At 64.7% G+C, this 40,851-nt stretch carries 44 protein-coding genes (1 of these 44 only partly in view); 19 read left to right on the plus strand and 25 right to left on the minus strand.

Features of this window, described 5'->3' with window-relative positions:
* Positions 1-270, minus strand: the 5' portion of a protein-coding gene (locus IVB46_RS27590; RefSeq protein WP_247343864.1) for a dienelactone hydrolase family protein. It extends 555 nt beyond the left edge of the window; the window shows 270 of its 825 coding nt (coding positions 1-270); the start codon lies at positions 268-270; its stop codon lies off the left edge, out of view.
* Positions 271-464: 194 nt separating this feature from the next.
* On the opposite strand from IVB46_RS27590, the gene IVB46_RS27595 reads away from it, so the two are divergent.
* The gene (locus tag IVB46_RS27595) at positions 465-692 is read left to right on the plus strand and encodes a DUF2093 domain-containing protein (RefSeq protein ID WP_014491939.1); all 228 of its coding nucleotides are present in this window, start codon (positions 465-467) and stop codon (positions 690-692) included.
* Between the two features lie 16 nt (positions 693-708).
* Here IVB46_RS27595 and IVB46_RS27600 read toward each other — a convergent pair whose 3' ends face one another.
* On the minus strand, positions 709-1,023 hold the full coding sequence (locus IVB46_RS27600) for a hypothetical protein (RefSeq protein ID WP_247315519.1): 315 nt from the start codon (positions 1,021-1,023) through the stop codon (positions 709-711).
* A gap of 509 nt (positions 1,024-1,532) precedes the next feature.
* On the opposite strand from IVB46_RS27600, the gene IVB46_RS27605 reads away from it, so the two are divergent.
* The gene (locus IVB46_RS27605) at positions 1,533-1,730 is read left to right on the plus strand and encodes a hypothetical protein (RefSeq protein WP_223153847.1); all 198 of its coding nucleotides are present in this window, start codon (positions 1,533-1,535) and stop codon (positions 1,728-1,730) included.
* Between the two features lie 383 nt (positions 1,731-2,113).
* Here the strand turns inward: IVB46_RS27605 and IVB46_RS27610 are convergent, their stop codons facing one another.
* The 7 genes from IVB46_RS27610 to IVB46_RS27640 form a co-directional block, all read right to left on the minus strand.
* On the minus strand, positions 2,114-2,449 hold the full coding sequence (locus tag IVB46_RS27610) for a GYD domain-containing protein (protein WP_063985608.1): 336 nt from the start codon (positions 2,447-2,449) through the stop codon (positions 2,114-2,116).
* Between the two features lie 286 nt (positions 2,450-2,735).
* On the minus strand, positions 2,736-3,752 hold the full coding sequence (lpxK, locus tag IVB46_RS27615) for a tetraacyldisaccharide 4'-kinase (RefSeq protein WP_247315522.1): 1,017 nt from the start codon (positions 3,750-3,752) through the stop codon (positions 2,736-2,738).
* Positions 3,745-5,079, minus strand: coding sequence for a 3-deoxy-D-manno-octulosonic acid transferase (locus tag IVB46_RS27620; protein WP_247315524.1), 1,335 nt, complete (start codon positions 5,077-5,079; stop codon positions 3,745-3,747). The genes lpxK and IVB46_RS27620 overlap by 8 nt, the downstream gene beginning before the upstream one ends.
* On the minus strand, positions 5,042-5,755 hold the full coding sequence (locus IVB46_RS27625; protein ID WP_247315526.1) for a lysophospholipid acyltransferase family protein: 714 nt from the start codon (positions 5,753-5,755) through the stop codon (positions 5,042-5,044). Before IVB46_RS27625 ends, IVB46_RS27620 begins: the two co-directional genes overlap by 38 nt.
* Positions 5,752-5,994 carry a DUF4170 domain-containing protein gene (locus tag IVB46_RS27630; RefSeq protein WP_014491932.1) on the minus strand — a complete coding sequence of 81 codons (243 nt, stop codon included), beginning with the start codon at positions 5,992-5,994 and terminating at the stop codon, positions 5,752-5,754. Before IVB46_RS27630 ends, IVB46_RS27625 begins: the two co-directional genes overlap by 4 nt.
* 60 nt (positions 5,995-6,054) lie before the next feature.
* A complete protein-coding gene (locus IVB46_RS27635; protein ID WP_247315529.1) occupies positions 6,055-6,873 on the minus strand; it encodes a 3'(2'),5'-bisphosphate nucleotidase CysQ in 819 nt (272 codons plus the stop codon).
* Positions 6,860-8,263 carry a TldD/PmbA family protein gene (locus IVB46_RS27640; protein ID WP_247315531.1) on the minus strand — a complete coding sequence of 468 codons (1,404 nt, stop codon included), beginning with the start codon at positions 8,261-8,263 and terminating at the stop codon, positions 6,860-6,862. Before IVB46_RS27640 ends, IVB46_RS27635 begins: the two co-directional genes overlap by 14 nt.
* Before the next feature lie 276 nt (positions 8,264-8,539).
* Between IVB46_RS27640 and IVB46_RS27645 the strand changes: the two genes are divergently transcribed.
* Positions 8,540-9,058: a DUF6101 family protein gene (locus IVB46_RS27645; RefSeq protein WP_247315532.1), complete on the plus strand. Its 519-nt coding sequence runs from the start codon at positions 8,540-8,542 to the stop codon at positions 9,056-9,058.
* 115 nt (positions 9,059-9,173) lie between these two features.
* Here IVB46_RS27645 and ubiA read toward each other — a convergent pair whose 3' ends face one another.
* Together ubiA and IVB46_RS27655 are read right to left on the minus strand one after the other, a co-directional pair.
* On the minus strand, positions 9,174-10,106 hold the full coding sequence (gene ubiA, locus IVB46_RS27650; RefSeq protein WP_247315534.1) for a 4-hydroxybenzoate octaprenyltransferase: 933 nt from the start codon (positions 10,104-10,106) through the stop codon (positions 9,174-9,176).
* Positions 10,103-10,762 (minus strand): hypothetical protein, encoded by a 660-nt coding sequence (locus IVB46_RS27655; RefSeq protein WP_247315536.1) that lies wholly within the window; start codon positions 10,760-10,762, stop codon positions 10,103-10,105. The genes ubiA and IVB46_RS27655 overlap by 4 nt, the downstream gene beginning before the upstream one ends.
* Before the next feature lie 211 nt (positions 10,763-10,973).
* On the opposite strand from IVB46_RS27655, the gene IVB46_RS27660 reads away from it, so the two are divergent.
* Positions 10,974-11,738 (plus strand): 16S rRNA (uracil(1498)-N(3))-methyltransferase, encoded by a 765-nt coding sequence (locus tag IVB46_RS27660; RefSeq protein ID WP_247315537.1) that lies wholly within the window; start codon positions 10,974-10,976, stop codon positions 11,736-11,738.
* 56 nt (positions 11,739-11,794) lie between these two features.
* Here IVB46_RS27660 and IVB46_RS27665 read toward each other — a convergent pair whose 3' ends face one another.
* Together IVB46_RS27665 and IVB46_RS27670 are read right to left on the minus strand one after the other, a co-directional pair.
* A complete protein-coding gene (locus IVB46_RS27665; RefSeq protein ID WP_223153846.1) occupies positions 11,795-12,643 on the minus strand; it encodes a helix-turn-helix domain-containing protein in 849 nt (282 codons plus the stop codon).
* Positions 12,644-12,815: 172 nt separating this feature from the next.
* Positions 12,816-13,322, minus strand: a complete 507-nt coding sequence (locus IVB46_RS27670) for a hypothetical protein (protein ID WP_028153075.1) — start codon at positions 13,320-13,322, stop codon at positions 12,816-12,818.
* A 200-nt stretch (positions 13,323-13,522) separates the two neighbouring features.
* On the opposite strand from IVB46_RS27670, the gene IVB46_RS27675 reads away from it, so the two are divergent.
* The 6 genes from IVB46_RS27675 (at position 13,523) to IVB46_RS27700 (ending at position 19,041) form a co-directional block, all read left to right on the plus strand.
* Positions 13,523-13,741: a hypothetical protein gene (locus IVB46_RS27675; protein WP_247315538.1), complete on the plus strand. Its 219-nt coding sequence runs from the start codon at positions 13,523-13,525 to the stop codon at positions 13,739-13,741.
* A gap of 192 nt (positions 13,742-13,933) precedes the next feature.
* Positions 13,934-15,085: an ATP phosphoribosyltransferase regulatory subunit gene (locus tag IVB46_RS27680; RefSeq protein WP_028157923.1), complete on the plus strand. Its 1,152-nt coding sequence runs from the start codon at positions 13,934-13,936 to the stop codon at positions 15,083-15,085.
* Between the two features lie 3 nt (positions 15,086-15,088).
* Positions 15,089-16,066 (plus strand): ATP phosphoribosyltransferase, encoded by a 978-nt coding sequence (gene hisG / locus IVB46_RS27685; RefSeq protein WP_247315539.1) that lies wholly within the window; start codon positions 15,089-15,091, stop codon positions 16,064-16,066.
* 85 nt (positions 16,067-16,151) lie between these two features.
* On the plus strand, positions 16,152-17,198 hold the full coding sequence (locus IVB46_RS27690) for a glycosyltransferase family 2 protein (protein ID WP_063985621.1): 1,047 nt from the start codon (positions 16,152-16,154) through the stop codon (positions 17,196-17,198).
* Positions 17,195-18,040, plus strand: a complete 846-nt coding sequence (locus tag IVB46_RS27695; RefSeq protein ID WP_247315541.1) for a ChbG/HpnK family deacetylase — start codon at positions 17,195-17,197, stop codon at positions 18,038-18,040. The genes IVB46_RS27690 and IVB46_RS27695 overlap by 4 nt, the downstream gene beginning before the upstream one ends.
* Positions 18,041-18,165: 125 nt before the next feature.
* Positions 18,166-19,041, plus strand: coding sequence for a DUF2076 domain-containing protein (locus IVB46_RS27700; RefSeq protein ID WP_247315542.1), 876 nt, complete (start codon positions 18,166-18,168; stop codon positions 19,039-19,041).
* Positions 19,042-19,114: 73 nt separating this feature from the next.
* Here IVB46_RS27700 and IVB46_RS27705 read toward each other — a convergent pair whose 3' ends face one another.
* Complete coding sequence (locus IVB46_RS27705; protein ID WP_085403376.1) at positions 19,115-19,930, minus strand: L,D-transpeptidase; 816 nt, start codon at positions 19,928-19,930, stop codon at positions 19,115-19,117.
* Positions 19,931-20,244: 314 nt separating this feature from the next.
* Here IVB46_RS27705 and IVB46_RS27710 point away from each other — a divergent pair, with 314 nt between their 5' ends.
* The gene (locus IVB46_RS27710; protein WP_028157918.1) at positions 20,245-21,024 is read left to right on the plus strand and encodes a protein phosphatase CheZ; all 780 of its coding nucleotides are present in this window, start codon (positions 20,245-20,247) and stop codon (positions 21,022-21,024) included.
* A gap of 260 nt (positions 21,025-21,284) precedes the next feature.
* On the opposite strand, the gene IVB46_RS27715 is transcribed toward IVB46_RS27710, so the two are convergent.
* Positions 21,285-21,806, minus strand: a complete 522-nt coding sequence (locus IVB46_RS27715; protein ID WP_063985626.1) for a hypothetical protein — start codon at positions 21,804-21,806, stop codon at positions 21,285-21,287.
* A gap of 329 nt (positions 21,807-22,135) precedes the next feature.
* Here IVB46_RS27715 and IVB46_RS27720 point away from each other — a divergent pair, with 329 nt between their 5' ends.
* The 3 genes from IVB46_RS27720 (at position 22,136) to IVB46_RS27730 (ending at position 25,527) form a co-directional block, all read left to right on the plus strand.
* Positions 22,136-22,432: a co-chaperone GroES gene (locus tag IVB46_RS27720; RefSeq protein ID WP_014491914.1), complete on the plus strand. Its 297-nt coding sequence runs from the start codon at positions 22,136-22,138 to the stop codon at positions 22,430-22,432.
* A gap of 108 nt (positions 22,433-22,540) precedes the next feature.
* Positions 22,541-24,172: a chaperonin GroEL gene (gene groL / locus IVB46_RS27725; protein ID WP_038942497.1), complete on the plus strand. Its 1,632-nt coding sequence runs from the start codon at positions 22,541-22,543 to the stop codon at positions 24,170-24,172.
* Positions 24,173-24,315: 143 nt separating this feature from the next.
* Positions 24,316-25,527, plus strand: coding sequence for a hypothetical protein (locus IVB46_RS27730; RefSeq protein ID WP_247315543.1), 1,212 nt, complete (start codon positions 24,316-24,318; stop codon positions 25,525-25,527).
* A gap of 146 nt (positions 25,528-25,673) precedes the next feature.
* Here the strand turns inward: IVB46_RS27730 and IVB46_RS27735 are convergent, their stop codons facing one another.
* Positions 25,674-26,072: an META domain-containing protein gene (locus IVB46_RS27735; RefSeq protein ID WP_247315545.1), complete on the minus strand. Its 399-nt coding sequence runs from the start codon at positions 26,070-26,072 to the stop codon at positions 25,674-25,676.
* Between the two features lie 239 nt (positions 26,073-26,311).
* On the minus strand, positions 26,312-27,976 hold the full coding sequence (locus IVB46_RS27740) for an L-lactate permease (RefSeq protein WP_063985630.1): 1,665 nt from the start codon (positions 27,974-27,976) through the stop codon (positions 26,312-26,314).
* A gap of 307 nt (positions 27,977-28,283) precedes the next feature.
* Here IVB46_RS27740 and IVB46_RS27745 point away from each other — a divergent pair, with 307 nt between their 5' ends.
* On the plus strand, positions 28,284-30,047 hold the full coding sequence (locus IVB46_RS27745) for an ABC transporter ATP-binding protein/permease (protein ID WP_085403379.1): 1,764 nt from the start codon (positions 28,284-28,286) through the stop codon (positions 30,045-30,047).
* 257 nt (positions 30,048-30,304) lie between these two features.
* On the opposite strand, the gene IVB46_RS27750 is transcribed toward IVB46_RS27745, so the two are convergent.
* A complete protein-coding gene (locus IVB46_RS27750; protein WP_071909500.1) occupies positions 30,305-31,336 on the minus strand; it encodes a TorF family putative porin in 1,032 nt (343 codons plus the stop codon).
* Here IVB46_RS27750 and IVB46_RS27755 point away from each other — a divergent pair.
* A complete protein-coding gene (locus tag IVB46_RS27755; RefSeq protein WP_247315896.1) occupies positions 31,269-31,577 on the plus strand; it encodes a hypothetical protein in 309 nt (102 codons plus the stop codon). The two genes, IVB46_RS27750 and IVB46_RS27755, sit on opposite strands and share 68 nt — an antisense overlap.
* Before the next feature lie 200 nt (positions 31,578-31,777).
* Here IVB46_RS27755 and IVB46_RS27760 read toward each other — a convergent pair whose 3' ends face one another.
* The 3 genes from IVB46_RS27760 to IVB46_RS27770 form a co-directional block, all read right to left on the minus strand.
* Positions 31,778-32,152 (minus strand): histone, encoded by a 375-nt coding sequence (locus IVB46_RS27760; protein ID WP_071909499.1) that lies wholly within the window; start codon positions 32,150-32,152, stop codon positions 31,778-31,780.
* 68 nt (positions 32,153-32,220) lie between these two features.
* Positions 32,221-33,543, minus strand: a complete 1,323-nt coding sequence (glcF, locus tag IVB46_RS27765; protein ID WP_247315548.1) for a glycolate oxidase subunit GlcF — start codon at positions 33,541-33,543, stop codon at positions 32,221-32,223.
* Entirely contained in the window at positions 33,540-34,778 is a 1,239-nt protein-coding gene (locus IVB46_RS27770) for an FAD-binding protein (protein WP_247315552.1), read from the minus strand. The genes glcF and IVB46_RS27770 overlap by 4 nt, the downstream gene beginning before the upstream one ends.
* 220 nt (positions 34,779-34,998) lie before the next feature.
* On the opposite strand from IVB46_RS27770, the gene IVB46_RS27775 reads away from it, so the two are divergent.
* Positions 34,999-35,484 (plus strand): putative quinol monooxygenase, encoded by a 486-nt coding sequence (locus IVB46_RS27775; RefSeq protein WP_247315554.1) that lies wholly within the window; start codon positions 34,999-35,001, stop codon positions 35,482-35,484.
* Between the two features lie 45 nt (positions 35,485-35,529).
* Here IVB46_RS27775 and IVB46_RS27780 read toward each other — a convergent pair whose 3' ends face one another.
* Together IVB46_RS27780 and IVB46_RS27785 are read right to left on the minus strand one after the other, a co-directional pair.
* Positions 35,530-36,693, minus strand: coding sequence for an acyltransferase family protein (locus IVB46_RS27780; RefSeq protein ID WP_247315557.1), 1,164 nt, complete (start codon positions 36,691-36,693; stop codon positions 35,530-35,532).
* Positions 36,694-36,720: 27 nt separating this feature from the next.
* The gene (locus IVB46_RS27785; RefSeq protein WP_247315560.1) at positions 36,721-38,214 is read right to left on the minus strand and encodes an FAD-linked oxidase C-terminal domain-containing protein; all 1,494 of its coding nucleotides are present in this window, start codon (positions 38,212-38,214) and stop codon (positions 36,721-36,723) included.
* Between the two features lie 264 nt (positions 38,215-38,478).
* Between IVB46_RS27785 and cycA the strand changes: the two genes are divergently transcribed.
* A complete protein-coding gene (gene cycA / locus IVB46_RS27790; RefSeq protein WP_247315563.1) occupies positions 38,479-38,874 on the plus strand; it encodes a cytochrome c-550 CycA in 396 nt (131 codons plus the stop codon).
* Positions 38,875-38,892: 18 nt separating this feature from the next.
* Here cycA and IVB46_RS27795 read toward each other — a convergent pair whose 3' ends face one another.
* Positions 38,893-39,849 carry an alpha/beta hydrolase gene (locus IVB46_RS27795; protein ID WP_247315564.1) on the minus strand — a complete coding sequence of 319 codons (957 nt, stop codon included), beginning with the start codon at positions 39,847-39,849 and terminating at the stop codon, positions 38,893-38,895.
* Positions 39,850-40,177: 328 nt separating this feature from the next.
* Between IVB46_RS27795 and IVB46_RS27800 the strand changes: the two genes are divergently transcribed.
* Positions 40,178-40,360, plus strand: a complete 183-nt coding sequence (locus IVB46_RS27800) for a hypothetical protein (RefSeq protein ID WP_063986707.1) — start codon at positions 40,178-40,180, stop codon at positions 40,358-40,360.
* Positions 40,361-40,367: 7 nt separating this feature from the next.
* Here IVB46_RS27800 and IVB46_RS27805 read toward each other — a convergent pair whose 3' ends face one another.
* On the minus strand, positions 40,368-40,628 hold the full coding sequence (locus IVB46_RS27805; protein WP_028147974.1) for a hypothetical protein: 261 nt from the start codon (positions 40,626-40,628) through the stop codon (positions 40,368-40,370).
* Between the last annotated feature and the right edge of the window lie 223 nt (positions 40,629-40,851).

The following is a 40,851-nucleotide window of genomic DNA, read 5'->3' on the forward strand; positions in this document are numbered from 1 at the left end:
GCTGTCGGGCAGCAGCACGGCATTGCCGGCCTTCAGCAATTGTAGCGCCCAGTCGCGATAGCGCGGCAGCACCGATTCTGAATGATTGCCGAGGCCGCCGCAGCCGTGCAGCGCGATCACGGTCGGAAACGGCCCCTCGCCTTCGGGCTTGTAGAGCTGCCCATGCAGGATTCCGGACGACAGGGGAATGTCGACCTGCTGCGGCGCCGGCGCGGCGTGCGCGGCCGACATCAGCAGCATCAGGAACAGGGCGGTCAGTCGAAGGCGCATCGGATTCTGCCGTGGAAGATGCCGGAACCGGCCATCCCTCGCGCGAAGCACTATCATGCGGAAACGGCGGCAAAACATCACAAACCGGTGGGTTTACCGGGCGGACAAGCCACCCTATCTATGCTAAATCCGGTGCAACACATCGTGCCCTCCAGGGTTTTCCACGGAGAGGCCTTCCACGGAGACTTTCGACCGTGCTGAACAAGTTCGGCCCCTCGGGCCATGGAGAAGCGCAGGTGCAATATCTCGACGGCGATTTCCGCGTGATCTCGCCGGGGACCTTCGTGCGTTGCGCGATCACCGACACGCGGATTCCGCTCGACGAATTGAAGTACTGGAGCGTGGACCTGCAAGAGGCCTACGCCACGCCGGCCGCCGTGCTGCAGCGGCATTTCCCCGGCGCGCTGAAGCCGCAGCCGTGAGGCCGCGCCTGCGCTTCTATTGCTGTTCAGTGGCATCTCCGCCCACGCAGGTCTTGATGAAGGTCTTCCTGGGCTCGCCGACGACCTTCTGATCGATCGCCTGCTTGAGGCAATCGACCCGCGCCTGCGCCATGCAGAGCTGCATCTGGTCGCGCTTGTCCTGGCCCTTCAGGCTTTGCGTCGTCGCAAGACATGTGACGCGCTTGGTCGCGGGGACTGGCACCGTGCTGGTTGGAGCAGCGGGAGCCGTCGTCGGCGGCGTCTGCGCAAACACGGGCGCAATGATCAGACACACAAGACTGGCAGCGACGGCTGCGGATGGCAGTTTCATCGGATTCTCCTGATCGTCTGGAACCGATAGGCGTCTAGCGATGAATGTCGCCTGAATGGCAGGCTGCTAAAGGGCGAGCAAAGGGTAGCTGCCCCGCCGGCGTTGCACGAGCGGCACGGCTTATCGTGCAGCTGAGGATGGAGACGATGTTCGCGCGCACCTGAACTGCAGGCCTCGCCGCCGAAATGATCTCCGTCGTGCCGATCCGCGTTGCATCGAATCGCGCTTGCACTCCGTGGTAAGTCACTTCGCGCTGTGGTTGGATTTTTCGCTGCGGTTCGGCGCCCTCAAGTTGTTTGACGAAGTCTTGGTGAAACAGAGCGCTGCTAAAGTGCGCGTTAGGTAATTAGCCCTGCTGCTTTGTCGCACAGACCATCAAGTCAACCAAACGACCATTGAGCTTTGGAATTGATGCAGTCTGTGAACGGGCTCACATCGGAAGAGCCATCTGACGGGCTACGATCACCTCGAAAATTCGCGGTGGATACTTTTTAAATCGAAAGTCAACGATGGGGGTGATCATGCCCACCATACTAGACATGCTCTATCGTGAATATTGCCGCGCCCGCCTCGCTGAAATGCGGAAACAGCTTCTGATCATAGCTCAACGCTCTGAAGCTTCCGAAGCGCATCATCATCTTGCGGATCAGGGTGACGATGAGAGGACGGACGCACAACGCAAGACCGGTCGCGGCGTGCCGCATTGAAGCGGCCCGAGACCGGCGAACTCTCCCGCGTAGCAGTGACCAAGCAATTGGCGGCAGTTTGGGAGCAAGCGATGAATACACCCGAATGCTATACTGTCATGGTGGCCTGCGTCTCGTGCCTGACCATCATCGGAATGATGGCTGTTGGAGCCTGGTGAGGGGACTGACCGCTGAGCCGGGATTGCGCGCCCTTAACGGGTCCGCTGGCAAGCACGTTCAGTCGGACCTGTGGCGCCGGACACAGCACGCGCCCTCCCGCATCGTCCGTCGATGGACGCCGGAAGGCCTTCGCCTCGCCTCAGCGCGCAGACCTGCTTTTTGCTGTGAGGTAAGCGTTGCCGCCGCCTGATACGATCGCGGCGGCCTCGCTTGAGATCCGGATGTCAGCCTCCGGGCGGACTATACGAAGAGCGCAGCTTCGCCGCGTTCTGGCGGACCTGCTTGATCTCGTCCTGCGTGAACAGCCGGGTCAATTTCACGTTCTGCAGGGTGCCCACCGTGACGGTCAGACCGGAGATGGCCGGAGCCGTGCTCGGATCAGGCACATCGAAAATCACCAGAACGCCCGGACCGTCGGCAGCAACGCTGTACATCGAAATCAGCTTGCCGCCGGCCGCTTCAATGAGTTTTGTCGCCGCCTCCTGGCGATTGATCGTGGGGTTTTCCAAAATGGCGTTGAGAGCGCGTGGTGTATATTGTCCAGTGAGGCAAAAATGCATGGCATGTTCTCCTCTGAGCTTTTGGCAATAACTCTCCGGCCGTTCCGAACTGATCGTAACGGTCTCGCATCTGAAATGATGATGGTACGTTGCCCGCCGTGGGCATAAACGCCGCCGATGATTGCCGGGAGTTCGGCACGTCCCGGTGACGGCTCTCATGCGAGGCTACATCAACTCCCGAACGTGCGGAAGACAATTCATCCGCCGCGACATGTCGCATATCGCAAGGCGCGCGGTGTTGGGCTACGGCGGAGCGCTTTGCCCACGCCAGGAAATCATCAAGAAATCATCGCCTGCCGAACCGCCGCTCGCGCGCCTTGTAGAGATGATCGCTGATCAATTGCCGGAGCGCTGCCGGATCATCGAATTCGAGCTGCACCGCGAACGGCACGATGCCGTCAGGCACGCCTTCGCGGCCGCGCAGGCGCGCAAGATCCTTTTCCGTCGTCACCAGCGTGAGTTGCTCGCGCTGCGCCTCCGCTGCGAGCGCCGCGATCTCGTTCTGCGAAAACATGTGGTGATCGGCGAAGGGGCGCGTGCGCGCGACCTCGATGCCGCAGGCGCGCAAGCTGCGGAAGAAACGCGCGGGATCGCCGATGCCGGCGAACGCAAAGACTCGTTTGCCGAGGAGTTGCGCGACCGAGGCCGCATCCGGCTTCAGGCGCGCGCGCAGCTCCGGCTTGTTGCGCTTCGCAAGCTCCGCCGCGACATCGTTGGCGGCATGGCCATTGCCGATCAGCACCAGCGCATCGGTGCGCGCGAGCTGCGCCTTCAGCGGCGCGCGCAAAGGACCGGCCGGAAACACCTTGCCGTTGCCGAGGCCGCGCTCGCTGTCGATCACGATCAGGGAGGCGTCCTTCAGCAGGCGCGGGTTCTGGAAACCGTCGTCCATCAGGACCACGGTCGCGCCCCGCGACTTCGCGAGCGCAACGCCTTCGAGACGGTCGTGCGCGACCACGACAGGAACGTCGCGCACCATCATCAGCGGCTCGTCGCCGACGTCGGAAGCGGTGTGGCGCTCGCGGTCGACCATGACCGGACCCTTGAGGCGCCCGCCATAACCGCGGCTGAGCACCACCGGCGTCTCGCCGAGCTCGCGCAACAGCTTCGTCAATGCGAGCACGGTCGGCGTCTTGCCGGCGCCGCCGACATGGTAGTTGCCGACGCAGATCACGGGGATGCCGGCGTCAAAGCCCTGGCGCAGCATGCGCCGTTCGGTGATCGCACCATACAGCAGACCCAACGGCCGTAACGCATGAGACTTGAAGGAACGCGGCCGGTACCAGAAGGCCGGCTCACGCATTGGCGGCCCCCATCTCGATCGTCAGTTGCAGGAGATAGGGCTCGAGCGCGGTCATGGTGCGATTGAGTGCACCGCCGAGATCCTCGACCACGCCTGCGCCTGCGCGCTGCATCCCGTCGCGCACCGTGGGATCGGCCAGCAGCTGGCCGAGCTGCTTGACCAGCGTCTCCTGCGTGTCGGCCTGGCGCGCGCCGCCGCTGCTATCAAGCGCCTCGTAGACATCGGCGAAGTTGAAGACGTGCGGACCATGGACGATCGCAGCGCCGAGCTTGATTGCCTCGATCGGATTCTGGCCGCCATGGCGGATCAGCGATCCGCCCATGAACACGACCGGCGAGAGGCGGTAGAACAGGCCGAGCTCGCCCATGGTGTCGGCGATATAGACGTCGGTCGCCGCCGTCGGCAATTCCTCGCGCGAGCGCAACGCCGGCTTCAGGCCCGACGCCGTGATCAAGCCGGCGATCGAGGTGCCGCGATCCGGATGCCGTGGCACGATCACCGTCAGAAGCTGCGGGAAGAAACCGACGAGGCTGCGATGCGCCGCGACCAGCATCTCGTCCTCGCCCGGATGGGTCGAGGCCGCGACGATGATCGGGCGGCCGCGCGTCATCGCCATCAGCCGCTCGAGCTTGGCGGGATCGGCCGGCGGCGCGGCCACGTCGAGCTTGAGATTACCCGTGGTGACCACGTCGCGGCCGCCGAGCGCCGAGAAGCGCTCCGCATCGGTCTTCGATTGCGCCAGGCAGATGTCGAACCGCGACAGCAGCGCCGAGATGGTGCCGTACATCCGCCGCCAGCGCGGGAAGGAGCGCGGCGACATCCGCCCGTTGATCAGCACCATCGGCAGGCGGCGCGCGGCGCCCGCCAGGATCAGGTTCGGCCACAAATCGGATTCGATGAACAGCGCGAGCGACGGCTTCCAGTGATCGAGGAAGCGCGCGACATAGCGCGGGGAATCATACGGCACGTATTGATGGATGACGTCGGGCGGAAACCGCTTTGCGACGACGGCGGCGGAGGTGACGGTGCCCGAGGTGAGCAGGATGCGAAGATTGAGGTCGCGCAGGCGCTCGATCAGCGCGGCTGCGGCGAGCACCTCACCGACGCTGGCGCCGTGAATCCAGACCAGGGGGCCGTGCGGACGCACGTCCCGGGACAGGCCTCGCCGCTCGCCGACGCGGGCGGGATCCTCCTTGCCCTGCTTCAGCCGCCGCTTGATCAGCGCCGGCGCAAGCGGCACCAGGCCCGAGGCCAGGCGCCGGTACATCCGCAGCGTTATCGGCAGCGAGTTAGCCATCTTGGGGCCCCGGACGGCCGAGTTGCGCATAGGCGCGGCGGGTCGCCTCGTTCAAGGTCTCTTCCAGCTCCAGCCGCAGCGCTTCCATGGTGGCGGCGTCGGCATCCGGCGGCACGTGGATTTCCTTGATGCCGACCAATGCGCCCCGCCCGAACGGCAGGTTGATGGTGGTGCGGTCCCAGTTCTTGAGCCGGATGTAGCGGCTGGTCGCCATCGCGAAAGGCATGATCGGCCGCCCCGATTCCCGTGCCAGCATGATGATGCCGAGCCCGGCCACGCGCGAGCGCTTGGGGACATCGGCGGTCAGCGCGACATTACAACCGTCCTGGAGCGTGTGCACCATTTCCCTGAACGCGCCCACCCCGCCCTTGCGGTGGAAGGCGCCGCCGTGGTCACCCGAACCACGGATCAGGCCGATGCCGAGCCGCTCGACGGCGATCGCGTTGAACTCGCCGTCGCGATGCCGCGAGATCAGGACCTTGGCCCGGTAGGAGTCCTTGTTCTTGATGAAGGGCGTGAGGAAATGCTGGCCGTGCCAGAAGGCGAAGATCGCGGGGATCTGCGGCTCGACGATGTCATAGACATCCGGCGGATCGAACGTGAATTTGTTGGTCCGCCAGACCAGACGCAGATATTCGGCCGCCAGAACCCCGACGGCACGCTGAAGCCAGCTGCTTCGCAGCGTATTGCGAAGCAGTTTTTTCAACGCGCCGGTTCTTGATTCGGGTCGAGCAGCCGATGGAGATGGACGATGAAGTAGCGCATCTGCGCGTTGTCGACCGTGCTCTGCGCCTTGGCGCGCCAGGCGACGTGGGCGGACGCATAGTTCGGATAGAGGCCGACGATCTCGACGTCATCGAGGTTCTTGAAGGTGTTGTGCTCGAGATCGAGCAGTTCGCCGCCGATGACGAGATGCAGCAATTGTTGCGGGGCACTATCTGGCATGGGTTCTGTTCCTAACGGGCTGCCCGGCAAAGCAGTGTTCGAGAAGCACGGCGGACGCACTCAGGGCAAGGGCCGATTTCGAAAATGCGCGACGATGCCCGCATGACGATCGCGACCCGCTGCCACCAGCACCCCGTGCGTGACTTCCCGGCGGTTATAGAGGATGGGATCTCCGGAGAGGTCGCTCATCCTACCATCCGCTTCCTGCACGATCAAATCGGCCGCCGCAAGGTCCCAATCATGGCTGTTGCCCCCGGCAAAAGCCGCATCCAGCACGCCATCGGCAACCCGGCACAGGCGCAGCGCGAGCGAACCGATTCGCGGATGCAGCTTGATGTCGCCGCCAGCAGTATTGAGCCGCTCGACCATCGGCTTCGGGCCGGCGACGCGGGAGAAGTCGAGCGCGGATCCGGACGCCGCCCGCACGGCTTTGCCGTTGAGCGTCGTGCCCTGCCCGCGGGCCGCGAAGAAGAACTCGTCGGTCGCGGGCGCGAACACCGCAGCCAGCACCGGCGAGGCATCCTCGACCAGCGCGACGCTGACGCACCATTCGTCATGGCCGCCGAGATAATTGCGGGTGCCGTCGATGGGATCGACCACCCAGGTCCGCCGCCGCGACAGCCGCACCTCGTCGTCGGCGCTCTCCTCGGACAGCCAGCCATAATCGGGCGTCGCCGAGCGCAGGCGCGCTTCGAGCAGGTCGTTGACCGCAATGTCGGCTTCCGACACCGGCGACGACGCGCCCTTGGTCCACGTCCTCAATTCGGTGCGGAACAGCGACTGCGCGAGGCTGCCTGCCTCCCGCACCGCGTCTTGCAGCAGCGCCGCGTCGCGCGTCAGGATGGTTTCGTCAGTTGAATGCGCGTCAGCGTCCGCCAAGCGTCAAACCCTCGATGCGCACCGTCGGCGCATTGACGCCGTAGCGGAACTCGAGATTGTTCGCCGGCTGCATCGACTTGAAGATCTCGAACAGATGGCCCGCGATCGTGACCTCGCTGACGGGATAGGTCAGCTCGCCATTCTCGATCCAGAAGCCGGAGGCGCCGCGGCTGTAATCGCCGGTGACGCCGTTGACGCCGGAGCCGATCAGGTCGGTGACGTAGAAGCCCTGCTTGATGTCGGCGATCAGCTCGGCCGGGGTCGGCGTGCCCGGTTCGAGATGCAGATTGTACGGTCCCGGCGACGGCGAGGACGAGACGCCGCGATGGGCGTGGCCGGTGGTGGTGAGGCCGAGCTCGCGCGCGGTCGCGCAGTCGAGCAGCCAGGTCGTCAGCACGCCCTCGTCGATCAGCGCGATCTTCTTCACCGCGACGCCCTCGGCGTCAAACGTCTGCGAGCGCAGGCCGCGCTTGCGCAGGGGATCGTCGATGATGCGGATGTTTTTTGCGAACAGCTGCTGGCCGAGCTTGTCCTTCAGGAAGCTGGTCTTCCGTGCGATCGAGGCGCCGTTGATGGCGCCGACGACGTGGCCGACCAGCGAGCCTGCGACACGCGGGTCGAAAACGACCGGCACCTTGCAGGTCTCGACCTTGCGCGGATTGGAACGCGCCACGGTGCGCTCGCCGGCGGAACGGCCGACGACTTCCGGCGACAGGAGATCGGCGCCGTGCGGCGCCGAGGTGAAGTCGTAGTCACGCTCCATGCCGGTGCCTTCGCCCGATATCGCGGTCGCCGAAATGCCCTGGCTGGAACGCAAATAAGAACCATGGAAGCCGGTGCTGGTGACGAGCACCATGCCGCCCATGCCGGCGGAGGCGGAAGCGCCGCCGGATTTGGTCACGCCCTTCACGGCGAGCGCGGCAGCCTCGGCTTCGAGCGCGCGGCGCTCGAGCTCGGAAGTCGCGGGCACGTCGGGATCGAGCAGATCGAGATCAGGGAAGTCGCGCGCCAGCAGCGCAGGATCGGCGAGGCCGACATATTTGTCGTCGGGCGCGACGCGCGCCATCGCCACCGCGCGCTCGGCAAGCTTGGTCACGGCATCGCCGCTGACGTCGTTGGTCGAGACCACCGCCTGGCGCTGGCCGACCAGCACGCGCAGGCCGACATCGTCGCCCTCGGAGCGTTCCGATTCCTCGACGCGCCCGTCACGCACCTCGACGCCCTGCGAGACGCCGCGCACGGCGACCGCATCGGCCGCATCCGCACCGGCGCGCTTGGCCGCCTCGACCAGCCGCTGCGCGAGATCGGAGAGCGCGGTCTGATCGAACAGGCCGCGATTGGCTTTGGACGAATCCTGGGACGAAAGCGTCGAGCTTGGTGAAGGGTTCACAAACGAAATCCTGTTGCGGCGGGAGGTTTCGGGGCGATACCGGCCCTGAACACCAGATGTGCCCAATTGGTACGGACTTCAAGCGTTTTCAGCCCGCAAAAAGCTCAGATTCGCAAGTCCGGCGCAACGTCTCGTCAATCATGCGTGCCAAGGTCTTGTCAATCATGAGCGGCGGTGACGCTGGATTAACCAGCCTTTTTAAGTGGTTTCGGAACGGCGCGCGCTAAGGTCCTCGCATCGACCGGGAACATAATCCCGGCGGGGAGAACTAAAGCCGTGAGGCGTCAAACAGCAACAAGCGGGATCGCTCCCGCCGGGTCGGGCCGCAGCTTGCGGCTCGACCCTCTTTCCCTTCCGGTCCGCTTCGATGCGCACGATCCGCGCGCCGACGGATACACCAGGCAGATCGAGCTTCATCGCGAGCGTGTCGTGCTGCGCCGTGCCGTCCGCGGCATGCAGATGGCGATCAACGTCCGCGTCAGCGACTTCACCGGCGTTGCGTTGCGCGGCAATGACGAGGCGCAGACCCTCGTCCTCGTGCATCGCGATCCCTCGCTGTCCGTTCCGCTGCTGGTCAGCACCGATGGCGACGAGCTCGCCGAGGCCTGGGCGATCTGGAGCGAGCTGTTCGCGCTCCCGCAGCTCGACGAAGGCGCCCGCAAGCCCACGCCGCGCCGTCGCCGCGCGAATGCGATCCGCGCCCGCCGTCCGAAATTCTTGATGCGCCGGCGCACCGCCATGACGCGCGAGCTGTCGGTGCATCACGGCGAACGCGAGATCATCGCAAGGAGTTGAACGGCACGCACAGTGCCGCAGGGTGGGCAAAGCGAAAGCGTGCCCACCTTTTTTATCTCAATCCCGGGAAGATGGTGGGCCCGGCGCAAGAGCGCCTTTGCCCACCTACGGGCAGCTACGCCGCCCGCATCACCGCGTCGACCAGCAATCCCGCAAACAGCAGGAAGCCCGCATACTTGTTCGAGTAGAACAGGCGCTTGCAGAGCAAGGGGTCGCTGATATCCAGCCGCACGATCTGCGACGCCAGATGCACCGCGAACGCCGCAAGCCCGAGCCAGGCCGGCCAGCGCGCATCGCCTGAGGCCAGCGCGACGCCGATCAGCATCACCGCAAGCCCGTAGAACAGGATCAGCGCCTGGTGCGTGTGCGCGCCGAACAGCCGAGCGGTGGATTTGATGCCGATCAGCGCGTCGTCCTCGGCGTCCTGGTGCGCATAGATCGTGTCATAGCCGATCACCCACGAAATCGATCCCGCATAGAGCACCAGCGCGGTCAATTCGATGCGGCCGAAGGTGACGGCAAATCCCATCAGCGCGCCCCAGGAGAAGGCGAGGCCGAGCACGATCTGCGGCCACCAGGTGATGCGCTTCATGAACGGATAGATCGCGACGATCAAAAGCGAGGCGATGCCGGTCAGGACCGCGAAGCGGTTGAATTGCAGCAGCACCACGAGACCGGTCAGCGCCTGCGCGACCATGAAGGCCAGCGCCTGCCTGGTCGTCACCTGGCCCGACGGCAGCGGCCGCGAGCGGGTGCGCTCGACCTTGTCGTCGAGATCCCGGTCGGTGATGTCGTTCCAGGTGCAGCCTGCTCCGCGCATGACGAAGGCGCCGATGAAGAACAGCACGATGGTGAGGGGCAGGCCGCGGACATCATGCGCCATGCCGGCAGCGAGCGCCGCCGACCACCAGCACGGCATCAACAGGAGCCAGGAGCCGATCGGACGATCGAAGCGCGACAGGCGCAAATAAGGCCGCGCCCATTGCGGCGCGAGCGTATCGACCCAGTTGCCGGTGGAATCGGCAACGCGGGCGGATGTATCACTCATCGGGTGAGGACGTTGCCGTTGAGCGTATCGAAGGTGCTGCCGCCCTTCTTGCCGGCATTGGCTTCAGGCGCCGAGCCCGAGCCCAGCACCTCGCTCAGCGACGGACCGGCCGGACCGCGCGGCTGGTTCTGCATCTGCTGCGCGACGTTGCAGACCTTCGTCGCCATGGCCTCGGTGTTCTTGTGGCCGTCCTTCATCTGCGCGCTGACCTGCGCCGGAATCCCGCACTTCGAGGCGTTGACCTCGATGTACTTGATCATCTTGGTCTCAGCCTGGCTGAAATTGCGGATCAGCTTGCAGGCTTCTTCCGGCGCGGCGTGACGATCACTCGCGGCCTTGATCAGCTTGCCGCGCTTCTCGGCTTCCTCGCGCAGCGGCATGAAGGTTTTCATGCAGTCCTCGCCGGGACCGCCTTGCGTCGGCGGGGCGGCGCTGAAGGCACCTGCGCCACCGACGGGCGCGGCGCCGTTCACGGGAAACGATCCTTGGGGCGCTGCACCGACCGAAGCGCTCGGCGCCGAGCCGTTCACGGGCGGAAACGCGGAACTGGTTGGGGCTTGGCCAGGCAGCGGCGCAGGGAAGCCCTGCGCGTGGGCACCCGCGGCGCCCAAGGTGACCATGGCGGCAGTGATCGGAACCATCAAATGACGGATCATCAAGGCAGTCTCTCCGGCAGGAGCTTACGGGGCTTGGCGTCTTCCCAATTGAAGCGCAACCAGCGTGCTCGCGATTTTACGATTCCCGCCGGCCCTTAACAACCCGTCGAATAGGGCAAGAGCGCGGCGCGCCGACGCACCGATTCGGTAATATTTACCCCCGAAATGGCGGCTTTCGGTTAATAACGGCGGCTAATTGGACCTTTGAACGATGCCCTCCCACGATTTTCGCGCCCCCCGCCTGTTTGTCGATATCCCCCTTGCCCAGGACGCCAGGGTTCCGCTCGACCGCGACCAGAGCAATTATCTCGGCAATGTGCTGCGGCTTGCCGCCGGGGCCGAGGTTTTGGCGTTCAATGGCCGCGACGGCGAGTGGCAGGCCGCGATCGAAGGCCGCAAGCGGCCGGACGGCCTCGTCATCCTGCAGCAGGCCCGGCCGCAGGACCGGCTCGCTGACCTCACCTACGTCTTTGCCCCGCTCAAGCATGCCCGGCTGGACTACATGGTCCAGAAGGCCATCGAGATGGGCGCCGCCGCGCTTCAGCCGGTCCTGACCCGCTTCACCCAGGCCTCCCGGGTCAACACCGAGCGGATGCGTGCCAATGTGGTCGAGGCCGCCGAGCAATGCGGCATCCTCAGCATCGCCACGGTGGCCGAGCCGGTGCCGCTGGACCGGTATCTCAGTCAGCGCCCTGCCGACCGGCTGCTCATCTTCTGCGACGAGGCGGCGGAGGTCCAAAACCCCGTTCAGAGCCTGCAAAGGGCGCGCGAAGCCGGACAAGACCAAGGCAGAATTGGCATCGACGTGCTGATCGGCCCCGAAGGCGGCTTTGCCGAAGAAGAGCGGGCGCTACTGCTACGGCAGCCCAAGATCCTGCGGCTGGCACTGGGACCCCGGATCATGCGGGCCGACACGGCCGCGGTGGCGGCGCTGGCGCTGGTGCAGGCGGTGCTGGGCGATTGGGGCGGCACCTAACCTAGCCAAGCGAACCTAAGGTCGATTCACGCGCGGCGGCTCTACAGGTTCGCGCTTTAGATGACCTCTCGCTTCGACCGATGCAGGGTCTCGGACGGCAGCTCTCCGAAAGCCGCCCTGTAGCTCGCTGCGAACTCGCTCAGATGCCAGAAGCCATGGCCGATTGCGCAGGCCTTCACACTGCGACGAGCCGGGCCGGTGCGCAGCTGCTTTCGTACCGACCAGAGGCGCAAGACCCGGCTGTAGCGATGAGGGCTCATGCCGCAGATGGCCTGCGTCGCACTCTGGAGGGTCCGAACGGACACGCCCACCCGCTCTGCCAGTTCGGTCGTCTTGTGCCAGATCGCGAGATCGTGGCGGATCAATCGTTCCATCTCTGCGACGATCCGCTGATAGCTGTCCGTCGTGGAGTGCATGGGCCCGCGCTTCACGTTGGACCGAATGGCAGCATCCATTGCGGCGAACAGGGATTGTTCGACCGCCGTTCGCGACGTCGGCTCGTTCAGGAAGTCTGGATCATGTGCCGCGGTTTCAAGCGTCGTGGAAATCGAGCCATGCAGGGAGGCAAGTACTTCCGATGCCGGACTCAGCAAATGATAGCCGTCATCCAGCTGAGACCAGGGCTCGCGCTCGGGCGGGCTGAAATAGGCGACAGCCCACAAACGCCCCGCCGGCTCATAGACCAGGCAATCGGATCTCCCCTTGAGAACGAGTATGGAGCTGCCAATTGATTGCCCGTTGATGCGGGTGGAGGTCACATGGTCCATCGGCACCGCCACCGCGATGGCGTGCGCCAGATCATAACCGCGGATGATCCGCGGGAAGGTCTTCACCAGAGACAGCGTCAGGACCGGCAGGCTGAGCTGGGCACGCTTGATTGCAGTCGCCCCCGCCGACAGCGGCATGCTGGACGCGCCGGCATATCTCTCACTCTCTCCGAAATGATCGATGTCGTACGATCGGAGCTCGAGAGCCGCGGATGGCTTGAGGCCCTGAAACGACAGCAAGCCGTCTAATGCTGTTCTTTGCGTTCCATCGCGAGCAGTATCGAGAAGGCTTTGATCCATATCCTGCCGCTTACTTCGCCTTCCTTGTCGATGCAGCGCCCTTGGGGGCACGCAGATCATCCGGCCCGTTGATGCCGGCGCGCTTGAGATCGCGAAGCAGTTTTGTGAGCAGCAGCATATTAGTCTTCTGCAGTTCGTGATTGTTTCCAAACCTGAATGCGTTCTGCTCGGTCACGATGAGCCCGGCCTTGGTTTCGGCGAGAATCTTTCGTCTCTTAAGTCCCGTCACGCGACGGCGAACCGTCTCGAGCGGCAGGCTGAGGAAGCGAGAGAGCGCCGCGCGGGACACCCCTTGCTTGATCGCATCCGGCTCGACCGCGTGAATGCTGGAGAATCTCTCGTCCAGCGACGGATCGTTCATCACATTGATCACGTTTGCGTTGAGAATCGCATGAACGATCAATAGGTCCAGCGGATCGAATTCGTCGTAGTGCCGGAACAGCTCGCTGATCGAAAACAGCATATAGGCCAGCGTGTGTCGCGAGACCGTCCGGATAACATCTGATGCATTGCGCATGAATCGAAACCAATATTCACATTGTAAACGAAGGCAGCAGCAAACGGATCATCCGCCATACCCAATATGAGTATGCGACGACTTGCCTGTCCTCCTCAATTTCTCAATGTGACGTTGAGCTTGCGGTTGCCGCATTGAGTCGCATGCGCGGACAAAAATCAGCGACGGGCAATGAGGCTGTCGCGCAGGACGACATGGCCATGGACGACGATGTTGCATCGGACAGGCGGCGACGCGAGGAGCTCGGGCTCATCAAGGCATTCCTTGGCATAAGGGACCCGAGCAGGAGGCAGAGAATTCTCGAGCTTGCCGAGGAGCTCGCAGATCACGCCGCGTCCGAAACCGCAGGGCTTGCCTTCGCCTCGACCGATGCATCGCTTGGCGATGCGCCCAGAGATCTCCCTGGCCAAGCTGAGTGAAAGCCAAGCCACTCCCGCTCTAGGTATTATAATACCTCAAATACCTTCTGGCAGATCGCTGCGTCCCACCTCCAAAGCCGTTAAGCGATTGATCCTTTGGAGGTCGAAACCGCTTTCGCGCCATGCTAAGGCCTGCGCCAATTCGCCTCCCTTTCGCCCTGCCCGGTGCCACCGGGACGATGGACCCCTGTTATGACCGCGACTGCCACCTCAAATGCTGCCGGCTCCGCCGCCTGGGCGGATACGCTGCTCTTGTCGTTCGCGCAGGCCGGCTATGTCAGGGCCGAGCCCGCGATTCTGCAACCGGCCGAGCCGTTCCTGGACCTCTCCGGCGAGGACATTCGCAAGAGCCTGTATCTGACGACAGACCTGTCCGGCGAGGAGCTTTGCCTGCGCCCGGACCTGACCATTCCCGTCGCTCGCGACTACCTCACCTCGAGCCGCGCCGGCCAGCCGGCCGGGTTCAGCTATCTCGGCCCGGTGTTCCGCTACCGCAGCGGCCAGGCCAGCGAGTTTCTTCAGGCCGGCATCGAATCGTTCGGCCGCCAGGACCGCGCTGCGGCCGATGCCGAGATGCTGGCGCTGGCGCTGGAAGCGACCGCGGCCTTCGGTGTCCGCGATGTCGAGATTCGCACCGGCGACGTGGCGCTGTTCAACGCCCTGCTCGATGCGCTCGACCTCTATCCGGTGTGGCGCCGCCGCCTGGTCAAGGATTTCAACCGCAAGATCAGCCTGGAAAAAGATCTGGAGAAGCTGGCGGCCGCGACCACCGCGACCCGCAGCGAATATGAGGGTGTGCTGGCCGCGCTCGCCGGCTCCGACCGCAAGGCTGCGCTCGCCTTCGTCACCGATCTGATGTCGATCGCCGGCACCACCAATGTCGGGGGCCGCACCACGGCCGAGATCGCCGACCGTTTCCTGGAGCAGTCGACGCTGAAGGGCGGCGCGCTGCCGCGCGAGGCGATCGCCGTGCTCAAGCGCTTCCTGTCGATCGCGGGCAATCCCGACGATGCCGTCGCCGAACTCCGCGCGCTCACCACGGACGCGAAGCTCGACCTCAGCGCTGCCGTCGACCAGTTCGAAAGCCGGGTCGGCTTCATGGCCGCGCGCGGCATCGACGTGAAGCAGACGCGCTTTTCGACCGCGTTCGGACGCGGCCTCGACTATTACACCGGCTTCGAATTCGAACTGCATCACAGGGGCAACGGCGCCGAGCCGCTGGTCGCCGGCGGCCGCTATGACGGGCTGATGACCCAGCTCGGATCGGCCGAGCCGATCCCCGCGGTCGGCTTCTCGGTCTGGGTCGACGCGCTGACCCGGATCGGCCGCAAGGTGGGAGCTTAAGTCATGAGCGCGCCATTCGTCCTGGCCGTTCCCTCCAAGGGCCGCCTGCAGGAAAACACCGAGGCGTTCTTCGCCCGCGCCGGGCTCAAGCTGTCGAAGGCCGGCGGCGCGCGCGACTATCGCGGCTCGCTCGCGGGCCTCGACAATGTCGAGGTCGCCTATCTCTCGGCGAGCGAGATCGCTTCGCAACTGTCGCGCGGCTTTGCGCATCTCGGCGTCACCGGCGAAGACCTGGTGCGCGAGAACATCGCGGATGCCGACAAGCGCGTGTCCCTGATCGACGGGCTCGGCTTCGGCTATGCCGACGTCGTCGTCGCGGTGCCGCAGGCATGGATCGACGTCCGCACCATGGCCGACCTCGACGACGTCACCACCGGCTTCCGCGAGCAGCATCACATGCGGATGCGGGTCGCGACCAAGTTCATCAACCTCACCCGCACCTTCTTCCAGAGCCACGGCATCACCGATTACCGCATCGTCGAAAGCGCAGGCGCGACCGAAGGCGCGCCGGCGGCCGGCAGCGCCGAGCTGATCGTCGACATCACAACGACCGGTGCGACGCTCGCTGCCAATGGCTTGCGGGTGCTCGACGACGGCGTGATCCTGCGCAGCCAGGCCAATCTGGTCGCCTCTAGGGATGCCGACTGGTCGCCGCAGGCGCGGGAGACCGCGCGCGTCATCCTCGATCACATCGCAGCAAGGGCGCGGGCCAACAAATACCGCGAGGTCCGCACCCGCTTCCAGCAATGCGACGCCGCCCTGCTCGGCGAAGCCCACGAGCGCTTCGGCGTCGAAGCCCCGTTCGGCGGGCCGACCTCGTCGGGCATGCTGACGCTGCACTGTCCGCCGGGTCAGCTCTATGCGCTGGCGAGCTTCCTGCGCGAGCATGGCGCCGAGACCGTCTCGGTGGTTTCGCTCGACTATGTGTTCGACCGGGAGAACCCGCTGTTCGCCAAGCTCGAGGCATTCCTGCGGCAGTGAGCCTCAGGTCCGTTCAGCGTAGCGACAGCAAACGGCAGCTACCATATGCTGTTGAGAACCATGGACGCCTCTGGAACCTTGATCAATGACGCTGGGCTCTGACGTTTCCGGCATGACGACCACCGCGGCCAGTGCCGCCGCGAAGGGGCTGTCGATTGTCGTCCCCGTCTACAACGAGGCGGCGGGCCTCGCCGCCCTGCACCAGCGCATCTGCGATCTCGCCAAGACCTTGCAGCAGCGCTATCGCTTGCGTTGCGAGGTCGTCTATGTCGACGACGGCAGCGCGGACGCGACGCTCTCGATCGCCCGCTCCCTGCCGGCCGACGCGGTCGACGTCCAGGTGGTGTCGCTGTCGCGCAATTTCGGCAAGGAGGCGGCGCTGATGGCCGGCCTCGACCATGCCCGGCTCGGCGCCGTCATGTTCATGGACGGCGACGGTCAGCATCCGCCGGCCCTGGTCGAGCAGCTGGTGCGGCACTGGATCGAGGACGGCTATGACGTCGTCTATACCGCCAAGGCGCATCGCGACAACGAGCCCTTCCTGCGCCGCGTCGCCGTGCGCGGGTTCTATTCGCTGATCAATTGGGGCGCGCGCCAGAAGATTCCTGAAGACGCCGGCGACTTCCGCCTGCTGTCGCCGCGCGCGGTCGCAGCGCTCAGGCAGCTGCCAGAGCGTAACCGCTTCTTCAAGGGCCTCGCGAGCTGGATAGGCTTCCGCCAGATCCGCGTCGATTACGAGCCCGCGCCGCGCACCCATGGTGTGACGACCTTCAGCGCCGCGCGCCTGCTCGGTCTTTCGATCGAAGGGGTGACCTCGTTCTCGGTGGCACCGCTGCGCTTCGCCAGCCTGCTCGGCGTCATCCTCGCCGGCGGCGCCTTCCTGTTCGGCCTCTCGATCCTCTGGGAAGTCTGGACCACGGGCAAGCAGGTGCCCGGCTATCCCTCGCTTGTGATCGGCCTGATGACCATCGGCGGCGTGCAGCTCATCATGATCGGCATCGTCGGCGAATATATCGGCAAGATCCTGTCCGAGCTGAAGGCGCGCCCGATCTACTTCGTCGCCGAGCACAGCGAAAAGCATTTCGAGACCGGGAAGGCCGACGACGCTTCGAAGAGGACGGCCGCCGAATGAGCGCGGCCGCGGGCCTGCGGCGGATCTGGCTCTGCGCCGACGATTACGGCATCAGCCCGGGCGTCAATCGCGCCATCCGCGACCTGATCGAACGCGGCCGTCTCAATGCCACCTCGGTGATGATGGTGGGACCGGCGATCGAGCACAGCGAGATCGCGGCGCTCCAGACGGCGGCGAAGGCGAGCCCGCGCTGCGCGATCGGCTTGCACGTGACATTGTCGGCGCCGTTCCGGCCGCTCACCATGCATTTCCGACCTCTGGACGGCGACATGTTCATGCCGTTCCCGAAACTGCTGCGCGCCGGCCTTGCACGCCGGCTCGACCGCGAATTCTTTCGCAATGAGGTCAGGGCGCAGCTGGCGGCGTTCGCGGAAGCGTTCGGGCGCGCGCCTGACTTCGTCGACGGCCATCAGCATGTGCAGCTCTATCCGCAGGTGCGCGACGGCTTTGTCGATGCGGTCAGCGAAGCCGCACCGAAGGCCTGGGTCCGCCAGGGCGGGCGCGACCTGCCGCTTGTGCAGCGGCTGGCCTCACCAAAAGCCATGGTGCTCGATATCCTGAGCGCGCAATTCCGCCGCCGCGCCGCCAGCGCCGGCCTCAGCTTCAATCCCGGCTTTGCCGGCGCCTATGATTTTACGCGCGAGGCCGATTTCGGCGCGCTGATGCGGCAGTTTCTGGAAGGCCTCCCCGATGGCGGCCTCGTGATGTGCCACCCCGGCTTCGTCGACGATGTCCTCACCGGCCTCGATCCGATGACCGACGTCCGCGAACGCGAGCATGCTTATCTTTCAGGCGATGGGTTTGCGCGCCTGCTGGCCGACAGCGGCGTCACGCTGGGGTGAAACCGGCGGAAAGCAAGCCGCTGGGCAGCTTGTCGCATACCGAAATTTAATCCGGCCGGCACTGTTGGGGCCACAATGGAACCCTACATCTGCCTCGCGCTTGGTTTGAGCGAGGGAGACTGATCATGACGCCGCAGGAACGCCAGCTCGTCGACGAGCTTTTCGACCGGCTTTCGAAACTGGAAAATGCACCGCGGGATCCCGACGCGATCGCCGCGATCTCCGACGGGCTGCGCAAGGCGCCCGGCGCGGTCTACGCACTGGTGCAGACCACGCTATTGCAGGACGAAGCGCTGAAGCGTGCTCATAACCGCATCCAGGAGCTGGAAGCGGCCCATGCGCCCGAGCAGGCGCAGTCCGGCGGCTTCCTCGATACCATGCGCGACTCGCTGTTCGGCGGAGGCCCCTCGCGCGGCTCGGTTCCGAACGTGCCGCCGCGTGACGCGCGGCCGGTCTGGAACACCGGTCAGGCGATGCCGCAGGCGCAGCCCGGTTACGGCGCGCCGCCTCCTTATGGACAGGCCTACGGCCAAGGCCCAGGTCAAGGTCCCGGTCAAGCTCCGGGTCAGGGCTATGGCGCTCCGCCGATGGGCGGTGGCGGCGGCTCGTTCCTCGGCACCGCGGCGGCAGCCGCGGCCGGCGTCGTCGGCGGCTCGCTGCTGCTCTCCAGCATCCGCGGCATGATGGGCGGATCGCACCAGCAGGCCTTCGGCGACACCAACGCGCTCGGCGACCGCAGCGCTGGTGGAAGTCCCTGGGGCGGCAGCGACCAGTCCGGCGGCTCGCTCGCGCGCGATGCCGGTCTCAACGACATCGGCTCCAACCGCGACCGCGACGACGGTTCCCGCCAGGGCTTCACCGACCAGGCGTCGAACGACCGGGACAACAACAACAACGATCAGAACTACGACGACAACGACCACGACAACGGCAATATGGACGTAGCCGACGACGACAGCGACTTCGGCGGCGGAGACGATGGCGGCAGCGACTACGCGTGAGGCTGCCCGATCAGCGCGACAAACAAAAACGGCCGCCCGGAAGGCGGCCGTTTTCATGTCGAACGTCAGGCGCTCACATCACCACGACCTTGGTGCCGACATTGACGCGGCCATAGAGGTCGATGACGTCCTCGTTGCGCATGCGGATGCAGCCTGAGGAGACGTTGGTGCCGATGGTCCAGGGCTCGTTGGAGCCGTGGATGCGGTAGAGCGTCGAGCCCAGATACATCGCGCGCGCGCCGAGCGGGTTTTCCGGGCCGCCTTCCATGTGCCGCGGCAGGTCGGGCCGGCGCGCGATCATTTCCGCCGGCGGCGTCCAGTCCGGCCATTCGCGCTTGGCCGTGATCGACTTCACACCGGACCAGGTGAAGCCGGGACGGCCGACGCCGATGCCGTAGCGCATCGCCCGGCCGTTGCCCTCGACCAGATAGAGGAACTTGTTCGGCGTATCGACCACGATGGTGCCGGCAGTTTCCTTGCCGCTATAGTCGACGGATTGCTTCTCGAATCTCGGATCGAACGGACGCTGGCGCGGATCGACCGCCTCCTGCTGGAGACCTGCGCCTTGCTGATATCCACCCTGCATCTGCGGCTCGCCCATCGGTGGCAGGCGGCGCTGGTCGTAATAGCCGGGCTGCTGCTGATAAACCGGCTGCTGCGGCGCGTAGGCCGGGCCGCGGCCGGGACCGTCACCGAACAGGAACTCGATGAAGCCGCCGCCCATATTCGCATTGGAGGCGACACGCACCGGCGCCGGCTGCACCTGCGGCTGGTAGAGCACCGCGGGCGGATCGTTCGGCACACTATTGTCGAAGGCGCTGGCGCTGTTCGCGCCGGCAATGAAGGTGCAAGCGCTGCCGAGCAGCGCGACAGACATTTTCTTGAACATCGACGTACTCTGTACTGTTTCGTCTAGATCACATGCGTCGTGCAGAGCCGATGGCTGACCGGCGACCGCGACGTGGTCAATAAAGAGCAAAAGCCGCTTTGTTTGGTAAACGTATCAGCCGTTTCGATTCACCACGTCGCGAGCGAGGGTGCAATTTGGCGATCAGCGTTTATTTTCGATGAACGCCGCAGGCCCATGGTTAATCGCTTCTTTTCGCGCCGTCGCGTGCGGCCGCGCAACAGTTCCCGCTGTGAACCTCGTGTTAAATTGCTTCTGCCTACAAAGACGCGTGAGTGAGGTGGGGGGAGTTCCTGATGGCTATTCACCGCAAACGTTTTCGTGTCGAGGAGGCTATTGTCGGCGAGATGCCCAGCCCCGAAATGATTGAGGAGGCTGCGCCGATGCATAACGAGATCATGGCGGAGCTGCGTGCGATCCGCGCACAGATGGCGAAGGGCACCGTGCCCTTGTCCGGCAGCGCGGCCATGGCGGCGATCGACGCTTCCACTGCCCACGAGCTCTCTGAAGCTCGTACCATGCTCGATACCTACCGGGCACAGATCGAGCAGTGCGAGAAGCTGAAGGTCGAGCTCGACCTCATCCACGACGCCATCGATCGCACCAAGCGCGAGATCGCGACGCTGCACGGCAAGAGCTTCGACGGCGGCGAGATGGCCAAGGTCAATGGCGAGCTCGGCGCGGTCGTCGGCGGCACCGAGCAGGCGACCCAGCAGATCCTCGAAGCCGCCGAATCGATCGACCAGGCGGCCAGCGCGATGTCCAAGGTGCAATCGGCCGACCAGCAGAAGCGGCTCGCCGACGACATCCAGGAACGCGTCATCTCGATCTTCGAAGCCTGCAACTTCCAGGACCTGACCGGCCAGCGCATCAGCAAGGTCATGACCACGATGAAGTTCATCGAGCAGCACATCAATGCGATGATGGAGATCTGGGGCGGCGTCGACGCGATCAAGGCCCATGTGCCCGCGCCGGCCGACACCCGCAGCGAGGACGAAAAGCTCCTCAACGGCCCCAAGCTCGCCGGCGACGTCGGCCACGCCTCGCAGGACGACATCGACGCGTTGTTTGACTGATCGGGCGCGACATTACGGAAAAACAAAACGCCGGCGCTGAGCCGGCGTTTTTTTGTTTTGGAGCCATCCCCTCCACTGTCATCGCCCGGCCTTGACCGGGCGATCCAGTATTCCAGAGGCGGCGGTGATTGAGCCGAGAGGCCGCGGCGTACTGGATGCCCCGGTCCCGGCTCCGCCAAGGCTACGCCGAGGCCCAGACGAGCGCTCGGCTCGCCGAAGCTTCAGCGAAGGCGGCAAGCCGCGGCATGACGAAGGAGAGACTACGCCCGCGGCGCGCAGCGGACGTAGACCATGTTGCCGTAGCGGGTGGCGGCGTCCTTGTCGATGAAGCGGGTGATCAGGACGCGGCCGTCGAAGGAGACGATCTCGCGGTCCTGCTCGCCGGGGGTGGGACCCGCCGGCCCGATGTAGTTCTTGCCGCTGGGCGAGCCCTTCAGCCGCAGCTCCTGCGGCGTCGCCTGGTCGGCGAGATGCATGATCACGCCGCCGGAGGAACCGGCGGTGATCACGTAGGGATTCTTGCACTGCGCCCGGGCCGCGGCCTCGGTGCGGGCGCGGTCGGCCGGGTTCTGGAACGAGGCAAGACCCCAGCGGCCGACGATCTCGTCGGCGCGGATGCTCGCCGGCATTTCCGGGCCGGTGCCGGGCTCAGCCTCGGGCGGCGGCGAAGACGACGAGAACGACGGCAGGCTCATACCGCCGCCGCAGGCGCCAAGCAGCAGCGCCAGGCAGGAGGCGGCCGCCAGATTGGCAACCGTGCGTGCGTGAGCTGACCTGATCATGACATTCCCCCGAGCAAACCGTCCCCCAAATGAGACCCCGACCGCATCCCTCCTGCAGCCAAGCGCAAAACCGCTGTCGGAGCAATGACGTCCTTTATACGCCAGCGCGACCAATAAGTTTCTCCAGACACGATCCTATATCCGCCTCACCAATCGCTTAACCACCCTTGCTTGACAGGATCGCGGCCAAGCCATATTTCCGGGCGCACTATTAGCACTCGGAAAGCCCGATTGCTAAGCGCGCCGTTCGATCCTCGGCAAGAGGGTGGACGGACGCCGCCCCTACCCACTTCCATTCCTTCCGAAGCGAGCCTCCAAAGGGAAACGTCATGGCTAAATCCAAATTTCGTCCGCTGCATGACCGCGTCGTGGTCAAACGTATCGACGCCGAGGAAAAGACCAAGGGCGGCATCATCATTCCGGACACCGCCAAGGAAAAGCCGTCCCAGGGCGAGGTCGTCGCCGTCGGCCCCGGCGGCCGCGACGAGGCCGGCAAGCTGATCCCGATCGACCTCAAGGTCGGCGACCGCGTGCTGTTCGGCAAGTGGTCGGGCACCGAGGTCAAGATCGACAACGAAGAGCTCCTGATCATGAAGGAGTCGGACATCATGGGCGTCATGGCCTAAGGCCGTCAGCCTGAACAGCCGCTGAATGTCATGCCCGGATCGCGCGATCCGGGCATTCGGTCATTCCGCAAGCGGTAGACACGTCACGAAACACGAGGGATTGAAGAAATGGCTGCCAAAGACGTCAAGTTTTCCGGAGACGCGCGCGAACGCATGCTGCGCGGCGTCGACATTCTCGCCAACGCCGTCAAGGTGACGCTCGGTCCGAAGGGCCGCAACGTCGTCATCGAGAAGAGCTTCGGCGCACCCCGCATCACCAAGGACGGCGTCACCGTCGCCAAGGAGATCGAGCTCGAGGACAAGTTCGAGAACATGGGCGCGCAGATGCTGCGCGAAGTCGCCTCCAAGACCAACGACACCGCGGGCGACGGCACCACCACCGCGACCGTGCTGGCCCAGGCCATCGTGCGCGAAGGCGCCAAGGCGGTTGCCGCCGGCATGAACCCGATGGACCTCAAGCGCGGCATCGACACCGCGGTTACGGCTGTCATCAAGGACATCGAGAAGCGCGCCAAGCCGGTCGCCGCCTCCTCCGAGGTCGCCCAGGTCGGCACCATCTCGGCCAACGGCGATGCCGCCATCGGCAAGATGATCGCCCAGGCAATGCAGAAGGTCGGCAACGAGGGCGTCATCACCGTCGAGGAGAACAAGTCGCTCGACACCGAGGTCGACATCGTCGAGGGCATGAAGTTCGACCGCGGCTATCTGTCGCCCTACTTCGTCACCAACCCCGAGAAGATGACCGCCGAGCTCGAGGACGCCTACATCCTCCTGCACGAGAAGAAGCTGTCCGGCCTGCAGGCCATGCTGCCGGTGCTGGAAGCCGTGGTGCAGTCGGGCAAGCCGCTCGTCATCATCGCCGAGGACGTCGAGGGCGAGGCGCTGGCCACCCTGGTCGTCAACCGCCTGCGTGGCGGCCTGAAGGTCGCCGCCGTCAAGGCGCCGGGCTTCGGCGACCGCCGCAAGGCCATGCTCGAGGACCTCGCGATCCTCACCGGCGGCCAGCTCATCTCTGAGGACCTCGGCATGAAGCTCGAGAACGTCACGGTGAAGATGCTCGGTCGCGCCGGCAAGGTCGTGATCGACAAGGAGAACACCACGATCGTCAAGGGCGCCGGCAAGAAGCCGGAGATCGAGGCCCGCGTCGGCCAGATCAAGGCCCAGATCGAGGAAACCACCTCGGACTACGACCGTGAGAAGCTCCAGGAGCGCCTCGCCAAGCTCGCCGGCGGCGTCGCGGTGATCCGCGTCGGCGGCGCGACCGAGATCGAGGTCAAGGAGAAGAAGGACCGCGTCGAGGACGCGCTCAACGCCACCCGCGCCGCGGTGCAGGAAGGCATCGTCCCCGGCGGCGGCGTCGCGCTGCTGCGGGCCAAGAAGGCGGTGGGCCGTCTCACCAACGCCAATGCCGACGTCCAGGCCGGCATCAACATCGTGCTGAAGGCGCTGGAAGCCCCGATCCGTCAGATCTCCGAGAACGCGGGCGTGGAAGGCTCGATCGTGGTCGGCAAGATCCTGGAGAACAAGTCCGAGACCTTCGGCTTCGACGCCCAGAACGAGGACTATGTCGACATGGTCGAGAAGGGCATCATCGATCCCGCCAAGGTGGTCCGCACCGCGCTGCAGGACGCCTCGTCCGTGGCCGGCCTGCTGGTGACCACCGAGGCCATGGTCGCCGAAACGCCGAAGAAGGAAGCTCCGCCCGCCATGCCGGGCGGCGGCGGCATGGGCGGCTTCTAAGCCTCCGTTCCGTTACAATGTTGCGAAGGCCGCCTCCGGGCGGCCTTCTTTTTTGCCGACCCTGCCCCTTCTGCTTTCCAATTCAACCGGCGGCCAAAACCCACTACGGTGGCGCGCCGATTCGATTGCGCGAGGATTCATCGATGCGTGCGCTTCTGGTTTGTTCGACAGCCCTTTTGGCGGCCCTGCTTGCCGTCTCGCCCGATGTCGCATCGGCCCAGATGAAGCTGTCGCCGAAGGCCACGGCGCCGGGCGGGACGGAGACCCGCTATTTCACCTCGATCGACGGCCTGATGGACGGCAATGCCGACGTGATCCTGAAGGAGACGCGGCAGGGCAAGACGGTGACGGCGGCCGTGCTCGACGTCTGCTATCCCGTCGCAAAGAATTCCGACCGCAAGGACCGCTTCGTCGTCAATCTCCAGGTCGCGGGCCAGAACCTGACGGGCACGACGCAGAGCCTCGGCGAGAAGGCGCCCGTCACCGTCAAGCTGCTGCGCAAACAATCCGGCGACACGTTCGAGTTCCGCGGCCAGATCGCGATCGGCCAGGCCGTGACCGAGGTCACCTCGCCCGACAATTCCGATCTCAGCGAGAAGGAATTTCAGGACAACCAGACCTCCGACGACGGCATCACGCCGCAGCCGAAGGATTTCACCGACGTCTCTCCGGAAGCGATCGCGGTCAAGGTCAAGCTGGATGCGGCGACCGAGTTCCTGAAGAGCCTGAAGGGCCAGGACGTCGAGGTGACGCTGGCGAGCCTGACCGTCGGCTGCGACGCGCTGCGTGCCGGCGAGCAGACCATCAACATGTCGGTCGATCCGGAACGCGCCGGCGCGCTGCTGGCGAAGTTCAAGGCGATGCCCGGCGTCACCGCGGCGGGCTGGACCGCGGGCATGACCGAGATGGACCGCACCATCCGCTTTCCCGCGGCCGATTGGCGCGACGGCGACAAGATCAGCCGTGACAAGCTCGCCTCAGCCGTCGCCGGCGTGCTGAGCCGGACGCTTGCGGCAAAGCAGGTCTCGCACAGCTTCAACCCGGCCACCGGCAAGCTCAAGCTCGTCTTCAAGCGGCCGAACCAGGATTTTCCGGCACTCGAGCTCACCGACACGATCGAGGTTGCAGGCCTCATCTCGCCCGACAAGCCCGGCACGACCGACAAACTGATGCTGTGGATCGGCAGCCCCTCGACCACGACCGCCGATGAGAGCAGCGGCGCCAAGCTCAATCTCTCGGATGACGCTTCGGCCGACGAGGAGGGCGATCAGCCCGACGACAACGGCTCAGTCGAGGCCCTCGCGAAAGAGCTGAAAGGCCAGCGCTGGGACGCCGACAAGTCGGTGTGGAAGTAGACTCTCGTGCCCCGGACGCAGCGCAGCACGTCAGTGATGCGCTGCAGAGCCGGGGCCCAGAGGCCGCAAGCGAAGTCGCCGATCGAGTCTGGGTCCCGGCTCTGCGCAGCAGCGTTGCACGCTGCAGCGCATCCGGGACACGAGACCTAATTCCCCGTCGTCCTGAAGCGCAGCGGCTTGGGACCGATCAGCGTCAGCACGTCGCCCTGGCGCTTCCAGGTCTCGACGCTGCCCAGCGCCGCGACGAGCTCGTCGTCGGCCTGCGCTCTGGCCGGCGGGCAGGAACGATCCTGGATCTGGCCGGGCATGAAGATCACCGTGTTGCCGGCGACCGAGAACTGGCCCTTGCCGCCCTTGCACCAGAGCTCCAGCACGACTTCGCCATTGTCGCCGATCTCGATGTTCGGAATCCGCTTCGAGCCCGGCTGCGGCAGGGCCTCCAGCGTCATCTCGGTACCGAACGGAAAACCGTCCTCTGCACGCGCGAGCGTGGACATCGCGAGCATTGCAACCGCCAAACACGCCATCTGCTTTAGCGAAACCATGAGACCTCTCGACCGACCTGATTTGCGGCACCTTCTATAAGACGGCGACGCAGTTGAGAAGGTTCGCGGACGCTAAAGCGCGATGAGATTGGGATGAATCGTCATCGCGCTTCAGGTTGTTGTTTGAGCATGATTTTTTCGGAAAACCGCTTCGCACTTTTCCGGATCATGCATCAGATGCAAAAATCCCCGCAAGGCGAAGCCCTGCGGGGATTTGCGTTGAAGCGAGACGTGGCCTGCTACTTCAGCACCATCGCCGTGAACGGCCAGACATAGGCCTGCAACGTCACGAACAGGCCGACTAGGGAGGCCAGCACGATCGAGTGCCAGAATACGAAGCGCAGGATCGTGCCCTCATGGCCGTACCAGTTGGTGGCAGTGGAGGCGACCACGATCGATTGCGCGTCGATCATCTTGCCCATCACGCCGCCGGACGAGTTGGCCGCGGCCATCAGGATCGGCGACAGGCCGAGCTGCTCGGACGTGATCTTCTGGAGGTTTCCGAACAGCACGTTGGAGGCGGTGTCCGACCCCGTCAGCGCCACGCCGAGCCAACCGAGCAGCGTGCCGAAGAAGGGATAGAGCACGCCCGTTGCGGCAAAGGCGAGGCCGAGCGTTGCGTCGACGCCGGAGAGCCGCGTCAGCGTCCCGATTGCGAGCATCGCCGAGATCGTGATCAGCGAGATCGCGCAGAGCCGGATGGTGCGGCCGTATTGGATCAGCAGCCTGCCGGGACCGACACCCATCAGGAAGCCGGAGATGATCGCGGCAATCAGCATGCCTGTGCCGGTGAAGGACAGGTAGGTGAAGCCGAACACCGCGCTCTCTTTGGTCGGCCCTGGCGCGACCGGCGGCATCTTGTTGATCATCTGATGCAGCTCGGGAACGGGATAGTTCCAGGTGAAGATCGAGTTCGCCCAGGTCTTGAAGCCGCCATTGCCCCAGACCAGCATCACGATGCAGACGATGATCCACGGCAGCAGCGCGCTGAACAGCTCGCTCTGCGTCAGCGGCGTCTTGTCGAGCGGCTTGGCCGCGGCCATCGTGGCGGCCGATTCATCGCGGCCGCGCAGCGCCGGCGACAGCCAGAGCTGCCTCGGTTGCCAGACCTTCAGGAACAGGATCAGCGCGCCCATCGAGATCAGCGACGCCCCGATGTCGACGATCCAGGGATTGATGAAGTTCGAGATCACGAATTGCGGGACCGCGAACGACACGCCGGTGACCAGGATTGCCGGCCAGACGTCCTTCATGCCCTTCCAGCCCGCAAACGCCCACACCACCCAGAACGGCACGATCAGAGAGAAGATCGGCAACTGCCGTCCGACCATCGCGCCAAGGATGTAGGGATCAAGCCCGGTGACGGAGGCAAGACCCTGGATCGGTGTGCCCAGCGCGCCAAAAGCGACCGGCGCGGTATTGGCGATCAGCGACAGGCCGGAGGCCGCGAGAGGCGAGAAGCCGAGCCCGATCAGCACGGCGCCCGTGATGGCGACCGGCGTGCCGAAGCCCGAGGCTCCCTCGAAGAAGGCGCCGAAGGAGAACGCGATCAGCAGCAATTGCAGCCGCCGGTCCTCGGTGACGCCGCCGACCGCGCGCTTCAAAAGTTCGAAGCGCCCGGTGGTGACCGTCACCTGGTAGAGGAAGATGACGTTGAGAACGATCCAGCCGATCGGGAAGAAGCCGGTCACGATGCCGAGGATCGAGGCGCGGATCGACATGTTCGCCGGCATGGTGAACACGAAGATCGTGATCAGGTTGGCCACGATCACGGCGATGATCGCCGCGATGTGGGCCTGGACGCGACCGCTCGCGATCAGGATCAGCAGCGTGACGACGGGTATTGCCGCGGCGATCGTCGACAGCACCGGACTGTGCAGCGGGTCATAGACTTGATTCCACATGGTCTTCCTCCCCCACGCCTGTTGCGGCAGGCGGCCCGCGTGGACAGCCGAGCCTGCTTGACGCTGGAAGCGATAACCCCCGAGCTGGACGCGAATTCCTCGCGAGTGCGGCGGTTCCCGTCCGCTCACAAGCCCGCGAAGTCCCGGAGGCCCCCACCCCGCGCCGTTGTACCCATGCTAGGGTTGCAAGCTGCGACAAGCCAACGCAAATTGCTGAACTTGCGACTTTAGTCTAAGCGCTTTCTGCCGTTGCCACAGCCATTTGGCCTATGGCCGTTGTGCACATCCCCTCAGGAGACAGAGCTCTGTGAAGAACATCAGCGCCACGCTCGCGATCGTCTGGCGAATCGCCGTCCCCTATTTCCGCTCGGAGGACAAGTGGGCCGGCTGCGGCCTGCTCGCCGCCGTGATCGCAATCGAGCTGGCGCTGGTCGCGATCGACGTGCTGGTGAACCAGTGGCAGAACCGGTTCTACAGCGCGCTCCAGAACAGCGACTGGGACGCCTTCGTCACGCAGATCTGGATCTTCATCGGTCTCGCCTTCACGGCGATCGCGCTGGCGGTCTACAAGCTGTACCTGAACCAGTGGCTCCAGATCCGCTGGCGGCAGTGGCTCACCCAACACTATCTCCGCGAATGGCTCGACGGCTCGACGCATTACCGCATGCAGCTCAAGGGCGATGCGGCCGACAACCCGGACCAGCGCATCACCGACGACGTCAAGAACTTCGTCGAGCAGACCCTGACGATCGGGCTCGGCCTGCTGTCGGCGATCGTGACGCTGTTCTCCTTCGTGATCATCCTCTGGGGCCTGTCCAATGCCGCGCCGCTGCACCTGTTCGGCACCGATCTCATGATCCCCGGCTATCTGTGCTGGGGCGCGCTGATCTACGCGATCTTCGGCACCGCGTTGACGCACTGGATCGGCGCCCCGCTGGTCAATCTCAATTTCGAGCAGCAGCGCTATGAGGCCGACTTCCGCTTCAACCTCGTCCGCGTCCGCGAGAATTCCGAGCAGATCGCGCTGCTCAAGGGCGAGGGTGCCGAACGCGGCGGTCTCTTCCGTCGCTTTGGCTTCGTGATCGGCAACTGGTACGCCATCATGAGCCGGACCAAGCGCCTCACCGCGTTCACGGCGAGCTATCAGCAGGCTGCCGTGATCTTTCCCTACGTGCTGGTGGCGCCAGCCTTCTTCGCCAAGAAGATCCAGCTCGGCGACATGATGCAGACGGCATCGGCCTTCTCGAGCGTCCAGGGTGCGCTGTCGTTCTTCGTGGTGGCCTACCGGGCGCTGGCGGAATGGCGCGCGATCGTCGCCCGTCTCGACGGCTTCGAGATGTCGGTGGCCTCGGCCGCACACCCGCCGACGCATGAGCCGACCATCGGCCTTGCACCATCCGGCAGCACGACGGCGATCGCGCTCAAGCAGCTGCTCGTGAAGCTACCGAACGGTGCGCCTCTGGTCGCAGCCGATGCCTTCACGATCCAACCGGCGGAGCGGGTCTTGGTGACCGGGCCGTCGGGCTCCGGCAAGTCGACGCTTTTCCGGGCCATCGCCGGCGTCTGGCCGTTCGGCACCGGCACCATCGCCATACCCGGGAAATCGAAGCTGATGATGCTACCGCAGCGCCCCTACTTCCCGATCGGCCCGCTAGGCGACGCGGTCATCTACCCGGCAGAACATGGCGCCGTCGCACCGGAGAAAATCCGGGACGCACTCATTGCGGTCGGCATGCCGAAGCTGGCCGAGCGACTCGACGAGGACGGTCATTGGAATAGGACGCTCTCGCTCGGCGAGCAGCAGCGCCTGGGGCTCGCGCGCGCCCTGCTGCACGTGCCGGATTATCTGTTCCTCGACGAGGCCACGGCGTCGCTGGACGAACCATCGGAAGCCCGGCTGTACCGGCTGCTGGCGGAGAAGCTGCCGCAGGCCACCATCGTCTCGATCGGCCACCGCTCGACCCTCGACGCCTTCCACACCCGCAAGGTGGCGTTGGTGAAGGATGGCGAGATCCACGTTCTCGGCAAGGACGGCGAGCCGGCCCAGGCGGAGCCGACCGCGGCGAGCTGAGGTGGCACAACCAAGCCTGAGGCTAACCTCGATAGGACCTTCGTTGCAGCCATCCTTCGAGACGCCCGCCTCCGGCGGGCTCTTCACGATGAGGTCTGTCCTCGCGGCAAGATCCTGGACCCTCATGGTGGGGAGCGCCGCCCTTGCGGCGCGTCCCGAACCAAGCAGGCCGGGCGCTCTCACAGACGACCCTACGCCCAAAGCAAAAGGGCGGCAGATTGCTCTGCCGCCCTCGTTAGGTCGTCTCGGGAAGAAACTTACTTCAGGTTGGTCATCGCCGTCAGGTCGACCGAGAGCTTGGCGACGCCGGCCGCGCTGCACCAGTTGGAGCCGAACGCCGTGGCCGCGTTCGCGCCGCCATTGATGGGCGTCACGAAACCGGGGCTGGAGTTGGTAGCCGAGAAATCGCTGGTGAAGGCGTTGCAGTTGCCCTTCGAGAGGTCGGTGTCGTAGTAGCGCAGATCGAGGGTGAACACCTTGTAGGTGAAGCCGACGCCGACGTTCCAGGTGTTGTAGCTCGGCTCCTTGATGCCGTTGGAGTACAGCGGGTCGCCGGCAATGCCGTAGAAGATGTCGGAGGTGCCGAGCCACTGACGGCCGAATTCACCCGACACATACATGCCGACGCCGCTGGCACCGAACGTGGTGCTCGGCGCGGTCCACTTGGCGGTGATCGAGGCGTAGTTGCCCCAGGCACCGAGGTTCAGGAAGTTCGGCGAATAGTACTCGTTGAAACCAACGACCCACTGATCATTGATGTTGAGATTCAGCTTGGCATAGACTTCGTAGAAGCTTGCGTCCTTCTTGGCGAAGTTGCCGTTGATCGGCAGGCCGATCGCGCCCTGCGAATTGTCGAGGCCGGTGCCGCAATTGCCCTGGGCGAGGGTGCCCTGCGAACCGAAGCAGCTTCCGCCCGGATAGAGGTAGCCCCAGATACCGAAGTCGAAGGCGAACATGCCGAAGGTCGGGCGGATACCGCCGTAGATGTCGACTTCAGCCGCGGCGCGGTTCGGGAACGAGATGCTCTCCGCGGACGCACCGACGTAGAGCTGGAGGTCCTTGTTGACGTTGTAGCGCGGCTCGAAATAGGCGGCGACCGACGGATTGTGGTTCGACTGAGTAACGCCGCGGAAGATGTAATCGCTCATGATGCCGGCGCCGAAGGCGACATCCCAGGGGTCAAAGGCGGGCGGCGGCGGGGCCTTCAGAGCCTTGACCGGCATGTCTGCCGCGAAAGCCGAACCCGTCACCATTGCCAGCGCCGTTGCCAACAAAGCCACTTTTTTCATTTCAATCCCCATCACCAGTTCCACCCAGTCGGTTTCCCGGAAGCCCCCCGGGCCGTACGACCTGACTGCAAAATTTCGTTACCGCGACAATCTGGCTGGGAGGATGCGAACCGTGAAGCAAAAATCACGGGCATCTGCCGACTTTTTGGGCGTTCTGACGATTCCACAGAAGGTTATCCGCCTGTGTTGCTTCTCGATCACATTATTTGCATTCCAAAGTGCACAGAGCCGCCCGGATTAATACGGGAGCCGCCGGTGCAGTGGTGCCTGTGACACGAATCGGACTGACGAAAGAGAAACGACAACCCGACCGCGACCATTGTGACGATGCAAAAAGGCCGCAGCGTCACCGCTGCGGCCTTCCTGTTGTCGGTCGTTGTCGTCGGGATGGACCCAGCCTTTGCCCTCACCTTGGACCTGACTTGGACCCTACCTCGGGGCCTAACCTTGCCCCTCAGCCGGCGTCGGCTCCGCAGAAGACGAAGGCATCGCCCAGCTTGTCTCGGCGGCGGGCTCCGGAGCCGGAGCCGCCACCGGCGCTGAGGGCTTCGGCGCAGGAGCTGCCTTCGCCTTCTTCGGCGCCGCTTTCTTTGCGGCCTTCTTCGGTGCAGCCGGCTTGGCAGCCTTCTTGGCCGACTTCTTCGCAGCCTTCTTGGCGGCCTTCTTCGGGGCGGCCTTCCTGGCAGATTTCTTCGCAGACTTCTTGGCAGACTTTTTCGCGGACTTCTTGGCTGCCCTCTTCGCGGTCTTCTTCGCCGCTACAGCCTTCTTGGCCTTTTTGGCCTTCTTGCTTTTTTTCTTCTTCGCTTTCGCCATCGTGGTCCTCCTGTTGCCGCCGAACAATGGTCGATCGGGCGTCTTCAGCCGTCACCTCCGGACGAAGGCTAGCTCGAGGCATTCAATGCCGGCCGCGACCCGCCCGTAGCCCAATCGAGAAGCTCAATCGTGTGTACGACCGGAACTGACGTGCCACTGGCAATCTGCACCATGCAGCCGATATTGCCCGCGGCAATCATGTCCGGCTTGACGCTTGCGATGTTGGCGACCTTGCGGTCGCGCAACCGGCCCGCAAGCTCGGGCTGGAGAATGTTGTAGGTCCCCGCCGAGCCGCAACACAAATGGCTCTCCGGCACATCTTTCACCACGAATCCATTCTTGGAAAGCAATTCTTTCGGAAGGCCCGTGATTTTCTGCCCGTGCTGCAACGAACACGCGGAGTGATAGGCGACGACGATATTGTCCTGTGGCGTAGTGGTCGCGAGCTCGAGGCCGGCGACGAATTCGGTGATGTCCTTGGCGAGCGCGGACACCTGCGCCGCATCGGCGGCGAAAGCCGTGTCCTCGCGCAGCAGATAGCCGTAGTCCTTGATCACCGTGCCGCAGCCGGAGGCCGTCACCAGGATGGCGTCGAGCCCCTCGCCGGCCGCTTCCTTTCGCCACGCCGCGATGTTGGCGCGGGCCCGCGCCAATGCATCCTGGTCGTTGCCCAGATGATGGGTCAGCGCGCCGCAGCACTGCTCGTCCCGGACCAGGACAACCTCGATGCCGTGGCGGGTGAGGAGGCTGATGGCGGCCTGGTTGATGCGCGGCGCCAACACCTGCTGGGCACAGCCCTGCAACAGCGCGACCCGGCCGCGCTTCTTGCCGAGTGCCGCGAACACGCTGCCCGGGAGCGGGCCAGGCGACGGCAGACGGTTCGGCGCCAGCGCCAGCATGGCCTTGAGGCGCGGGATCAGGCCGGGCGTCGCCGATGGCCGCGGCGTCGGCAGGAATACGGCAAGCGGACGGGCGAGGCGCGCCAGCCACATGCTGGTGCGGAAGAGCTGCGGATTCGGCAGGACAAAGGCCAGCACCTGGCGCAACAGCCGCTCCGTCAGCGGCCGCTGATAGCGCTGCTCGATCCTAACCCGGGCCTGGTCGACGAGGTGCATGTAGTTCACCCCTGAGGGGCAGGTCGTCATGCAGGACAGACACGACAGGCAGCGGTCGACATGCTTGACCACCTCGGCCGTCGGGGTCTGGTCCTTCTCCAGCATCTCCTTGATCAGGTAGATGCGGCCGCGCGGGCTATCGAGCTCGTCGCCGAGCAGCACATAGGTCGGACAGGTTGCAGTGCAGAAGCCGCAATGGACGCAGGCGCGCAGGATCTTGTCGGCTTCCGCGATGTCGGGGTCGGCGAGCTGCGCCAGTGAGAATTCGGTCTTCATGCCGCAGCGCTCCGCGTCAGCCGCCCCCGGTTGAGAATGGTTTTCGGATCGAAACTGGCGCGGACCCGATCGCTCAGCGCGGCAATGCCGGGCGCCTGCGGATGGAACACGTCGACACCGCGCCTGACGTCCTCGGCCGCCCGGATCAGCGTGGCGTGCCCGCCGACCGCATCCGCGCGCTGGCGCACGGCCGGGGCATGCGCGTCGGCCTTCGGCGGCAGCGCGGCCCAGATCAGGCCGCCGCCCCAATCGTAGATGATGTCGCCGCCGGTCTCGCGCGCCAGTTGGGTCCCGAGCGCCGCGCCGGAAGCCGGCGGACAAACGATCCGCCACACCGGCCAGGCCCCAACTGCACCGCCGGCCGCGAACGGCAGGACGTCGCGGATCGTGGCCCACAATGCGGCGGACGCCACATCCTCGACCAGCGTCGCGGTTCCGAACGGCGCCAGCAATTCGCGCAGCGAGCCGGCGCGGTGCGCGGCGGACGCCGTGATGCCCTCGAGCCGCAGCACGGTTAGCGCTTCGCCCTGGCTGGCGATGTCGCCAAGCCCGTCGGTCTTCGCCCGGAAGGCCGATTTCGGCAGATGCGCGGCGGCGGAGACGTCGAAGGGCGAGCCGAGCGCCGCGGTCATCGCCTTGTTGGCGACGGCATCGTCGAGCCCGCGCAGCAGCAGCGTCCGCTCCGCTTCGGGCTTCGGCATCACCTTGAGCGTCACCTCGGTCATCACCGACAGCGTGCCCCAGGACCCCGCCAGCAGCTTGCAGAGGTCGTAGCCGGTGACGTTCTTCACCACCTTGCCGCCGGTCTTGAAGCTGTCGCCGAAACCCGAGACGGCGTGGGCCCCGAGCAGGTGATCGCGCGCCCCGCCCGCCTTGATCCGCCGCGGACCGGCGAGGCCGGCCGCGATCATGCCGCCGATGGTGCCTGATACCGGCGTGCCGAGCAGCGGCGCGGTGTTCATCGGCTCGAAGGCGAATTGCTGGTTCTTGGCGTCGATCAGCGACAGCACGTCGGCCAGCGGGGCGCCGGCCTGGAGCGTGACGATCAGCTCGTTGGGTTCGTAGGAGGTGACGGCATTCAGCGCGGAGAGGTCGAGCACGGCGTTGGTCGCCATCGTGTGGCCAATGCTGCGCTTGCTGCCATGACCGATGATCTCGAGCGGCTGCTCGTTGGCAATCGCCGCGCGCACCACCTCTTCGACGTCTTTGGCGTCTCTGACCCTGAGCGTATCCACGGGAAAAGGCGGTAGCGAAATTCGCCGCCAAAATCAAATGCGGCGTGACGCCGGCGATCATCGCCGGTGCAGTCGGGGATCCTGCACGGGCGACCACAACGCTTCGATCATGATCGAAGCGTTCACGACATCGACACTTCGACCAGCGGCGAACCAAAGCCGGCAGGCCCTCGCTACAAGCTGCGCCGATCGCGATCGAGGCCAACCGATGGAGACAAGCATGCGATCGACACATCAGCGGCTGGTGCCGCGCGTCCACGAAGCGTTCAGCCGCAGGTCGGTGATCCGGGCCTTCGGAGCCGTCCTGGCGATCTATCTCTCGCCATGGGCGGCGACGTCATCTCAAGCCCAGCAGCAAGGAGCAAGGACCATGAACCACTATGCCACGCAGAAATCCCTCAGCGACGCCGTCGACGGCGGCGGCCTGCTCGTCGTCGCGCAATGGGAGGCGAAGCCCGGCGAGGCCGACAAGGTCGCCGCGATCCTCGACCGCTTCCTTCCGGAGGCGCAGCGCGAGGACGGCGTCAAGCTGTTCCTGATCTCGCGCGCCAAGGACAATCCGGCCCAGTTCCTGTTCTACGAGCTGTTCCGCGACGAGGCGGCTTTCAAGGCGCATCAGGAGAGCGCACATTTCAAGACCTGGATCGCCGGCGAAGCCCTGCCGCTGCTGGCGAAGCGCGAACGGGCTCAATACGCACTCATGTAAACACCAGCTCGTATGCCGCGGTTCGATCCGGACCGCGGCATACGACTATATGATCGCGCGCAGCGGCGATCTGCGCAGGATCAATGCCGAGACGGCCAAGCTGCCGATCGCGGCCAACATGGTCAGCAGGAGCGCCTTCGTGAGTGCGAAGAGCGGCAGTGCGTGCAGAAGCAGGGCAAAGCCGACCAGGATCGGCGGATGGATCAGGTAGACGCCGAAGGCGTTGTCCGAGAGCCATTTGGCGACCGGCCCTTGCGCGTCGAAATAGCGGCGGTAGACGGCCAGCATCAAGAGACCCATGCCGACGCAGACCAGCGCCTCCCACAGGCACTTCCCGGCACTGACGAAGTTGAAGCCGCCTGCATAGAGCGCGGTGTCACCCTGCAGGCCTCCCCCGAACAGCACGAGCGCTGCAAACAGCGGCACAGAGAGCGACAGCGCGAGCAGTCCCCAGCGGATACAGGAGCGCGCGGCAAGCCCAAGCATCCAATTGCCGCGATAGCCGACGGCGCCGGCTGCGAACATGAGAGCGTATTGCGGGAGATCGCCGGGGTGAACGTTGAGCACGGAGGTATCGGCGTGGATGGCAATGCGAACGGCGAAGGTGAGTGCCGCCATGGCCGCAACGAACAGAACAATCCCCGTGCCGCACAGCGCAACCTTGGGCTCCCGCCATCCAGTCTGGCGGATCAGGCCATAGAGGAGCGAGACCAGCAGCAGCACCGCGCAAAACCACATCGGTCCCGTCTCGGAAAGCCATTCGCCGTCCATCAGATGGGTCAGCCATTGATGGCCGAAACCGCCCTTGCCCCAAGTCCATGACAGAAAATACTGCGTCAGCGGGCCGATCACCAACATGTAGAGCAAAGTCGGCAAGCCGAGCCTGACCAGCCGATCACGCGCAAATTTCGAAAGTCCTTTCCGATCGAAGGCGCCGACAGCGAAATAGCCGGCGATGAAGAATAGCGCGGCCATGAAGAAGGCCTGGAGGAAGCTCTGATAGATGCCGAAGAAGAGGGCCGTGCCGAAGCCGGTCTCCCGCCGGTCGACATAGTACCAATTGCCGAACGGACTGTAGGTGTCGGCTGCGTGCATGCTCAGCACGAGAATGATCATCGACCAGCGGATGTTGTCGATGAAGAGCAGGCGCGACTTCGCCAGCGGCCTGCCCGGCGCTTCTTTCGTCACACTGATCCGAACGTCCGCCATGTCGCCGCCATGCCGCGTATCCGACCGTCAGAACCGCGGAATGTCCGGGAATGCCACCTTCCCGGCATGCACATGCATGCGGCCGAGCTCGGCGCAGCGGTGCAGGGTCGGAAACACTTTTCCGGGATTGAGCAGGCCCTGCGCGTCGAAGGCGCATTTCAGCCGCTGCTGCTGGTTGAGGTCGATCTCGGTGAACATGTCGGGCATCAGGTCGCGCTTCTCGATGCCGACGCCGTGCTCGCCGGTGAGCACGCCGCCGAACTCGACGCAGGCGCGCAGGATGTCGGCGCCGAAGGCTTCGGCGCGCTCGATCTCGCCGGGCTTGTTGGCATCGTAGAGGATCAGCGGATGCAGATTGCCGTCGCCGGCGTGGAACACGTTGGCGCAGCCGAGCTGGTACTTCTCCGAAAGCTCCCGGATGCGCGCCAGCGCCTTCGGCAGCGCGCCGCGCGGGATCGTGCCGTCCATGCAGAGATAATCGGGCGAGATGCGGCCAACGGCCGGAAACGCCGCTTTGCGGCCGGCCCAGAACAAATTGCGCTCGGCTTCCGAGGTCGAGATCTGGCAGGTGGTCGAGCCGCAAGCGTTCGCAATGGTCTCGACGCGGGTGATCAGCTCGTCGACCTCGATCTTGGGACCGTCGAGCTCGATGATGAGCAGCGCTTCGACGTCGAGCGGATAGCCGGCATGAACGAAGGCCTCGGCTGCGTGGATCGCCGGCTTGTCCATCATCTCCATGCCGCCGGGAATGATGCCGGCGCCGATGATGCGCGCCACGCATTCGCCGGCCGCCTCGACCTGCGCGAAGCCGACCATCAGCGCCCGCGCCGTTTCCGGCTTTTGCAGGATGCGCACCGTGATCTCGGTGATGACCCCGAGCAGACCTTCCGAGCCGGTGATGACGCCCATCAGGTCGTAGCCGGTGTGCTCCGCCGACTTGCCGCCGATGCGCAGGATCTCGCCGCTCATCAGGACAATCTCGCAACCGAGCACGTTGTTGGTGGTCATGCCGTATTTCAGGCAGTGCACGCCGCCGGAATTCTCCGCGACATTGCCGCCGATCGAGCAGGCGATCTGCGAGGACGGATCGGGGGCGTAGTAGAAGCCGGCATGCGCGACCGCCTGGCTGATGGCGAGATTGGTGACGCCGGGCTCGGTGACGACGACGCGGTTGTCGAAATCGATCTCGCGGATCCGCTTGAACTTGCCGAGGCCGAGCAGCACGCCATCTTCCAGCGGCAGCGCGCCCCCGGACAGCGAAGTGCCGGAGCCGCGCGGAACCACCTTGATCCCCTGCCCGGCACAATATTTCAGGACGAGCGAGACCTGCTCGGTGGTGTCGGGCAGCACCACGACCATCGGCGGTTGCCGATAGGCCGTCAGCCCGTCGGATTCGTAGGCCCGCATCTCGGAGGCGCTGTCGATCACGCCCTCGCCGGGCACGATTGCGCGCAATGCAGCCACGATCTCAGCGCGGCGCGCCAGCACGGTCTGGTCGCTCGCGGGCATCATGATGGCCATAACATATCCTTCCGACTCGTAGCCCACGATCAAATTATCGCGGCAAATCAACCACGTCCGCGCCTGTTTGGGTAGGCCATCCGAAAGTCGGAGCGGCCATCTTCGGCGAGTTCGCTCTGGGACAAGTAGGACAGCATGAAACCTGTCATGGTTTCGCGGCTTGTCCAAGCCGGGCGGGCCTGCCAAAACCGGCGGGTCCGTCGTTTGCCGACCAGGCAAGACCGACCAGCCTAGACCCACCAGGGAAGAGACGAAGAGCACCCGATGACAAAACTGACTTTTGGCGCACTGATGATCCTCACCATGACTGCCACCGCACCCGCCGCGATGGCGCAGGATGTTGCGGCCGGCAAATCGTCGTTCAACAAATGCCTAGCCTGCCACGCCATCGGCGAAGGCGCCAAGAACAAGGTCGGCCCCGAGCTCAACGGCCTCAACGGCCGCAAGTCAGGCACCGCGCCGGACTACAATTATTCGGATGCGAACAAGAATTCCGGCATCACCTGGGACGAAGCCACGTTCAAGGAATACATCAAGGACCCCAAGGCCAAGATCCCCGGCACCAAGATGGCGTTCGCCGGCATCAAGAACGAGAACGAGATCAACAATCTCTGGGCCTTCGTCGCGCAGTTCGACAAGGACGGGAAAATCAAGCAGTAAGCGCGTGAACGGCGGCCGCTAGTGGGCGGCCGCCTGCGCCGGGACGATTTGACCGATCATCGTCTCGATCTCCGTCTTCACCAGATCCGGCACAGCGTTCTGCACCATGTGGCCGAGATCGGGCAGCACGATCAGCTTTGCACCCGGCACCATCGCGGCGAAGGGACGCGCGTGGATGGCGGTCTTCACCGTCTTGTCGGGCTCGCCAGCGATGATCGTGACCGGCGCCTTGATCTCTCCGTAACGCGCAGCCTGCGCCGTCACCGCTTCCTTCAGCGTCACCAAATCATAGGCATTGGCGATGAACTCGCGCGGGCGCAGCAGCAGCGGCGTCGCGGAGTCCTGCACGAAACCATCCGGCATGGTCTGCGGCAGGAAGACGCTGCGCGCGCCGGCCTCGGCAACGAAATACCCCATCGGCAACGTGATGGTGTAGGCGAGCAGCGGGCCGATCACCGGCGTTGCGATGATCTCGTTGTAGCGGCCGACGCCGCCGCGCCAGGGATGGGTCACCGGCGCCAGCATGACAAGACCGGCGACGCGGCCGGGATGATCGAGCGCGATCCGCGCGCCGAGCGCACCGCTCCAGGAATGCACGACGAAGACCGCGCGATCGATCCCGAGCTTACGAAGCGCCTCGTCAATCATCCGGGCCTGGATCTCTGGCGTCGAATCCTGCCGCCGCATCCGCGTGCTCCAGCCGTGACCGGGACGGTCGATCAAAATGACGCGATGGTCTTTGGCCAGGAGGTCGCCGAGCGGACGCCGCATCGCTTCGAGATTGGAGCTCGCGCCATGCAGCATCACGATCGGCATGCCTGAACCGCGCGGACCGATATCGACGACATGAAGCACAGCGCCGTCGACCTCGACCATCCGGCCCTGAGGCGGAAAGGCGCGTTGCACGGCGAGGACGCCGGCCTGCGTGGCCAGCGCCAGCAGCACCAGCGCGGTCACGACTGACATCACGATCATGGAGAGAATCCAGACGATCCAGGGCACCTGGCAGTTACGAGACTAGCGGGCGGCAGTTTCGCTCCGTGGAACCCGGCGCTCCACTTGAAAAGCCGGGGCTGTGGATATGTGCATAATTCGAGCATGAAAAAAGGCAATAAAATCAATGGCATTCCCCGCAGCGCGCAAGCCTCGGACCAGCTTCATGCAGTCGTCATCGCGGCTTCCATATAATCGCCACGGTCGGTTCCGCCATCTAGGCGCGGGTGGGCGCCGATCCTCCTCGCAAACTCCAAGGGGATGCGGGAAGGCCGGCAGGATGTGTCCTGATTTGAACCGGAGAATGTCGATGAGCTTCAGATCCAAAGACACTGCGATCGACGAGATCGTGGCGAGCTGCAACGGTGACCTGCGCGGTGCAGTGCGGGCACTGCTTCTGATCAACGAGCATCTCGAGACGGAGCTTGCAAAGGCTTACGCCGCGGCCGCCGATCACGGCCTTGTCGAGCGCGCCGGTAGCGTCCTGCACTAAGTGCAGGCTAGTTCGTTCCGTCCTCGTCCTTTTCCTCGTCGGGTGTGACCGCAGGGCAGGCGCGGATCGTCGAACGGGCAAGCTTGGCATCGGCCCTAGACTTGTAGGGACCGTCGCCGAACCAGATGTCGCCGATGATCACGGGATTGCTGGTTACGATGTTGCATTTGCCCGTGGCGCGATTGCCGACCACCCAGAACAAGCCGTCGGCGAGGCTCACCGAGCCCGACGCGAGCAGCAATACACCTGCAAAGATCAAACGCTTCATGGCCGTGCTCCTGCCATGCAGGTAGGCCTGCGCGCGCTCCAACAATACCCCTGAGAACGCCGCACGTGTGATCGTGGTTAATCCGCGCACGCTGCAATCACTCGGGAAATGATCAACTTGTCCGCTAGGAGCCCGTCCAGTTATCGTTTTGGCTGGTTAGATTTCATTACGATAGCCCGCTCATGCGGTACTGGCGAGGTTGCCGAGCTTGACGAGGTTGTGG

Source organism: Bradyrhizobium sp. 61 (genome assembly GCF_023073075.1).
Lineage (GTDB): Bacteria > Pseudomonadota > Alphaproteobacteria > Rhizobiales > Xanthobacteraceae > Bradyrhizobium > Bradyrhizobium barranii.

Coding starts and splice junctions, on each gene's coding strand:
- IVB46_RS27600 (WP_247315519.1), bottom strand. CDS start 1,023: ATGAAACTGCCATCCGCAGCCGTCGCTGCCAGTCTTGTGTGTCTGATC.
- IVB46_RS27605 (WP_223153847.1), top strand. CDS start 1,533: ATGGGGGTGATCATGCCCACCATACTAGACATGCTCTATCGTGAATAT.
- IVB46_RS27610 (WP_063985608.1), bottom strand. CDS start 2,449: ATGCATTTTTGCCTCACTGGACAATATACACCACGCGCTCTCAACGCC.
- lpxK (WP_247315522.1), bottom strand. CDS start 3,752: ATGCGTGAGCCGGCCTTCTGGTACCGGCCGCGTTCCTTCAAGTCTCAT.
- IVB46_RS27620 (WP_247315524.1), bottom strand. CDS start 5,079: ATGCGCAACTCGGCCGTCCGGGGCCCCAAGATGGCTAACTCGCTGCCG.
- IVB46_RS27630 (WP_014491932.1), bottom strand. CDS start 5,994: ATGCCAGATAGTGCCCCGCAACAATTGCTGCATCTCGTCATCGGCGGC.
- ubiA (WP_247315534.1), bottom strand. CDS start 10,106: ATGAGTGATACATCCGCCCGCGTTGCCGATTCCACCGGCAACTGGGTC.
- IVB46_RS27655 (WP_247315536.1), bottom strand. CDS start 10,762: ATGATCCGTCATTTGATGGTTCCGATCACTGCCGCCATGGTCACCTTG.
- IVB46_RS27660 (WP_247315537.1), top strand. CDS start 10,974: ATGCCCTCCCACGATTTTCGCGCCCCCCGCCTGTTTGTCGATATCCCC.
- IVB46_RS27665 (WP_223153846.1), bottom strand. CDS start 12,643: ATGCCGCTGTCGGCGGGGGCGACTGCAATCAAGCGTGCCCAGCTCAGC.
- IVB46_RS27670 (WP_028153075.1), bottom strand. CDS start 13,322: ATGCGCAATGCATCAGATGTTATCCGGACGGTCTCGCGACACACGCTG.
- IVB46_RS27675 (WP_247315538.1), top strand. CDS start 13,523: ATGGACGACGATGTTGCATCGGACAGGCGGCGACGCGAGGAGCTCGGG.
- IVB46_RS27680 (WP_028157923.1), top strand. CDS start 13,934: ATGACCGCGACTGCCACCTCAAATGCTGCCGGCTCCGCCGCCTGGGCG.
- hisG (WP_247315539.1), top strand. CDS start 15,089: ATGAGCGCGCCATTCGTCCTGGCCGTTCCCTCCAAGGGCCGCCTGCAG.
- IVB46_RS27690 (WP_063985621.1), top strand. CDS start 16,152: ATGACGCTGGGCTCTGACGTTTCCGGCATGACGACCACCGCGGCCAGT.
- IVB46_RS27695 (WP_247315541.1), top strand. CDS start 17,195: ATGAGCGCGGCCGCGGGCCTGCGGCGGATCTGGCTCTGCGCCGACGAT.
- IVB46_RS27700 (WP_247315542.1), top strand. CDS start 18,166: ATGACGCCGCAGGAACGCCAGCTCGTCGACGAGCTTTTCGACCGGCTT.
- IVB46_RS27705 (WP_085403376.1), bottom strand. CDS start 19,930: ATGTTCAAGAAAATGTCTGTCGCGCTGCTCGGCAGCGCTTGCACCTTC.
- IVB46_RS27710 (WP_028157918.1), top strand. CDS start 20,245: ATGGCTATTCACCGCAAACGTTTTCGTGTCGAGGAGGCTATTGTCGGC.
- IVB46_RS27715 (WP_063985626.1), bottom strand. CDS start 21,806: ATGATCAGGTCAGCTCACGCACGCACGGTTGCCAATCTGGCGGCCGCC.
- IVB46_RS27720 (WP_014491914.1), top strand. CDS start 22,136: ATGGCTAAATCCAAATTTCGTCCGCTGCATGACCGCGTCGTGGTCAAA.
- groL (WP_038942497.1), top strand. CDS start 22,541: ATGGCTGCCAAAGACGTCAAGTTTTCCGGAGACGCGCGCGAACGCATG.
- IVB46_RS27730 (WP_247315543.1), top strand. CDS start 24,316: ATGCGTGCGCTTCTGGTTTGTTCGACAGCCCTTTTGGCGGCCCTGCTT.
- IVB46_RS27735 (WP_247315545.1), bottom strand. CDS start 26,072: ATGGTTTCGCTAAAGCAGATGGCGTGTTTGGCGGTTGCAATGCTCGCG.
- IVB46_RS27740 (WP_063985630.1), bottom strand. CDS start 27,976: ATGTGGAATCAAGTCTATGACCCGCTGCACAGTCCGGTGCTGTCGACG.
- IVB46_RS27755 (WP_247315896.1), top strand. CDS start 31,269: ATGTCTGCCGCGAAAGCCGAACCCGTCACCATTGCCAGCGCCGTTGCC.
- IVB46_RS27750 (WP_071909500.1), bottom strand. CDS start 31,336: ATGAAAAAAGTGGCTTTGTTGGCAACGGCGCTGGCAATGGTGACGGGT.
- IVB46_RS27760 (WP_071909499.1), bottom strand. CDS start 32,152: ATGGCGAAAGCGAAGAAGAAAAAAAGCAAGAAGGCCAAAAAGGCCAAG.
- glcF (WP_247315548.1), bottom strand. CDS start 33,543: ATGAAGACCGAATTCTCACTGGCGCAGCTCGCCGACCCCGACATCGCG.
- IVB46_RS27775 (WP_247315554.1), top strand. CDS start 34,999: ATGCGATCGACACATCAGCGGCTGGTGCCGCGCGTCCACGAAGCGTTC.
- IVB46_RS27780 (WP_247315557.1), bottom strand. CDS start 36,693: ATGGCGGACGTTCGGATCAGTGTGACGAAAGAAGCGCCGGGCAGGCCG.
- IVB46_RS27785 (WP_247315560.1), bottom strand. CDS start 38,214: ATGGCCATCATGATGCCCGCGAGCGACCAGACCGTGCTGGCGCGCCGC.
- cycA (WP_247315563.1), top strand. CDS start 38,479: ATGACAAAACTGACTTTTGGCGCACTGATGATCCTCACCATGACTGCC.
- IVB46_RS27795 (WP_247315564.1), bottom strand. CDS start 39,849: ATGATCGTGATGTCAGTCGTGACCGCGCTGGTGCTGCTGGCGCTGGCC.
- IVB46_RS27800 (WP_063986707.1), top strand. CDS start 40,178: ATGAGCTTCAGATCCAAAGACACTGCGATCGACGAGATCGTGGCGAGC.
- IVB46_RS27805 (WP_028147974.1), bottom strand. CDS start 40,628: ATGAAGCGTTTGATCTTTGCAGGTGTATTGCTGCTCGCGTCGGGCTCG.